30 protein-coding genes and 2 pseudogenes are annotated in these 43146 nt (G+C 34.3%); 20 read left to right on the forward strand and 12 right to left on the reverse strand.

The window, feature by feature from the left end; all coding sequences use genetic code 11:
* Positions 1–238: 238 nt before the first annotated feature.
* From EKM02_RS15305 to EKM02_RS11425, 5 genes are all read right to left on the reverse strand, one after another.
* A complete protein-coding gene (locus EKM02_RS15305; protein WP_126455301.1) occupies positions 239–427 on the reverse strand; it encodes an SOS response-associated peptidase family protein in 189 nt (62 codons plus the stop codon).
* Between the two features lie 479 nt (positions 428–906).
* The gene (locus EKM02_RS11410; protein WP_126455247.1) at positions 907–2286 is read right to left on the reverse strand and encodes a Gfo/Idh/MocA family protein; all 1380 of its coding nucleotides are present in this window, start codon (positions 2284–2286) and stop codon (positions 907–909) included.
* Between the two features lie 101 nt (positions 2287–2387).
* Complete coding sequence (locus EKM02_RS11415) at positions 2388–3728, reverse strand: DUF3472 domain-containing protein (RefSeq protein WP_231507352.1); 1341 nt, start codon at positions 3726–3728, stop codon at positions 2388–2390.
* 98 nt (positions 3729–3826) lie between these two features.
* Positions 3827–5524: a RagB/SusD family nutrient uptake outer membrane protein gene (locus tag EKM02_RS11420; protein ID WP_126455249.1), complete on the reverse strand. Its 1698-nt coding sequence runs from the start codon at positions 5522–5524 to the stop codon at positions 3827–3829.
* A gap of 12 nt (positions 5525–5536) precedes the next feature.
* A complete protein-coding gene (locus EKM02_RS11425; RefSeq protein ID WP_234423185.1) occupies positions 5537–8551 on the reverse strand; it encodes a SusC/RagA family TonB-linked outer membrane protein in 3015 nt (1004 codons plus the stop codon).
* Positions 8552–9283: 732 nt separating this feature from the next.
* On the opposite strand from EKM02_RS11425, the gene EKM02_RS11430 reads away from it, so the two are divergent.
* Positions 9284–9934: a sugar-binding protein gene (locus tag EKM02_RS11430; RefSeq protein ID WP_234423186.1), complete on the forward strand. Its 651-nt coding sequence runs from the start codon at positions 9284–9286 to the stop codon at positions 9932–9934.
* A 6-nt stretch (positions 9935–9940) separates the two neighbouring features.
* Here EKM02_RS11430 and EKM02_RS11435 read toward each other — a convergent pair whose 3' ends face one another.
* Positions 9941–10981, reverse strand: coding sequence for a LacI family DNA-binding transcriptional regulator (locus tag EKM02_RS11435; RefSeq protein WP_126455253.1), 1041 nt, complete (start codon positions 10979–10981; stop codon positions 9941–9943).
* 311 nt (positions 10982–11292) lie between these two features.
* Here EKM02_RS11435 and EKM02_RS11440 point away from each other — a divergent pair, with 311 nt between their 5' ends.
* The 13 genes and pseudogenes from EKM02_RS11440 (at position 11293) to EKM02_RS11495 (ending at position 25367) form a co-directional block, all read left to right on the forward strand.
* On the forward strand, positions 11293–12393 hold the full coding sequence (locus tag EKM02_RS11440) for a galactokinase family protein (protein ID WP_126455255.1): 1101 nt from the start codon (positions 11293–11295) through the stop codon (positions 12391–12393).
* A gap of 2 nt (positions 12394–12395) precedes the next feature.
* A complete protein-coding gene (locus EKM02_RS11445) occupies positions 12396–13271 on the forward strand; it encodes a sugar phosphate nucleotidyltransferase (RefSeq protein ID WP_126455257.1) in 876 nt (291 codons plus the stop codon).
* 36 nt (positions 13272–13307) lie between these two features.
* Positions 13308–14234, forward strand: a complete 927-nt coding sequence (locus tag EKM02_RS11450; RefSeq protein WP_126455259.1) for an NAD-dependent epimerase/dehydratase family protein — start codon at positions 13308–13310, stop codon at positions 14232–14234.
* 21 nt (positions 14235–14255) lie between these two features.
* Positions 14256–15581, forward strand: coding sequence for a sugar MFS transporter (locus EKM02_RS11455; RefSeq protein WP_126455261.1), 1326 nt, complete (start codon positions 14256–14258; stop codon positions 15579–15581).
* 72 nt (positions 15582–15653) lie between these two features.
* Positions 15654–15944 carry a Gfo/Idh/MocA family protein gene (locus EKM02_RS15060; protein ID WP_234423187.1) on the forward strand — a complete coding sequence of 97 codons (291 nt, stop codon included), beginning with the start codon at positions 15654–15656 and terminating at the stop codon, positions 15942–15944.
* A 285-nt stretch (positions 15945–16229) separates the two neighbouring features.
* Entirely contained in the window at positions 16230–18158 is a 1929-nt protein-coding gene (gene nagB, locus EKM02_RS11465) for a glucosamine-6-phosphate deaminase (protein WP_126455263.1), read from the forward strand.
* A gap of 12 nt (positions 18159–18170) precedes the next feature.
* Positions 18171–18354, forward strand: a pseudogene (locus EKM02_RS15065) (phosphoglucosamine mutase); the annotation flags it as partial.
* Positions 18355–18459: 105 nt separating this feature from the next.
* Positions 18460–18780: a hypothetical protein gene (locus EKM02_RS11470; RefSeq protein WP_126455265.1), complete on the forward strand. Its 321-nt coding sequence runs from the start codon at positions 18460–18462 to the stop codon at positions 18778–18780.
* A 145-nt stretch (positions 18781–18925) separates the two neighbouring features.
* Positions 18926–19882 carry an aldo/keto reductase gene (locus tag EKM02_RS11475; protein WP_126455267.1) on the forward strand — a complete coding sequence of 319 codons (957 nt, stop codon included), beginning with the start codon at positions 18926–18928 and terminating at the stop codon, positions 19880–19882.
* A 682-nt stretch (positions 19883–20564) separates the two neighbouring features.
* Positions 20565–21308 (forward strand): rhamnogalacturonan acetylesterase, encoded by a 744-nt coding sequence (locus EKM02_RS11480; RefSeq protein ID WP_126455269.1) that lies wholly within the window; start codon positions 20565–20567, stop codon positions 21306–21308.
* A gap of 1164 nt (positions 21309–22472) precedes the next feature.
* The gene (locus EKM02_RS11485; RefSeq protein WP_126455271.1) at positions 22473–23378 is read left to right on the forward strand and encodes a helix-turn-helix transcriptional regulator; all 906 of its coding nucleotides are present in this window, start codon (positions 22473–22475) and stop codon (positions 23376–23378) included.
* A gap of 102 nt (positions 23379–23480) precedes the next feature.
* Positions 23481–25001 (forward strand): DoxX family protein, encoded by a 1521-nt coding sequence (locus tag EKM02_RS11490; protein WP_126455273.1) that lies wholly within the window; start codon positions 23481–23483, stop codon positions 24999–25001.
* A gap of 81 nt (positions 25002–25082) precedes the next feature.
* Positions 25083–25367, forward strand: a complete 285-nt coding sequence (locus EKM02_RS11495; protein WP_126455275.1) for a DUF6520 family protein — start codon at positions 25083–25085, stop codon at positions 25365–25367.
* A 402-nt stretch (positions 25368–25769) separates the two neighbouring features.
* Here EKM02_RS11495 and EKM02_RS11500 read toward each other — a convergent pair whose 3' ends face one another.
* From EKM02_RS11500 to EKM02_RS11510, 3 genes are read right to left on the reverse strand one after another with little or no spacing between them, the layout of a single operon-like run.
* Complete coding sequence (locus EKM02_RS11500) at positions 25770–28394, reverse strand: alpha/beta hydrolase family protein (protein WP_126455278.1); 2625 nt, start codon at positions 28392–28394, stop codon at positions 25770–25772.
* On the reverse strand, positions 28394–29767 hold the full coding sequence (locus EKM02_RS11505) for a RagB/SusD family nutrient uptake outer membrane protein (RefSeq protein ID WP_126455280.1): 1374 nt from the start codon (positions 29765–29767) through the stop codon (positions 28394–28396). The genes EKM02_RS11500 and EKM02_RS11505 overlap by 1 nt, the downstream gene beginning before the upstream one ends.
* A gap of 16 nt (positions 29768–29783) precedes the next feature.
* On the reverse strand, positions 29784–32804 hold the full coding sequence (locus tag EKM02_RS11510) for a SusC/RagA family TonB-linked outer membrane protein (RefSeq protein WP_126455282.1): 3021 nt from the start codon (positions 32802–32804) through the stop codon (positions 29784–29786).
* A 1042-nt stretch (positions 32805–33846) separates the two neighbouring features.
* On the opposite strand from EKM02_RS11510, the gene EKM02_RS11515 reads away from it, so the two are divergent.
* From EKM02_RS11515 to EKM02_RS11540, 6 genes are all read left to right on the forward strand, one after another.
* Positions 33847–34101: a helix-turn-helix domain-containing protein gene (locus EKM02_RS11515; protein ID WP_126455284.1), complete on the forward strand. Its 255-nt coding sequence runs from the start codon at positions 33847–33849 to the stop codon at positions 34099–34101.
* Positions 34102–34551: 450 nt separating this feature from the next.
* A complete protein-coding gene (locus tag EKM02_RS11520; RefSeq protein ID WP_234423188.1) occupies positions 34552–36171 on the forward strand; it encodes a DUF4435 domain-containing protein in 1620 nt (539 codons plus the stop codon).
* A gap of 505 nt (positions 36172–36676) precedes the next feature.
* The gene (locus tag EKM02_RS11525) at positions 36677–37402 is read left to right on the forward strand and encodes a toll/interleukin-1 receptor domain-containing protein (RefSeq protein WP_126455286.1); all 726 of its coding nucleotides are present in this window, start codon (positions 36677–36679) and stop codon (positions 37400–37402) included.
* A gap of 186 nt (positions 37403–37588) precedes the next feature.
* Positions 37589–38713 carry a TIGR02391 family protein gene (locus EKM02_RS11530; protein ID WP_148103539.1) on the forward strand — a complete coding sequence of 375 codons (1125 nt, stop codon included), beginning with the start codon at positions 37589–37591 and terminating at the stop codon, positions 38711–38713.
* A gap of 396 nt (positions 38714–39109) precedes the next feature.
* Positions 39110–40099 carry a DUF4917 family protein gene (locus EKM02_RS11535; RefSeq protein ID WP_126455290.1) on the forward strand — a complete coding sequence of 330 codons (990 nt, stop codon included), beginning with the start codon at positions 39110–39112 and terminating at the stop codon, positions 40097–40099.
* Between the two features lie 490 nt (positions 40100–40589).
* Positions 40590–40895: an HNH endonuclease gene (locus EKM02_RS11540; protein WP_126455293.1), complete on the forward strand. Its 306-nt coding sequence runs from the start codon at positions 40590–40592 to the stop codon at positions 40893–40895.
* A gap of 534 nt (positions 40896–41429) precedes the next feature.
* Here the strand turns inward: EKM02_RS11540 and EKM02_RS11550 are convergent.
* The 3 genes and pseudogenes from EKM02_RS11550 to EKM02_RS11560 all read right to left on the reverse strand — a co-directional run.
* Positions 41430–42011, reverse strand: coding sequence for a toll/interleukin-1 receptor domain-containing protein (locus tag EKM02_RS11550; protein WP_126455295.1), 582 nt, complete (start codon positions 42009–42011; stop codon positions 41430–41432).
* Positions 42012–42013: 2 nt separating this feature from the next.
* Positions 42014–42718 carry a TIR domain-containing protein gene (locus tag EKM02_RS11555; RefSeq protein ID WP_126455297.1) on the reverse strand — a complete coding sequence of 235 codons (705 nt, stop codon included), beginning with the start codon at positions 42716–42718 and terminating at the stop codon, positions 42014–42016.
* A pseudogene (locus EKM02_RS11560) lies at positions 42718–43050 on the reverse strand (hypothetical protein); the annotation flags it as partial. The pseudogene EKM02_RS11560 and the gene EKM02_RS11555, both read right to left, overlap by 1 nt.
* Positions 43051–43146 lie beyond the last annotated feature (96 nt).

Consider the following 43146-nt stretch of genomic DNA (forward strand, 5'->3'; position numbering starts at 1 on the left):
CGCGTAGGTTCACTTAATCGGTTGGGTTGTTGATTTAAAATTACAAATTTATTGCATAGACAAAACTAAAGGATTGCACGCGATGAAGAACCTATAGTAGAATTAAAAATCTGGTATGTTTTCCAGTAATGTTGTCAATGATGCCTTCATCATTTAACAGCGATTAAATTTGCCTAATAGAGAAATGCAAAGTACTCTATTAGCTCATAATTCAACTATCTGGATTCATTATTACGGTTTAAAACATTCTTTTTTTACGATTGTGTATTACAGACAAAAGTGTATTGACTTCGGTGGTTAGTATGGTGTATATGTTTTTTATTTCTCCGGTTTCTTTATTTACCCAATTGGAATATAATCCTGCAAAGACAAGAAGTACTTCGTTGGGCAAACTTAATTCATGTTTTTTATGCTTTACCTTTAGTATTCAGCCATTACTATTTGTAATACCCATTAACACCCAAACATCTTATATCAACTGAATTTTAAAGGGAGGTTTTTCGTTGACCGTTTCTATTTTGGTGTTAAAGGTGAATTTTTAAATTTCTTCATTTTTGGACCGTGATGATATTAATCCTCAATTGTAATGGGTTATGATCTGCGGCAAATGCTATATTTTTACGGACCAATTCATCTGACAGTTTGATGATATGCATTAAGTATGTTTTAGTATTTTAATTGTTTAACTATTAAAAGTAAAGGGATTCAACTTTAATTAAAAAGTTAAACCCCTTTATTTTAAATTTACACCCATTACTGAATAGTATCCTTTGAAACTATTGTTATTATTATCTCAATCCACCACCCAAATCGTATTCTGCATTCATTTATAATGTCACTTAATAATCAACTTTATAAACTACTTTATGTCATAATCCTCTTTTTGAATGATTTTAAAATTAATTTTTATTTAGAAAACTCTAAACCTTTCAATTTTTGCCAACCCCCACGAGTGAAATCAGGAATCTCAACTGGTGCAGAACTGTTATCCAAGGAAATTTCCGTTAGTGGTCCAAGACAAGACCATTCAGCCAAGTCATAAACGTCCATATCCAATGGAAGTCCATTTTGTAAACAATAAATCAAGCGGTAATCCATGATGAAATCCATTCCACCGTGACCGCCTACTTTTTTTGCTTGCTCTTCAATTTCTTTTACAATAGGATGCTTGTATTTTTCCATTAATGCTTTTTTCACGTCTTCAGGAACAAACTTGTGTGCACTCAAGTTTTCATGATTTGGTGCAATATCTGAACCTATCGCTTTTGAATCCAAAGCATATCCTTCAACAGGGTATTTATTAGCAAACCCTTTTGTTCCGCTAAGTTGGTACATACGGCTGTAAGGGCGTGGTGAAGTTACATCATGTTGAATTTGGATTGTTTTTCCTTTTTCGGTACGAATCATAGTCATTGTGTGATCCCCATTTCTAAAGTCCGTTACTTCTATTCCTGATTTTTCTTTAATATACGCAGGATTACCAACGGCTTTAGTATCCATAGAAACCAAATAGTTCATTTTATCTCCGCGGTGAATGTTCAATGCTTGACAAGCCGGTCCCATTCCATGCGTTGCATAAATATCGCCACGGTGTTTTCTATTATAATCCATACGCCAGTTGTTCCAATACTCACCCCAGAAAGGTTGAAGTCCGTGGATATAAGATCCCTCGGCATGCAGAATTTCTCCAAACAATCCTTGTTGCGCCATGTTTAATGTTGTCAATTCAAAGAAATCATATACACAATTCTCCAATTGCATGCAATGTTTACGTGTTTTTTCAGAAGTATTAATCAAGTCCCAAATTTCTTCCATAGTCATTGCTCCAGGAACTTCAATTGCTACATTTTTACCATCTTTCATGGCTTGAACGCCAATTTTCGCATGGTTTTTCCAATCTGTTGCTACATATACAAGATCTACATTAGGAAGAGCAGTTACTTTTCTCCAAGCATTTTCATCTCCAAAAAATTCTTTCGCTTTTGGAAGCCCCGCTTTAGTAAGAATTTCATTTGCTTTAGAAGTGTTTTCTTGTGTCATATCACATAAAGCCACAATTTCAACGCCAGGAATATGTGTCATACGTTCTACTGCACCTGGACCACGCATGCCTAAACCTATGAACGCAATACGCACATTAGGAATGGGAGCTGTTGCAAGACGCAAGACATCGGTTTGTCCTTTATCTCGTTTTGGAGCCGGAGTTTTAATCATTTGAGCCGATACATTGGCCCATCCTAGAAAAAGAAAGGAAATAAGTAGCAATTTAAAAATACTAGTTTTCATAATTTAATTTATTTATTAAAAAAAAGGAAGATAATCAAACTGTAGATTACCCATTCTGCACTATTTTACTATTTGTTGTGTTAGCTTAAACCGTGAGTAATCTATGGTAATTTACTAAAATCAATAACAGGTTTCTTCTGATGTAACGGTCTTGTAAAAACACTTTGAGCTTTGGTAAAATTATTAAAAAAGCCTCCGTTTTTCAAATAGAATGATTCGTTATTTAGCAAACCACCTGAATAATCCATACGGTACCCTTTAGTACCCGTGTTGTCTGTTGTGAATTTTGCGGAGTTAATCTCTGTCCAATTTCCGGTAGCATCACAATACCATTGATTATTGAACAAGACTTCTCGAGATTTATTTCCTTGTTCCGGAGAAAAATTTTCTAAAAACGAATGAAATCGTTTTAGATAAGTATTGGTTTCGGGACGGTTAAAACTGGCGATTAATTGCCATTTATTTAATTCGGGTGCAAAAAAGTAAGCGGTATAGGTCGTTGAATTATCATTTTGAGGAATTCCACGAAGTAAAAACTTATAGGTGTTCCCTGCGATCCAATTGTATTTCAAATAACTTTGTCCGCCGGAACCCTCATTTCCAAATTCACCCGTCGTTACGTTTTCTCCTTTATTAAGAAGTTTAATTTTTTTGGAATCTGGAATGGTTGCTGGATCATCCGTTACAAATGGACTCCAAACGGAGAACAATACTCTACGCTCTTTATCCGAGTTAACCTGTATACCAAAATATCCTTCTGCAAACCCATTTGCCATATAATAAGACCCTATAATATCTTGTCCTTTTGGTACAGTAACTTCGTTGTAATACCATTCGGCATTTACTTTTTCAGGTACTTGATAATTTAGATGTACAGAAGGACCTCTTCTTCCCCAATGATAAAAACTAGCTTCGTCATTTTGAACAAATGCAATTTTATCTTTCGCAATCGAGCTGTTAATTGTTACTCTTGAAATAGAAGGGAAATGACTTTTATTCTTGCTGATCCCTTTTATTTTTAAAGCAACATAACCCGGTTCCGTAATTTCCCAACGTCCTATTGGGTAAGAATTTTTTTTGGTGTCGTTGAATTCAATACTTTTGGATTCGTCGTTAATGGTGAATTCTAAAGTTGCTTTTCCCAGAACTACCAATGAATCCTTATTTATTGAAAATTCGAACACTCCCGGCTCAGAAATTCGAAAGTAAGCAGTAAAATATTCTTCTGAATTGGTCCAATACTCGATTCCATTTTTTGTAATGGTTTCAACTTCCGCAAAGGGAGTTGAACTAAAAGCATTTCCACCAAGAGGCAGAGAAATTTCGGATATCATTTTAGAATCATCCCCAACAATAGTATCATTTTTTTCATTACCGCTACAAGAAGTAAGTGGAATCAATACTAAGATTACTAATAGGTTTGTAAAGAATTTTTTTTTCATCTATAATTTTTATACTTTTTATGTTCGGTATTTCCCTTTTCTGACCCCTTTTATTCTTAACCAAATGGACGTTTTTACAACCTCATTCTAACCTTTTATTATTGATTTTGGGTCAGCGTTCCAGGATAAGCATTTATTTCTGATTGAGGAATGTACTGTATCACACGCAAACTGGATGCAGGAATATCTTCCATGGCACGATGTGGTCCCGGATAATGACGGGTCATTGTTTGTCCGTTTCTATATACATCATACCCTCTATGTGCTTCGAAAGCTAATTCTAATTGACGTTCTTCATCAATAAATTGAATAGCATTGGCACTCGTTAATGAAGTATATCCAGCACCAGGAATTGATCTTTCTCTTACTATATTTAGGTTAATACGTGCATTTTGATAATCCCCTTTTTTTGCATACGCTTCTGCCATATTCAAATACATTTCAGATAGTCTTGAAATGATTGGCGAATGAAGATGCGAATCGTTATCCTGTAAAGAACATTTAGTGATATAATACATTGGATATACACGGTTCAATAACATCATAAAATCTTTTTCACCAACATATGTTTTTCCTTTATAGTCAATCGAATAACTATTTTCAGCAGCATTAACTACAGTTAGATCGTATTTATCTGTCCCAATATTAATGTAAAATGTACCGTCAGCATTACGCTTAAGCGGTTGTTGCAAATAGTTATACCCTGTTTGTACTGAGCTGGTATTATACGAATCATGGACAAAACGGAAGGCTTCTGTTTTATTGTCTGATGCATCCAGTGCGTATTGTGGTTTAATAAATGCCCAACGAGCATCATTCTTTTGACCAGACTTGCGCAGTAAATCTAAATATTTAGCACTGGCATACATTTCGCCCCAACCTTGTCCTTGAATATTGGCGTACATGCCGCCAATTCCATAATAGTGATCGAATCCGGAGAACTCTGAAGCCACACGTTTAACAGCAAAAATGGTTTCCGTTTGTCCGGCAGCATCAGGAGCAAAGGTATTGTATTTCATAAAATCCGCTCTACTAAGTAAATTGTAATTTCCACTTGCAATTACTTTTGTAGCATATTCTATGGCAAGAGTAGCATATTCTTGATTTGGACTTTGGTACGTTCCGCTCATGTATAAGTATACTCTGGATAGCATTGCTTGCGCTGCCTCTCTGGTTGCATAAGTCGCACTACGTTTTACGGTCATTAGCGTTTCTGCTTTTTTCAAATCATTAATGGCTTGTTGGTAGCTGTCTTTAATTGTGGATCTGTCTGGGAGACGTAAATTATCAATATCGGCAGGCATTCCGTTTACAATGGGTACTCCCAAATTAGAGTCAGGGGATTGTGCATAAGGTCTACCGTAGGTACGAGACAAATAGAAGTAAATCATTCCTCTTAAGTAGTAGGCTTCTCCTAATTGTTGGTCAATTTGCGCATTTTCACCTTCTGAAATAATTTTGATTAAGTCACTTGATTGTGAAATAATTTTATAACTGTTGTTCCAAAAAACAGATAATCTTCCATTATCCGGTATGTGCTGGTACGAAATAAAGGAATAGAAAGCATCCGTAGAAGTTCCTCTTATCATGATATTATCTCCGGGATATTCCCCTACTCTGTGCATAACATCTGACCAACCTTTAAGTTGTGCGTAACACCCATTCAAAAGTACTTCGACAGCCGCTTCCTTATCTGCAAGGATTTTGTCCTCGGTGTAAGCATTAAAAGGTTCTCTCTCCAGTTCACAAGAGTATAAAAAACTAATTGTAATGAATAATATAAATATCTTTTTCATGATTTATTTTTTTTAAAGAGTAAGATTAAGACCTAATACAAATTTGCGTGTCTGAGGATATACTGAGGTGGCAACTCCTGTTATTTGACCATTACTAGGTGGTATCTCAGGATCAACTCCAGAGAAGTGAGAAATTGTAAATAAGTTTTCTGCAGCTACAAATAATCTAAGATTCGAAATATTAAAACGCTCCACATTTAGATTATATCCTAAAGAAAGGCTTCTCATTTTTAGATAGGTTCCAGTTTCTAAGAAACGAGACGAAGCTTTATTTGAGTTACTTTGATTGTTATAACTGGCTTGAGGATGCGTAGCAATATCACCTGGTTTTTCCCATCGGCTCCATCCGCTGTGAAGATTCATTTGGTTGCGATCTGTATAGGCTCCATCTGAATCAAATTCAGCTCTGGCATAATTATAAATTTCGCCTCCTACTGAATAGGTAAATATGGCAGCAAGATCAAAACTCTTATAATTTAAATTCGTTGAAAATCCACCAAAAAATGAAGGCGTATACGCTCCCATAGCAATTGGTGTTTTTGAAGCGGCACTATAACTGAAGGTTTTAACGCGTTCTCCTGCTGCATTGGTTTCAAACCATTGTGGTCTTCCGCTCTCTGGATCTACACCAGCCCATTCTGTAAGGTACCACGTATCTACATCCTTTCCGGGAGTCAATAATTTATTAGCTGAACCGGAAATACCAGATCCATCTCTCACGATGATTTGTTGTCTTTCGCCATAAAGACTCGTTACTTTGTTTTTATTCACACCAATATTAGCATCTACAGCCCATCTCCAATCTTCATTATTAATAATTTCAACATTAAGTGCCGCTTCAAAACCTTTATTGCTTACTGCTCCTACGTTTTTCCAAATACTAGTCACTCCAATAACTCCTGGCAAAGGAACTTGGTACAATAAACCCGAAGTATCTTTATCATAATAATCCAAAGTCAGGTTGAATCGTCTTAAAAACGAAATATCTAAACCCACACCGGCCGTATATGTTTTTTCCCAACTTAAATCAGGATTCGCAATTTGAGAAATTATGGCTCCTGGATTTTCATTGTACCCTGTCGTTAATGAATACAGGGCATAGTGTGGATAAAGACTGTTTGGTCTGTTTCCTACTGATCCATAACTGGCTCTAAGTTTTAAATTTGTGATATAATCCGCTTTAAAAAAAGCTTCTTTATGAATATTCCATCCACCACTTACAGAGTAAAAATTCCCGTATTGTGAATTAACCCCAAAATTTGAAGCTCCGTCACGTCTAAGCGAAACTTGTGCTAAGTACTTATTATCATAGGTATAATTTACATTCGATAATAATGATTGTACGGCCCATTGCGCTTTGCTTCCTCTCACTCTTTCAGGAATCGAGGCCACATCACTCACTACAAACCCCGGAGCAAATCCAGTTGCAATTCCTACTGTATTTTTAGAATTAAATTCATTCCATTCATAGCCGGCGATGGCATTAAAATCATGTTTTCCAAATGATTTTTTGAATTTGAACAATTGATTGGTATAGGCTCTATTATACGAACTCATGTAATCCTCAATTCTTCCTTTTACTGCTAATCCTCTTGAAGAACGTGGATCTGAATAGGAGGTAGAATTTGAATTTGAAAAGATATAACTGTTTACAGAGGCAAAAGTCAGCCAATCCGTAAGTTTTATGTCAAAATCAAAATTACTTCGAATATCATAGGCTTCAGACTCGCTGTAATTCCATTGTAAATCATACAAATAGTTTGATCCGGTGGTGTTTACCCAAGTCGGATTTGGTTGATTTCCTACCAAAGTTCCATCTGCTAAATACGGGTTATCCCAAGGCATATTACCATACATTGCACCAACTGAATGTTGTTTATTTAAAACATCTCTGCGGGTTGCGTTTATCTGTGGGCGTATGGTTAACCAATTATTCACTTTATAACTAAATTTCAATAGTGCATTATACCGTTTGTAGTCATAGCCTCTTATGGCTGCTGTCTCATCATACACCCCCAGAGAAACATAGCTTTTGAAATCCTCATTACCACCACTTATAGAGAGGTTATGATCGGTTGCTAAACCTGTTCTTGTGGCATTATCCCACCAATCAAAGTTTTTATTTCTCAGTTCCGGAGTCCACCACCATGCCGTTGAAAAGTCCTGTTTGTTCGAAAAAGAATCGTACAAGTCATATAATTCATTTCCATTCATTAAGCTGAAATTACCCGTGTTTAATGTGGTAGCAGCCATCTTCGTCGAGAAATTAATAGTTGCTTTGCCTGATTTTCCACTTTTTGTTGTAACCACAATAACTCCGTTAGCCCCTTGAGAACCGTATACAGCAGTAGAGGCTGCATCTTTTAGAATCGTCATAGTTTCAATATCCATGGGATTAATGCTCCCGGCACTACTTCCTACAATAACTCCATCAACAACCCATAGAGGATCTGTACTTCCGTTTACAGTTGTTTTACCTCTAATAATTATTTTACCAGCTTCACCAGGCTGTCCAGATCCAGAATTTACATAAACTCCAGTAGCTTTCCCTGCTAATAAATTTTCAACAGAGGGAGTTGTAGCATCTGTAAGCTTCTTATTGGTAATTGTTTGTAAGGAACCCGTCAAACTTTCTTTTTTAATCGTACTATAGCCAACAATAACGACTTCATTTAATTTTTGTCCGGTTTCTTTTAAAACAATAGTTAATGGGTCATTGCCAATAGCAATTTCTTGTTCTTCCATTCCAATAAATGAAACAACTAAAGTATTATTATTTCCTACTACATCAATAGCAAAATTACCATCAGCATCAGTTTGAACACCAATAGTAGTACCTTTGATAAGCACATTAGCTCCAGGAAGAGGTGCTCCACTTTCATCGGTAACTTTTCCTTTTACAACTTTCTGAACTAATAATACATTAGTTTCGGATAAAGCGATTGTCTTTATGGTCGAAGCAGTAGAAACTTGAAAAGTTAAAGCTAGAAAAGAAAGAATTGTTAGTTTAATTTCTTTGTGTGTCATACTTTTAATCCTTAAGCCCCTTGGTTTTTTTTGGGTTAATAATTTCATACTCTTGAAATGGTTTTAGTTAATAATTGTTTGTTGGTTTATTCAGTATTAAGTGTTGTTTGTATGTTTTTTTGATGGACAAAAATGAACTCTAAAAAATTTGATTTATAATTTCTTAACTGAGCTAATTTTTGTCTAAATCCACCCTCTTTTTTTATGCATATTTCTAAATACAGCCTTTGATATAATCTTCAAAAACATTAAATTTTGACCTAATAAAAGATTGATTATTTTTTAATACATGACGAAACTAGAGATTATATTTTTATTAAACAAGGAAAAACACAAATAATGTGCTCGAACACATATTATTCGTGTTGTCGAGCACACAAAAAATACTCGAAACGTTTTTTTAGTACTAAAATTCTAGTTTTTCAATTATAAAATCCTGTGGGGTTTCATATCATTTATTTCAAGTAAAAAAGGACATACTCATTAAATAATAAGAAATTCGGAATTTTTTAAACTAAAAATTAAAACTTCAACAATAGTTACGCACTATAAATTGACCATTTAATCTCAATTTACCATCACTTAATTTTAAATTTAACAGCTAAGAGATGAATGTAAGACTTATAATTAGGCTAAAAAAAGAATAAATAGATTCATTGAAATTTCTTTTAACTATATTTCGAGAGATTCTGTTCAAACACAGTTTTACAGAAATATTAAATACCACATAAAATGATTCCAGAAATGAAAGAATATAATGTCCATTTAATTGAAAACAAAGATCTGACTGTCTCCGGAAAAGGCGATGACATAGCGTGGACTGAAGCCCAGATTTTAACTGATTTTTGTTCCCCGTGGAATACCAAAAAAGTAACTGAAACTACATTTAAAGCACTTTGGAATCGAGACAAATTATTTTTTAATTTTACAGTTTTAGATACTGAAATCCACATAGAAAAGCAAGATGAAAGTTTTGAAAGTATTGGAGTTTCTGATAGAGTTGAACTCTTTTTCAGAACTGATAATGGACTGAATCCTTATTATTGTTTAGAGATCGACACTTCTGGGCGAATAATGGATTTTATTGCGTATCCTAATAAGAATTTCGATTTCAGTTGGAACTGGCCCAAAAATGATTTAGTAGTTAAATCATCTGTACAAGCTAATACTTTTATGGTTGAGGGATCAATTAGTATCGAATCTTTGAAAAGTCTTAATTTAATAAAAAACAACATTATTGAAACCGGTGTTTTTAGGGCTAAATATAGTAAAGCCCAAAATGAATGTTATGAACCTAATTGGATTACTTGGGTAAACCCAAATACGGAAACTCCCAATTTCCACATTGCATCTTCCTTCGGAGTTTTTATTTTAAAAGAATAATTTTTTTTATTCAATATAATACTCCGCATTTTCCGCATTCACAATATCAATCGGCAAAAAAATCATTTTTGGAATTTCATTCTGAAAGAGAAAATGTTCCACCAAAGAGGTTATTCCGAGATATGCCTGTCTTTTCTGGTTTTGATGAATCATAAAATCGATGACGCCTTGATTCAAATAAGTAACATTTTCATCAATCAAATCATAACCGACCACTCTAATTTTTTTACCTTTAAATTCACTAATTACCTTAGCAATTTGATACGATTTAGAAGTAGTAACAAAAATTCCTGTAACCTCTGGATTTTCATTCAGGAAAGTATTGCAACTAAGCTCAACATTTGGATTTTTTAATTTTAAAGTGATAATCGTGTATGGAGAATTTTCTTTCTCATCAAAATAATTTCTAAAACCTTTTTCCTTTTCCTGCATGTGAATTGCATTTTTGTAGGTTTCATCAATATGAACAATGGCAATTTGACCGGTACCGGTAATCGAATCTATTAATTTTGCTGCCACTCGTCCACTTCTAAATAAATCCTGACCAACGAAACTTTTTACAAAACTGGACTCGACTTGGTTATTAAAAGTATTTACAATGATGTTTAACGAATTGTATTCTTCGATAACATCTACAGTTTCTTTATGGAATAAAGGCGTTAGCAAAACAGCATCCGGAGATAATTCCAATACCTCTTTATTCGTTTTTAAAAAGGATTTCTTTTTTTCGGGATTAAAGTAAAAGGTTTCAATAATCAAATTATAGGCTTTGAATTCTTTCACCGCATCATCAATACCACTCAGGCAAGGATGCCAATAAGTATCAATTTTGGGATCAGGAAGAACAATACAAATGCGATAAATTTTATTATTCTTTAAATTCCTAGCAATAAGGTTTGGCTCGTAGTCAATTACTTTTAAAACTTCGTTGACTTTGTCCAAAGCAGCTGGTGAGACTTTACCTCTTTTGTGCAAAACTCTGTCAACAGTTCCTTTCGAAACACCGGCTAATTTAGCAATATCCTTTATTGTATACTTTTTATCCATAATGAGCAAATATATAAAAACTTTGGTTTTATTTTTTTTTGTAAGACTGAATTAACGAATGAGTACCTAATTATACGTTTGACATTCTTTCATTGTTAGTAATAATCTTTTTATGATCGTATTTTTTCATACAATTTAAAAATGTGCTCGACAACACGAAATAAGTGTGTTCGAGCACATTTATTGTTTTTTACTTGTTTTATTAGAATTTAATCTATAGTTTCGTAAAGTAAAACTAAATAAACAGTTAGAATTATAAATAAAATTAGCATTAAACACTATTAATACAGCGTTTTTAACATCTCTAAAAAGTGAAAAAAATTATATCATTAGCTCCTGGACGAACGTGTCTCTTTGGAGATCATCAAGACTATTTAGGTTTGCCCGTCATTGCATGTGCAATCAATCTAAATATAAAATTAACTGCAGTTCAAAATGACACTTCAGTTTTCAGACTAAACATGGCGGATATTAATGAAGTTAGGGTCATTGATATTCACGGTATTTTTTCAGAATTAGCACCTCGAGATTATTTTGCCTCTTCCTTAAGAGTTTTGAGAAGACAAGGTTGTATTCCAACTGTAGGATACGATATTACCATAAAAGGAGATATTCCTATCAATTCCGGAACCTCAAGTTCATCGGCTTTATTAATGGCTTGGATTCATTTTTTGGTTACCGCTTTTGGAGTTGATGCCGAAGTTACTCCGGAATTTATTGCAAAAATGGGGTATGCTTCTGAAGTTTTAGAGCACGGAGAACCAGGCGGAATGATGGATCATTACAGCATCGGAGTGGGCAATATTGTACACATCAATACCAAAGATCCTTTTTCTTATACCATTATTGGAACAGAACTAAAAGGATTAATAACCGGTGTTTCCGGGGTACCTAAAGAAACCATTGGTTTGATAGGAGAATTAAAAGGAAATGCCTTGATTGCAATTGACATTATAAAACAAAATTTTAAAGATTTTGATTTAAATACATCCGAAATAGAAGATTTAGATAAATACTATAATTATTTACCAGACCGATTGATTACTTATTTTGAAGCTGCCATCAAGAATTACCATTATACAAAAGAGGCTTTAAAAGAATTTGAAAAACCAACTCCAGATTTAAAGAAGATTGGTGCTTTAATGAATCAACATCACGCTGTTTTAAGAGATTTATTAAAAATAACTGTGCCAAAAATTGATGCCATGATTAATGCTGCATTGAAAGCTGGGGCGTATGGGGCAAAAATAGTTGGTTCAGGTGGAGGCGGTAGTATTGTAGTACTGGCTGAACCGGGAAATGAAGCTCCAGTAGTGGCAGCAATACTGACTGCAGGGGCAATAGAAGCCTATACGGTAACCGTTGATCCTGGCGCGAGAATACTAGAAAACATTAAAATTTTAAAGAATTAATTATGCATGACAATCTAATTATTTTGGCTGGCGGCGCTTCTTCCAGAATGAAAAAACAAGTTACAGTTGATAATTTGAGTGACGAAGAAATTGCGCAAGCGAATGAAAGAAGTAAAGGATTAATTGGTGTTGGCCCAAATGGAAGACCATTATTGGATTATCTTTTATTGAATGCGAAAAAAGCAGGGTATAAAAATATCTATATTGTTATTGGTGAGCGGGGTGATCTATTTAAAGAATTTTACGGAAGTGAAAACAAATACAATGATTTTCATGGTTTAACTATCTCTTTTGCTATTCAATATATTCCGGAAGGAAGAGCCAAACCATTAGGTACTGCAGATGCATTATTTCAAGCTGTAGAACAATATCCGGAACTGAATTCATTGGATTACTCGGTTTGCAACAGCGACAACTTGTATTCAGTCGATGCACTTTATGCGCTTAGAGAAACAGATAGTCCTAATGCTTTTATAAGTTATAATAGAGATGCGATGGAATTTCCATCGGAACGAATTTCTCGATTTGCCATTGCCAAACTCGACCATGACAATCAATTATTTGATATTCTTGAAAAACCAACTGCAGCTAATTTAGAGAGTTACAAAGATTCCGAGGGAAAGTTAAGAGTGAGCATGAATGCTTTTAAATTTAAAGGAGATCTTATCTATCCTTATCTAAAAAACTGTCCCGTTCATCCTGAAAGAGACGAAAAGGAATTACCTACCGTACTTTTAAACGCATTAAAAGAACACCCAAATACCACATTTGGCATCCCTTTTTCTGAACACGTACCGGATTTAACGGCAAAAGAAGACATAGCTGAAGTAAAGGCCTATCTAAAAAAACAGTATCCTGTATTAAATTGGAATGACTAATAATTCGGAAAGGATAACTCCTAATATTTAAAAAAAATGAAGAAGTATATAATAACAGGTGGCGCAGGATTTATAGGAAGTCACATTGCTGAATATTTATCCGCTAAAGGACATCATGTAATTGTTTTGGACAGTTTAAGAACGGGATTCGAAAAAAATATTAATGGGCTGAATGTTCAATTTGAAAAAGGAGATATCAGGGATAAAAATCTTGTGGAAGAACTAGTGCAAGGTGCTAATGGTATATTTCACTTAGCGGCTTTGGTAAGCGTCCCGGAATCCCTTTTAAATATAAACGAATGTATTGAAATCAATACATTGGGGACAATAAATATTTTGGAGGCCGCAAAGAAGAATGTAAATTGCAAAGTAGTACTTTCTTCATCTGCGGCTAATTATGGAGACAATCCCATATTGCCTAAAATAGAAACAATGACTCCGGAACCGATGACTCCGTATGCTGTTACAAAATTAGATGGTGAGTTTTATCTGAAAATGTATCAAGATCAATGGGGTCTTCCTACTGCTTCATTACGTTATTTCAATGTTTTTGGTCCTAGACAAAATTTAAAATCAGCCTATGCAGCAGCGGTACCAATTTTCATAAATAATGCACTTCAAAACAAACCGATAACCATTTTTGGAGATGGCTTACAAACTAGAGATTTTATTTATGTAAAAGATGTGGTAAGAGCAAATATTTTGGCATCTCAAAAAGGGAATGAAACCTATAATGTGGCTCTAGGCCATAACACGTCAATATTAGAATTAGCGGAAAAAATCATTGAAATAACCAACTCCAAATCAAAAATAAAATTTCTGGATGAAAGATCAGGAGATATTAAACATTCAAAAGCAAATCCTTCAAAATTCACTCAACTAGGATTTAAACCACAGTATTCTATAGATCATGCCTTGAAAGAGACTATTGAATTTTACCATAAAGCATCGTTAATTAACTAATAGAATTAAAAATTCACAGATATGAGTAATAGTATTAAATCAAAAAACAATTTAGTCCCAATACTAATTATAGCAGGCTTATTTTTCATATTTGGTTTTGTGACCTGGATTAATGGTGCACTAATTCCATTTATGAAAACTATCAATGAATTAACCGATGCTCAATCCTATTTGGTAGCATCGGCATCCTATATTTCATTTGTAGTAATGGCTTTACCAGCTTCATATATTTTGAATAAGATAGGTTACAAAAAAGGAATGTCTTTAGGATTAATAATAATGGCGATTGGCGCTTTAGTATTTATTCCAGCGGCTGAGGCAAGAACTTACTGGGTGTTTTTAACAGGTATTTTTATTCAAGGTGTCGGGATGACTTTATTACAAACAGCTGCGAACCCGTATATTACAATTTTGGGACCTATCGATAGTGGTGCCAAACGTATTGCCATTATGGGAATAGCCAATAAGACAGCCGGTGCAATAGGATCTTTGATTTTTGGCACATTATTATTATCAGGAATAGATGAAGTCAAACAAAAATTAGGAAGCGCGTCGATTGAAGAAAAAGCAGTGTTATTAGATACTATGGCAGACAGTGTTTTTATGCCTTACTTAATAATGGCTACAGTATTATTAATTTTAGGATTATTAATTAGAAAAGCACCTCTGCCTCACGTTGAAGCAGCTGAAGTGAATGAGATAAAAGAAGGATCTGAAACAAAAAAAAGTATCTTTCAGTTTCCTCATTTATGGTTGGGTGTTTTAACATTATTTGTCTATATAGGGGCAGAAGTTATAGCTGGAGATACTATAATAGCCTATGGTATTTCGTTAGGTTTCCCAGCTGCAGACGCCAAGTTCTTTACAACTTTAACCTTATTAGCAATGGTGTGTACCTATGCTCTAGGAGTTTTTTTAATACCCAAATATTTAAAACAAGGAACGGCACTTATAATTAGTGCTGCATTAGGCCTCATTTTCAGTGTTTGTATATTATTAACCACCGGCTTTACGTCTATTTTATTTGTGGCATCATTAGGCATTGCCAATGCACTGGTTTGGCCAGCAATATGGCCTTTAACTTTAGATGGATTAGGAAAATTCACTAAGACAGCGTCAGCCTTATTAATTATGGCGATTTCTGGTGGAGCAATTATTCCACCATTATATGGTAGAATGGTTGATGCCAATAAACAAGAGCTTATTGCTAAAGGAATAAATGAATCAGATGCTTTGGCAACAGCAGCAACAAGTAGTTATTGGATTTTAATCCCCTGTTATTCCATTATTCTATTTTTTGCTATCTGGGGGCATAATTATAAAAGCTGGTCAAGAAATAATAAATAAAAAAACATTTTGATGAGGCAATATATTTTGAATAAATATTGAGAATATTAGGATAACAGTTTGTCAATATGTTTGAGAAAAAAGTATAAATGGGGGATTATTGGATGCGGAAATGTAACAGAACTTAGAAGCGGTCCTGCCTATCAAAAAGTAGAATGTTTTGAGTTACATGCAGTCATGCAGCGCAATATTTCAAAAGCCGAAGATTATGCAATTAAGTACAGTGTTCTTAAGTTTTATGGAGATGTGGATGATTTAATAAATGATCCTGAAATCGACTCCTTATGTATAGCAACTCCGCCAGATTCTCATTGCTATTATGCTCTAAAAGTTGTTGCATCAGGCAAAATTTGTTGTATTTAGAAAACAATGGAATCAACGTATGAAGAATATTTACTTGTAAATAATGTCTTTGAAGAAATGAAAATACCATTATTTGTTACTTATTATAGACGATCACTCCCTAGAATTAAGTTGGAACAAGGTTCATTTAAAGAAAGCTTGATAATAAAACAACCTGAAAACATTAAATTTTTTCATGTTCAAAATATAAAAAATCATTTAGTCAAGAATTCTATACATCCTGAGTGTTAGATAATATTTTGGGAAATATCAATAAAATTAAAAATAAATTATAAAAATTAAGCCATGTTAAATAGTAATATTGATAAAGCCACAGGTTTCGAAAAGCGGTTTGAGAATATAGGAACCGTAGTTTATGAAAATTCAGTAGCTGCCTCTAAAGCTGTAGCTAAAGAAATATCAGATTTGATAAAAGTTAAACAAGCCCAAAAACAGCCTTGTATATTGGGGTTGGCCACAGGTTCTTCCCCGAAAGGATTGTATTCAGAACTAGTGCGCTTACACAAAGAAGAAGGATTAAGTTTTAAAAATGTAGTGTCATTCAATTTAGATGAATATTATCCTATGGAGCGAGATTCCATAAATAGCTATGTGCGATTTATGAAAGAATTGTTATTTAATCAAGTTGATATTTTACCGGAAAACATCCATGTTCCGGATGGAACATTGTCAAAAGAAGAAATAGCGAATTATTGTGCCACATATGAAGCCAAAATTGAAGCTCTTGGAGGAATAGATTTACAAATTTTAGGAATTGGAGGAAACGGTCATATAGGATTTAATGAATCAGGATCTTTACAAAATTCTAAAACACGATTAGTAGCTTTAGATCATATTACAAGAGTAGCTGCAAGTAGTGACTTTTCTGGCTTAGATCATACTCCTAGAACAGCTATTACATTGGGAGTTAAAAAGATTATGGAAGCAAATAGAGTGATTCTTATGGCTTGGGGAGAAGGAAAAGCGAATATTATAAAAGCATCGGTAGAAGGTACAGTTACAAATTTAGTACCGGCTTCATTTTTGCAAGAACATACAAACGCCACCTTTGTTTTAGATAGGAAAGCCTCCTCAAAATTAACCCGAATTAATACGCCTTGGTTAGTCGAAAAAATAGTATGGACAGATAAACTTATAAGGAAAGCGACATTGGGTTTAGCCCTTCATTTGAAAAAACCTATTTTAATGCTTACAGATGCTGATTATATAGAAAATGGCATGAGTGATTTATTAGCCGATTCAGGACCAGCTTACGACATTAATATAAAAATGTTCAACAAGCTTCAAAATACTATAACAGGATGGCCAGGAGGTAAACCCAATGCCGATGACAGCAAACGACCAGAACGTGCAGAGCCTGCCAAAAAGCGTGTGCTTATTTTTAGTCCACATCCAGATGATGATATTATTAGTATGGGTGGCACATTCAAGAGATTGCATGAACAAGGACATGAAGTACATATTGGTTATCAAACCTCCGGTAATATAGCAGTAGCTGATGATGAAGCGCTACGATTTGCAAGCTTTGTTTGTGATTATAATGATAAGTTCGGTATCAAAAGCCCTGAGGCAGAAAATATTTATAAAAAAGCAATAACATTCCTAAAGAACAAAAAAGCGAGTGAGGTTGATATCGCCGAAGTAAGATACATCAAAGGTTTAATTCGAAAAGGTGAGGCACGATCAACCAGTTTTTATGTTGGTATTCCAGAAGAGCAGATTCATTTCATGGAACTTCCGTTTTATGAAACAGGAACTATTGAGAAAAACCCAATAGGAGAATCAGATATTCAAATCACGATGGATCTCATCGAGAAAATTAAACCACATCAAATTTATGCAGCAGGTGATTTGGCAGACCCACACGGAACCCATAAAGTATGTTTAGATGCTATTTTTGAAGCTATAAAACGTTTAAAACCTAAAAAGTACATGAATGATTGTTGGGTTTGGTTATACAGAGGGGCTTGGCAAGAATGGGGAATTGACGAGATCGAAATGGCTGTACCGATGGGGCCAGACCAAGTGTTGGAAAAACGAAAAGGGATATTTAAGCATCAATCTCAAAAAGATGGTGTCGTGTTTCAAGGAGCAGACAGCAGAGAGTTTTGGCAAAGAGCCGAGGATAGAAATAAAGAAACTGCCAATTTGTATGATGAATTAGGATTGTCCCATTATGCAGCAATGGAAGCATTTGTTAGATGGGAATTTTAAGTAAATGATAAAATGGCATCAATAAAATCGATTTCAGGAATTACAGGAACTATTGGAGGCATAGTTAATGATAATTTGACTCCAATAAATGCTATAAAATTTGCAGCAGCGTATGGTATCTAGTTAAAGCAGCAAAATATTAAAAAAAATTTCACTAATTATTGGAAGAGATGCCAGAATTTGTGAAGATACGATTAATACAGAACCTATTATTCGAATTTATACCGAAAGTATTTCCGAAGATGAGGCAGACGAACTGGCAATAAAATTTATCAACGAAATTAAAAAATGTATTTAAAAAATGAATATTTCTTTTGAGGCACCATTTCATACTTTTACCAGATATGCAAAGGTAGAAAAAACTGAATTTTATGATCAATTTATCAATTGGTTAAAAGGGGAATTCGATCTGTATTTAATGGAAGAAACGGATGGCTTGAGAGTATATTATCCAAATGGAATGTTTACCGTTAAGCTTGTTTCGAAAAGAGAAAATGATTTTTCTATAGAAATAAAAATTAAAAGCAAAAATTTAAAAGCGGCTAATCAAATCAGTAAAAAAATTGAAACTATTCATAGTCATCTAAAAACAGTACTAAATAAAACAATTTATGATAAATAATAAAATGAATCAAGCCTTTTTAGGTTTCGTTCTAGCATGGTGAATTTTGTAACTTTTCAAAATAAATACGTGAATTTAGTATTCAAATTTGATTCAAAGAAACAATAAATTTGTCTCTTAATTATAAACTATTTTAGATAAAAATATGGATTACAACAGATGCGGAAAAAGTGGTTTATTATTACCGCAAATATCTTTAGGATTATGGCATAATTTTGGGTCGGTAGATAGTTTCGAAAATGCAGAAGGCATTGCTAAGGCTGCTTTTGATAAAGGAATTACACATTTTGATTTAGCCAATAATTACGGTCCGGATCCGGGCTCTGCTGAGATTACTTTTGGTAAAATTTTAAAGAAGAATTTTCATGGAAATCTTCGTGACGAAATTGTAGTTTCGACCAAAGCCGGTTATACTATGTGGAAGGGTCCTTATGGCGATTGGGGTTCCCGTAAGTATTTATTGTCCAGTTTGAATCAGAGTTTGAAGCGGATGAATTTGGAGTATGTAGATGTTTTCTATTCTCATCGTTATGATCCTGAAACACCATTGGAAGAAACCATGATGGCTTTGGATTATGCTGTTCGAAGCGGAAAAGCTATGTATGCTGGGATATCTAATTATAATCCGGAACAGACCAGAGACGCTGTCGATATTCTAAAGCAATTGGGAACACCTTGTCTGATTCATCAAGTCAAATATTCAATGTTTGAGCGAAATCCGGAAATCGGATTATTAAACATTCTGGAAGAAAAAGGAGTTGGTTGTATTGCTTTTTCACCTTTAGCCCAAGGACTTTTAACTGATAAATATATAAAAGGGATTCCGAAAAACTCTCGTGCCTCTAATCCTAATGGTCATTTAAAAACTGAAGAAGTTTCGGAGGAAAAAATTTTGAGAATTATTCAATTGACTTTAATTGCGCAAAAAAGAAACCAATCTTTAGCACAAATGGCTTTGGCTTGGTTGTTAAAAGATAATCGTATTACCTCAGTATTAATTGGAGCTAGTTCAATTGCACAACTCAATTACAATATTGACAGTCTGCAGAATCTTACTTTCTCCAAAGATGAATTAGATGAGATTGATACGATTTTACAATAGTAAAAAAAGAGCAAATATTAAACAGACCATCAAAAAACATCAGCTATTTTGACTTAAAGTCGATTTTTGATCTGTTTATGACTGAGTGATATCGCTAGAATTTTTCGAGACAATACCGTGGACAAGCCCTGAAATTTGGTAGAGATGACTAATGACGTAGCACTTCAGCAACTCCTTTTGGAAATATCGTAATAAGAAATTACCAGTTCAAAAGACTGCATGCGATTGTAATAGGAAGTGAAATGATGGCCGGAGTTCGAAATATGTATGTTGATTACTGTAAAGCGAGTGGATATTTAAAAAGAGATAATTTAAATTAAAACAAATAGAGATCGAGCGCGCTATTTTAAATATATATTTTTGTCCAATATTTCTTTTAGGACATGGAAGACTGCATTTACATCACTGCCAATAACATGGAGTAGAAAGCGGATTATTTCCGTCTAAATTCGGATATTTCTTTAATATCAGTTGCACTGAAGTCACCAACACGGGAATTGTAATAGAAGGATACCCCGATAAAAAGTAGAAAACGTTAATTTGAACCGTTTTATAATACAATGAGCTAAAAACGGATGAGCCTTACTACTACTAAAAATGTAACTTTTAATGAAGTTGTAATTGGTGAGAGAGGTACAATTCTTACTGCTGCAAAGTAATATATTAAAAAAAAATAATTTTTATGAAACCTATTATTGTTTTGACGTTGTTAATTTCCTTAAACAGACTGTCTCAAAAAACTACAATTTATACTATTGGTGATTCTACGATGGCTGATAAAATAAAACCGGAAGAAAACCCAGAAACCGGTTGGGGACAGGTATTGCGTCTGTTTTTTAATTCGAATGTAATTATAAAGAATCGAGCTGTAAATGGTGGAAGTACACGCAGTTTTATTGATGAGAAAAAATGGGAAGCAGTTTTTAAGGTTTTAAAACCGGGAGATTATGTTTTTATACAATTTGGGCATAATGATGAAAAATTAACCGATTTTACTCGGTATACAAATCCACATACAACGTATCGACATAACATCATTCGGTTTGTAAATGAAAGCAGAAAAAAAAGGGCAATTCCAATTTTGTTTTCATCAATTGCCAGAAGAAATTTTAATGAAAATGGAGTATTAGTCGGAACGCATGGTGATTATCCGCTTGAAACTCGTTTGGTAGCCCTAGAGTACAAAGTGCCTTTTGTGGATTTAGAATATTATTCAGAATTACTTGAAACCTCTTATGGTCCCGAAAAATCGAAAGCGCTACATTTGCATTTTAAACCCGGTGAGAATTCCTATTATCCAGAGGGAAAGTCTGATGACACACATTTAAGTAGAAAAGGAGCTTTGGCTATAGCCCGTTTGGTTGTTGATCAAATTAAGCTAATGAATAATCCTTTCTTTAAAAAATTAAAAAAACAATTACTGTAAAATGAACAGTTAAATAAGGAAGATCTTCGTTTCTAATACTATTAAGTAAGTCGAAAGTTTAAAAGTCGTAAAGTCAAAAGAATTAACTTTAAGTAAAACAGCTTTAAATCAGATTTTTACATGATTTTATCCTGATTTTAAAATACGACATTATACCATGGTTATTACTTATGTCCCATAAAAACCTTTTTGTAAGGTTAAATATTTAACAATGATATCTCAGGTGTAAGCGATCTTCTCCGCTGTCTTCAACATAGAAAAAAACTTATTAGCTGTCAGCTATTTTTCGCAGGTTTTTGGCTTCTGGAGCTGGAGGGGATTTTGACAATCGCTACAGTCAACGAGGCGTGCAATAGGCGGTGAAGCAAGTCGCCAAAGCAGCAGGTGTTAAAAAATTTCTTAAATTTAAAAAAACATCCACTTCTATTATTTCACATGAGACTAATGAATTTAAGAATAATTTTGATTTTTCATCTTCTACTTTAAACTTGAACCCGTTATTTTCAGTCTTAATTCTAAGTAATTAAAGAGGCAGCATTTTAGTTTCTTTGATTAATTCTTCAGAATTTTCTAAATTAAAATACTGATACAAACTTATATCTAGATATTCACAATCTTCCTCAGATTGTAAAAAATCAATTAGTAATTCAAAACGTTTTATTGTTGAAAGAATCAATTTTGCTAACTCAATATCGCTTTCGCAAATGCTCTTAAATCAGAAGTTGAAAAGGATGTTGTTATTACTGTTTTTACAATTTTATCAATATCAAAAAAACAAAAAATATACACAAATAAAGACACCTCATCAGCATCTTTCTTATCCCTCCCCCCTCTTAATTATAACCTGTTCTTAAACTCAAAAACCTTCTATATCTCGTAAAGACCTAATAAACAAACTACAATAATTCCTATTATTCCATACCTCAACTATAGAACGCATCGAGAATTACTCTTTGATTATGAAATTAAAAATCATTTCGCCAATCACTTCTCACTATTCCCTGTCATCCTGAGCTTGTCGAAGGACACCACTCACTTTTCTCTAAAAAACACCTATTCAATTCCCGAATTGCACACTATACTTCTTGATTTAGAGAATTGTATTATATAATTTTGTCTCCACTTCCCCACTCCATTCCGACAAATCTTCACTAATACAACACAATGGATACGCAACAAAACCAACAACGGATTAAGGTGATTTACCAAATGCTTTTTGAATTGGCAACCGGCAACCTCTCATTCAGAATTATCAAAACAGACCAAAACGACGAAGTTGATAAACTCTCTGAAATGCTTAACACTCTTGCTGGACAGATGCATGATATTATACTCCGATCAGGTTCTGTTAACCCGCATTACAGTTATCAAAACTTAGTACAAACTACATTTATTTTAGACGATAACTTTATTATCCGCAATTTTAATACACACGTACCAGAAGCACTATACTACGAATCCGAAGAATTATTTCAAGTTGACTTTGGAAAATTTATCGCACCACAGTCCTTCAGTATTTGGAATCAAAAAAAGAAGGAAGCGTCACTTGATGATAATTACCACAGCACCGTTCAGCTTATTTTTATAACGGGTAATAATAAATTAGTGCCTTCTTTTTGCACCATATCACGGCTGCGCTACAGTGACAAAATAATTGTAAACTCAATTACTACCATCTTGCAAGAATTTCTGTCAGACGCAAAATATGTGATAAAAACAGCGACAGAAAAACAATCTGAAACAGTGATTATGCAAAATCTTTATGATTACATTTTAAATCATTTGGAACAACCACTCCCAACCATAAAAGAATTAGCTGTGCTTTTTGATTGTAATGAATACAAATTGAAACTTGGATTCCGCGAATTTTTCAAAACTAGTATTTATAATTTTTATCATGAAGAAAGACTAAAAAGAGCACATTTGATGATTCAGCAAACAAAGATTCCTCTCAAGGAAATTGCCATAATGAATGGTTTTAACACCTACCTCAACTTTTATAAAGCTTTTAAAAAAAGATTTGAATACACTCCAAGTGAAGTGGATCGTGGTCCGAGTGCTGATGTTTAATTTTTAAATAGCTTAACATCAGTTTTGGATAACGAAAGTTCTGATTTGCATAACATTACAAATTTAAATGATAGAATTTTACAGTATTAATCCTGTCGAGTTATGAAAAGTTATAGCACCAAGTTCAAAGAAGTAGTTGTCGAAATAATAAGTGTTTTATTAGTTCTATTATTCGTCTATAGCGCACTGAGTAAAGTACTCGAATTCCAAAACTTTCAAGCGCAGTTGGGTCAATCCCCGTTATTAAGTGCGTATACTGGATTTATTTCCTACGCTGTTTTAATAGTGGAATTCACAATTGCCTTACTTCTTGCCTTTTCTAAAACCCGCTTTATAGGCCTTTTATCCTCTTTTTTATTAATGGTGATGTTCACCGCATACATAATTGTAATTCTCAATTATTCGTCTTTCGTTCCATGTTCTTGCGGTGGTATATTGGAAAAACTAGGATGGAAACATCACTTAATATTTAATGTTGTTTTTACAATTTTGGCAGCAACAGCTTGCTTGATTTGTACAAGAAACAAATCGAAAACAATCTTTGGATTAATAAGTATCACAATTGTAGCTCCTACCATAATAGTGGCACTTTACATTAATTCTGAAAACACAATGCATCGCGAAAATCCATTTATCCGGCGCTTTATTCAAGGTTCATCAACAAAAATTGCTGAAGTAGATCTAAAAAGTAATTCACTATATTTTGCCGGAGGAGACAATAGCACAATTTACATGGGTGATAATAAAGCACCGCTTCACATAACTGCTTTTGACACTATTTTGAAAGTCAAACACCAGTATAAAATCCAGTTGGAAAGAGAAAATTTTCCATTCAGTGCAGTTCAAGTGCGAGTTACACCCCCATATTTTTACTTGATGGATGGAACAGTTCCTGTAATTTATAAGGGAAATATAGTCAACTGGAAAGCTCAGTTAATAATGCATAGCAATAATTACTATTTTTCTAAAGCTGAAATTATAGCTCCAGACAAAATTGCATTTCGGGCACAAGAACTAAAATCATCAAACAACGTATTAGGAATCTTTACATTCTCAGATAGTCTGCAGGTACAATATGCTCCCAACCTGTTACAAAAACAAATTGATGGTTTCTTTGATACAGATGGCATGATACACTATGATTCAAGACTTCAAAAATTGGTGTATATCTATTATTATCGCAATCAATTTATAGTCGCTGATAAAAACGGGAACTTAGAGTATCGAGGAAACACGATTGACACTACAAGTAAAGCAAAACTCAAAGTGACATTTATAAAAGAGACAGGACAACGAAAAATCGCTTCTCGTCCATCCACAGTAAACCAACTTACTGCCGTGTCTGGTAATTTACTCTTTATTAATTCCAAGCTAATAGGACGCTTCGAATCAAAAAAGATGTGGAAGCAAGCAGCAATTGTAGATGTGTACGACATCGAGCGAAACATCTATTTGTTTAGTATCTACATTTATGATGTAAATGGAGCCAAAGTGCAATCCATGCTAATATCCGGAAATAATTTGTTTGCAATAATTGGTCACCACGTACACAAATACCGTTTGGGTAAGGATTTTTTCAATATCCCTAAAGCCATGATTTACAATACAAAACAATATAAATAATTTACTGGCGCTAGTGACAGGGTTGAGACTGAAAACCTGTAAAAAAGAGTAAGTCAAATTTGTAATTTAATTTTTTTTACTATGAAAACAATTGTAAAAGTGATTCTGCCTGCATTGGCATTCACATTAGCGAGTGCTGCAGCGGTTAGCACTAATGAAGCTAAAATCAAGGAGTCAAAAAAAACAGTTTTAATTTCGGGATACATTCAGAATCCTTCCCCTGAAGACTGTCTCCAAGTTAATGTTGATTGTACTCCTGTAAACACTGGTCAGCTTTGTATGTCCAGTGAGGCAACCCCCAGACAAGTTTTTGATAAAAACGAAGGGAATGCTTGTAGCGTCAACTTATTCAAAGTGATTGACTAGAAGCAGAAATTGTAAGATGCAGTTTCCCGCAAAGGAAAATGCATCTTATTTTTTACTACTATTCCATAATGGTTAATCAAACATTTACGAACTCCAATAAACTACCAACATAATAATAATAATAATGATCTTTATCCACCTCTTCTCCCCGCCCTTATAATTTTACTCCAAAAAATCACGGTAAGGATTTAAGCGTTGGCGACAGGGAGTGACCCCCGAGTCGAGTGTGAAACACGGGCGGCTGGGGTCGCGATAGGAAAATGTGTTCGATGATTTTTGGAGCAAAAATATTCTGGCTTGATTTTTTGTTTCTTTTGAAATCGTAGATTCACGAACTCCAATAAATTATTAACTCGTGAGTAATCAAGACAAAAGAAAAAATACCCTTAATAAAAATAAAAACTACTCCTCTCTATCCGCTTTCATCCATTCCGCCTTTACCTCACCCTTCAAATAATGACCAAGCCAATCCTGAATTTTATAGGTCAAATCAATCTGATTTTTAGGATTAAAAAAAATATGACCATCATTAGGATATACTAACATAACATGCTCTTTTTGCAATCGCCTCAGTGCCGCATAAAAAGTTGCTGCTTGCCTGGGCTGCACATTTTGATCTAATACACCTGCCCAAGTCAATAATGGAGTTGTAATCGATCTTGCGTTAACTAAAGGAGAATTGCGATAATACGCATCACGATTCTCAAAAAAAGAAAATCCCATTCGATACTGTTGGTTCTCATACCGCCACCCATCCATGGTATTGTAGTCAGTATTTATAGTAAAATAATGCCCCATAGTGTCCGAAACTCCGTTACCACTTATGGCCGTCGCAAACATGGAAGTCTGAGTGATGATAAAATTGGTCTCATAAGCCCCGAATGAATGCCCCATCAAGCCTATCCTTCCGGCATCAGCTATTCCCATTGCAATGACTTTAGTAGCTGCCTTCGTCACACAATCTACGGCAGAAAATCCTGTATTGCCTTTTTCAAAAGCAATATCTGGCAACAGAACAGCATATCCGTTGCTAGTGAGATTCGTTATATTAAATCCCAAAGTATTGTATTGTGTAGGATTGACATAACTATTGACTTCACGTGATACTATTTCATAAATATAAACCACCATGGGATATCGCATGGTCGAATCATAACCTGCGGGATAAAATAAAGCCCCGTTCAAAATTCTGCCTTTACTATCGGTGTAATGAATCATTTCCGATTTCCCCCATTGATACAATTCATGATGTGCATTACTTTGCGCCAAAACAGTAGCCGGTTTATCAATACTGCGTCGAAACATCAAGCTGGGAGGTCGATCAAAGCGTTGCGTAACATAGACAAAAGCATCAAGCTCTTTGGTCTTTTGTAATTTACTGATAGAACTATTATCCATTACAAGAGGCACCACACCCTTTTTATGTTGTAAAGTGTAATATCCAATTGATCCTCCATATAAATCAAGTACCGTAAGCAATAGGTTTTTTGAAAGGTCATATCGAAAAATTCCTTTACCTTTATAATTAAAATCATGTCGATCTGAAAGGGCTGAAACATCAAAACGAAAACGCAACTGATTTTCTTTACCATCGGTGAGGCGTTTTCGTACCAGTCCATCAGGAGAAATGGCCCAAATATCATGATAGTCATAATAAAGTCCCCATTGATTGTCTGTAGTCCAGCCGGGCTGTCCCCAAACATTCAATTGGTTTCCAGGATCAGTGGCACTGTTATCCCATGATACATCAAGTCCCTTGGTGACATTAGTATGGGTTTTCTGTTTTAGATCATAAACCCACCAATTACTTTCTTTATAATAGTTAATATACCGTCCATCAGGCGAAATACCCATGTGATTAATAAGACCCGAATGTCCCTTTAAGAATAATTCCCGTCTACCGGTTGCAAGATGTACCAGATAATAATCCATATCGGCAATCCACTTATATTGTGGATTGTACTGCAAAGGATCAGCCACAAGAGCATAATCTTGATTACCGCTCAACATCACCCAGCGCTGCTCCGCAGTACTGATTTGACGCACAACAGCACTCTTAGGATACCAAACAGCAAGGTATTGTGGATACTTTACTGTAGCCGATAACTTCCGGTCGGGAAATATCATTTTGTCTTTTGCATGCCAAATTTCCACTGCATCTACTGACATCCTATTATGTTTGGATACTGCAGCCGTTATCCCGAAAAATACCTTTTCTCCATCTAGTGATAGTGCTAACTCAACATTTTGATTAGGCGCAATTTTCATAGAAACGGGAAAATTTGCATCCATGCTATTTAAAACATACTGTTGCCCCGATTCAATATCATGATAATAGAGCTCCTCCTCTCCCTCATTAACACCATAAAAAACAATTACTTTTCCTTTATGTTGCCATCGTAAAACCTTAAAAGTCTGAGTTTTTTGTGGAATTATAAAGCGTTTGACATAAGTTCCTGCCAATGTTAGACTTCCCACTTGACCAATACCATTTTCCGTGCTCGCATAAACCAACATATTTTTAGCATCATTCAAACGGTATTCCGTCACATTCGAAATGACATCGATAATCATTCCGTCTTTTCGAATCACAAGCGGGCTACCCTGACCCTTTTCTATCGTGACAAGATAATGGGTGTCTGATGAAAAATCATAGCGTTCTACACCGGGAATTATACTCTCTTTCCCACTTCTCAAATCAATTAAGGAAAGACCTTCTTTTTTACTGCAGGCAAAAGTGCGCTCACCGTTAAAGATTCCTGCACGTCCTCCAGGTAAAGAATATTTCAGTCTGGTTTTAGTATTTAGAACAAACAAAGTGTCCGCCTTGGACTCGTAAGCCATATGATAAGTCGCCCATTTTCCTTTCGAAGAGATTTGCTCTCCGCTCATCGTTCCCCAAAGCGAATAATCCCCCTCAGTGAGTTGCCTTTTGATTGGCACCTGTCCCAAAACGGGACAGGGAACCAACCCTATTAAAATTACAGCAACAATGCTATAAACAATAGATCTAAAATAATCCTGCATTAGTAACCGGGATTTTGAGTGAGTTTCATATTAGCTAACAACTCTTTTTCCGGTATCGGCCATAAGGAATCATCCCTATTCCACGCTGGTTTTACAGCAGCTAGCACTGCATCAAGAGTCCCTGTCCGCTTCAAATCAAAAAACCGGTGTCCGTATTCGGTAAACAATTCAAATCGTCGTTCCTGAATAATAGCAGCTGCAATTGCATCAACACCAACAGCATCACTATCAGGCAATCCTGCTGTACGCCGTACCACATTCAGATCCTGCTTTGCTCCTGTCAGTTCTCCTTGTTTGGCTCGCGCTTCAGCTCTGATGAGATATAGTTCCGCCAGCCTGAAAACAATCGAATATTCTACAGCGGTTCCGGTATTGCTTTTTTGTTTGTACTTTTTGGAATGGTACCACTTCGAAGTTCCATTTGATATTGTTGCTATCCAATGTGTTTTCCTAAGGTCATTGTTTGCAAATGAATTAAACAACTCCGGGCTCAAACCGACAAAAGGTGGTGGTCCTGTCATAAAAATAAAAGCAGAACCTTCATCCGTATTATTACCCACCAGTTTGGGAATAAATTGCCATATCGTAGACTTACTCTCCTTTAGAAATGTCTTATCAATATTGTTTTCCCAAACATATAGCGAGTTATTCAAAACAGCCGAAGCAGCATTCGAGGCTTCTGCCCATTCACCATTGTATAGGTAAACGCGTGCAAGTAAGGCAAGCGCTGTAGAGCGATTGGGTCTGACCCTATCAGTACTACTATAGTTTTCGGGCAATAAGGCAATCGCTTGATTCAAATCGGCTATAATAGTATTATAAACTTCAGTTTTAGGAATTCTTGATACGAGCCGATTGGTCTCATAATCTGTGGAAGTAATATAAGGCACATCACCGTAAAGGTTTGTGAGGTAAAAGTGTACCAATGCCCTTATAAAAACAGCTTCTCCTATGTACAATTTCTTGTCGGCTTCAGAAAGACTCTTTGAGTTCTCACAACCCAATATCACCGCATTCGCGCAATATATCTGATGATAACTTTCATTCCATAATTGTCCAACAGTCGCCGTATTAGCCAGCAGTGTATTATTAAATAAGAACGAAGTATTTTCATTACTCGTGCCATAATAAACCAGTTCATCTGCATACATTCCTAAGCTGACACTACTGCCTATCGTTAATCCAGTCAGCAAACCAGTATCACGCAGTTTGCCATAAACATCCGCCATAGCAGCATTTGCCGTCATTCGGTCTTCAAAAACTAGGTTTCCGGTGAGTTGCGAATCCGGAATATCCACATCTACAAAGGAATCACATCCTACAAAGTGGAACAATATGATAAGCATCGTAATTCGTATAGTATAATTTTTCATGATATAAAATATTAGATTAAAAAGTCAACTTTACCCCTACGGCATTAACTCTCAATGGGGGCAGATAGCCACCAAATTTAAACTCTGGATCACCATTAGTATATTTGGTAAATGTCAGTAGGTTTTGTCCTTGCCAATACAATTGGCATCGCAAACCTTGGCTGAGTTTCAATGGTAAATCATACGTCAGTGAAATGTTTTTAAGACGAACGTATGAGGCATCCTGTAACGCTCCGTCACTCGTTCCAAAACGATAGTAGGCTGTTATCACACTTCCGTTCTTCCCAGCAGTATAGGGTTGTTGCGTTGCGGAATCCGCTACACTCGCCAATTGATTAACCAGTGTTCCGGGAACTCCGGGCAAGGCACCAAAAGCTTCCTGCTTCACAAACTGAAAAAGGAAGTCCAATTGCACTCCTCTATATCGGAACTGATTCGATAGCCCTCCAAAATAACTAGGCGTCAAATCAGCCAATGCCTTCCGGTCGCCTAAGGCGGTAGTGATTCCGTCACCATTAATATCTTCAAACTCATAAACGCCGGTTATAGAATTCATACCTGTATAATGATACACTTTGATAATACTCGTAGGCTCCCCCACTACATACGTATTGGCATAAGTCGAACTTTTAAGCCCAGGAAACGAAATCAATTTATTTCGGTTAACTGAAATATTGAAATTAGTAGACCACTCAATATGTTCACCAGTCAGGTTTACCGTCCGCAATGTCAGCTCATAACCACTATTCTCTACCGTAGCATCAAGATTACCGTATAACGAACTAAATCCTGTGGTTCCTGGTAACGGTGCTCCAACCAATTGATTCGAAGAACGATTAAAGTAGTAAGCAGTTGTCAGGAAAATACGATCCTTCAAAAATCCCGTTTCAAGAGCTATTTCAAATTTTTTATTACTTTCCCATCCAAATTCAGGATTAAACAATCGCGTAGGCTGCAATCCTATAGTTCCTTGGTAATTATTGCCTGTGGAAATATAGGTATCCAGAAACTGATAATCGCCTATCTGATCGTTACCCGTAATTCCGTAGCTGGCACGTAGTTTTCCAAAACTTAGGATGCTATTATCTTTCAAAAAAGCCTCATTCGAAAACAGCCATGCAGTACCTACTGCTCCAAAAGTACCAAACTGCTTACCCGGTCCAAAACGGCTCGAACCATCGCGACGACCTGTCAGATTAAGGATATAACGACTATCCCACGTGTAATTCAAACGGGCAAAAAGAGCCTGATACTTGTAAATCGTAACGTCACTCAATCGAACTGCCTTGGTAGTCGCTGAAGCCAAATCGTGGATAAGACTATTACTCGCAAACCCATAACCGAACTGATAAAGACGCTCGGTGCGCTGGTTTTGTAATGTACTTCCCAACAAGGCCTCAAAACGGCCTTTACGGATAGCCATATTGTAATGAATTTGTGGCTCCACAATCCAAGAACTGCGGTTAGTAAAATTGGTAGCAATACTTGAGGACTTACTGCCTAAACCAAACGAAGGATTATACATTGTCGAAGGCTGGGTCCGGCTCTCATTGTTATCCAAATCCGTAAAACCAAAACTTGTTTTAAATTCCAAATTTGGCATAAATCGATACGACAGTACTGTATTAGCGACAAGATCATTGATACGGGATTCGACTTCTGATTGCAATCCCGCTAAAGGATTAGTCCATGTTCCATTTTCCCAATTCAATGCTCCATTGGAATCATACAAGTCGGGAGCATTAGGAGCCAATGTGCGTGATACTGCCGTGAGATCTATAGCAGGCTGGTTATTATTTTGCGAAGTATAATTGGTTGAAAAAGTAATTTTAAAACGTTCATCATCTGAAATATGATGCATACTAAAATGTCCTGAACCCTTAGTATATTTAAAATCTCCCGGAAAAACAGTGGTTTCAGTTCGGTAATTACCGCTCAACAAATAATACGTTTTGGCGCTGCCGCCTGATACAGAACCTTGTAAAGTATAGATTTTTGCTGTACCCCCTATCAACTTATCTTGCCAATCCGTATAACGGTTCGGACTCCAAGTACCATTAACATCATAAGCTGAACTTGGATATACAGTTACACCATCATTAACGAATGCCTGTTTTCGCATCGCAAGATATTGCTGGGTATTCATAAGTTTTGGAGTATCGGTCACAGTACCAAAACTGCTGGAGGAATTAATACTAAAACGAGTGACTCCGGCCTTTCCTTTTTTAGTAGTAATCAAGACCACACCATTAGCACCGCGTGAACCATAAATAGCTGTGGCATCAGCATCTTTTAAAACCTCTATACTTTCAACATCAGAGGGATTGATCGAATTCAATGGACTCGTTAAGGTTGGTGCAGTACCTGACGTAGCGATGGAACCAATGGTTTCGGAAGAATAAGGCACACCATCTATAATATACAGTGGTTGATTTCCATCCGCACGCAAGCTGTTTTTTCCCCGAATTTTGATAGTAAAAGAACCTCCCGGTGAACCACTATCTTGCACAATATCCACCCCAGCCATCCTTCCCTGCATCGTAGCAAGCACATTTGTTACTGGTTGTGTTTCAATATCCTTAGCTGTAATACGGGCAATACTTCCGGTGCGCTCCTTTTCTTTGACAGAATAGTAACCCGCATTAATTTTCACTTCCTGCAGTTGGGTCGCATCTTCTTGTAATTGTATGTTGATTGTTTTTCGTCCGTTTATAGACTCTGTAATGGTTAAAAACCCCATAAAACTAAAGACTACTATATCGTCTGCTGATGCAGTTAGCGTATAGTTCCCGTTAAAGTCCGAAATAGTTCCAGCTGTAGCTTTTCCTTTTACGGAAATGGTCACACCGGCTAAAGGGTTTGTACCATCAGTGATAGTACCACTGACTTGCACTTGCTGTTGAGGTATAATTTTTTTTGTTACCGTCGCAAAAGCGGAAGGGTTGATTGTTGCGGCATGGGCAGGAAAATCGCATAAGCAAATTCCTAAAAGCAAAGGAATCGCCGGCCATCCCTTGTAAAATGAAAATATATTCATAATTTTGGTTTAGTTAAATGAAACGTTAGTTTTGTTAGCATTGGTCCTCTATGCAGTTGTCCAGACGGTTGGAGGGCCTTTTTTGTCATTGCGAAAAGTTGCGATGCACGAAGCAAAGCAATCTCATTTCGAGGTTCGACGCACCCGAGAGAAGCAAAGCAATCTCAATATTATTATTCTATCATAGGCATAATTTTTAATTAGATTTATATTTAGGTTCTTGTCTCTATATTCTACGTTCTAAATTCTTTAACCCAATTCAAAATTTAAAATAATTAATAACCTCTATTCACCTGACGATGTGAATTTTAACATCAGTTCAGTTCACGCTATTATAACCATAAAACCACATGAACATCGTTGCTATAAAAAGTATAATTATTCCTATTTTTATTTGTTTGTAGTATTTCATAGTAAAAATTTAGATGTTATAAATCCAGTTGTATTGTTAGAGTAATTTGCTGTAAGAATTATATAAAGGAAGTTTGATTTTTTGCATTATTGCCATCACTCTTCATCACAATTCAAAATTTAAAATAAAAATGACTTCTTTATTATTGTCTTTTGCTTCTCACAATTCACAATTATAAAAAAAGAACCTGCACTGAAACACTAACTCAAAATAAAGAAACAGCACAGGCATTAAATAAATAGTATTTTTTTTATTTCATAGTTATGGTTTTTTTAGCGGTTAAAACTGCTGCGAGACTATGAAAAAGGATGAAGCGGTGCTAAGAATAATAAGAGAGTAATGTGCCAATTGGTTTAAAAAAGGAGCGCAGACCCAGCTTAAACGTTCTCGAGGCACTAGTAATACCTACACACGAATAAGTGAGCCCACGCCCTTTTAGGCGTGAGCATTTGCACTTATCATCTCGTGTGTTTAAAAGTTACTAGTTTTCGAGAACGAGATTCAAAGCGAATGCTTCTAATATTTTTATAAGAAGTATCGCAAATATATAATAATTCATCAAATATAATAAAATAAAATTGTAATCCAAGTGGATTACAATAATTTATAAGATTATCGCAAAATTGCAGTATGGCAGAAAGAACTCAGGAAGATATTATACTTAAAGACATGATCGCTGATAGAATTGAATTCCTTCGATTAAAAACAGGGATGTCTCAGGTAGATTTTGCAAAGGCAAATGATATTGATAGGCAAATGATAAATAGATGGGAAAGTAAAACAAATAAAAGAGGTGTCACAATTTACACAATCCAGAAATTTTGTAATATGCTAGGAATTACTCTAGACCAATTTTTTGACACAGATGCTTTTAAAAAGAAATGAAAAGATGCTTAGGCATCTTTTTTTATTTATACAAATTCTCCCAAATTGCATATTGAATTTTCCAAAATGCATATCGTATTAAAAATAAAAACACATATTTTGAACTTAATTAAAGATTCAAAATATGAAATGGTACGAAATTATAGGAGTGATTGTGATATGGATTTTAGGTCTTTATATGAGAGGGAAGTTTTATGAGTCCTTGAGGAATAGGCATTATAATGGTAGCTGGAAAAAGAGGGATAAATAGAAAAGATGCCACATTGGAATTAGCTTACTGTTATACTCTTTAATTAAAGTCAAAATATCACTAAATGTGGGTATTGTAACAATAGTTTTAAAAGTCTTTATTTACGAACTAGAATATATAGCTTCAGATATGGTCAAACTTTAAAAAAAGCGTTACTTGTTGATGTTATATACAAATTAGCTGACATTAATTAAAAACCCATGATAAAACACAAAATTATTTTACCTAATAGAAATGGTGAAAAATCAACCGAAGAAATTGAATTGTCCAATAATCTAGTATTAATTGGAGCGAATGGATCGGGTAAAACTCGTTTAGGTGTTTTTGTTGAAGAAAAATTACAAGAACATATTACTGTTCATCGCATTAGTGCTCAAAAAGCACTAAAACTCCCAGACTACGCCCAAATTAAAAATCTCGGTCAAGCACAAGATGAATTTTTAGTTGGCTATTCTGGTACAGCATTGCAATCTAATGGTATAGCTTGGGCTAAAAATAGTTATCGTTGGCAAAATCAATCACCAGCGACCTCTTCATTAAATGATTACGAACAATTGCTTTCACTTCTCTTCGCTAAAACTACTGAACGAGATAGATTACATACGGAAAAAACTCGAACACAACAAGTATATATAGAAGTTTTCGATTCAGTAACAGATAAAATAGTAAAGATATGGTGTGACTTAATGCCTCACCGCTCACTTAAATTTTCAGATGGACAAGTTTTAATCAGTAAAAAAGATCAAAAGGAATATCATGGTAAAGATATGAGCGATGGTGAGCGAGTAATTCTATATTTAATCGGGTCGTGTCTTTGTGCTCCAGATAACTCAATTATCATTATTGATGAGCCTGAAGTTCATATACATAAATCAATTGTTTCTAAATTATGGAATAAAATAGAAGAAAATTGCCCAGAAAAATTGCTTATTTATATAACACATGACCTTGATTTTGCCACATCAAGAAGTGATGCTACAAAACTATGGATAAAGGCTTATCATGGGGAAAATATTTGGGAATGGGATTTTATTCCAGTTGAAGAAAGTCTACCAGAAAGTCTATTCCTAGAAGTCCTCGGTAATAGAAAAAATATAATTTTTTGCGAAGGAGAAAATAATAGTATAGATTCATCTGTTTATCAATTAGTATATCCTGATTATCATATTATGCCACGTGGCGGTGGAGACAAGGTAATAGAATCAACAAAAGCTTTTGTAAATAATCCTAGTTTACATCATCTTGTAGCACATGGTCTAATAGATAGTGACTATAAAGAATTAGAAGAGAAAGAAATATTACAAGGTCATGGAATTTATACAATTCCAGTGGCTGAAATTGAAAACCTATATTGTATTGAACCTATTATAAAGATTATTTCGATATACCTTGGTCTTAATCCAAATGAAACATTTGACAAAGCAGTTAATTTTATAGTGGAATCCCTAAAAAGTGAATTTGATGTTCAAGTTTCTTCAAAAGCTGAAAAAATTATTGAATATAAATTAGGTGCTTTTTCAAAAAAAGATCATACTGCTGAAGCTTTAAAATTAGCACTTGATGAAACCTTAAGTCGAATAAACATTGACGAAATTTATAAAATATCGGGAGCAATGTTTCAAGACGCTATAGACTCACGCGATTATGCTAAAATCTTATTAATTTATAATCGCAAAAGTTTGCCAACTAGGATTTCGGGCATATTTGGATTAGCGAAAGGTGAGTATGAAAAATTGTTAGTGAGATTAATGAAGGGAGATAAACAGGAAGAAATTGTTAGTGCATTAAAAACCTATTTACCCAGTTTTAACGGCAGCTAACAGCTAAGGGTTCGTTAGGCTTGCAAAGCCAACAATGAACCCGCGGTTGAACGGAACCGCTCTACTTCCACCACTATGGGGATATCGATATATAAGTTAGGAGGATTTCAAGAGGATTTGAAGACCTCTTTTTTTTGGAGAGGTTTTAAGCTTGTTTAAGCTTGATTTTTGAGTGTTTTTCTTCACTTTTGTGCATAAGTCATCTTACCAATAAAATTAGCTTTCTATTGTATATTCAATTTAAGTCAAAATATCACTAAATGTGGGTATTGTAACAATAGTTAAAAAAGACTTTATTTACGAACTAGCATATATAGCTTGAAATATGGTAAAACTTAAAAAAAACCGTTACTTGTTGATGTTATTTACAAGTTGGTGGTAATGGCTTCGAAATAACAGACAAAAAATATTTCAACAAAAATTTAACTTACTAACAACCAAATGGTTTAACTCAATTTAAAGATTAAATTTGTGTGTAATCTCAACCTTTAAAACAAAAAAAATTATGGCAAGATGTACAGCACCAGTTCGTGGACATCAAACAGCAAGCGGGGCAGCTGCCTGTCCAGCATGTAGTAGTAGAAGTTATCGCAGTAGCTACCCTTCATATCCATCAACATCGTATTCCTCATCAGGAAGTAGTGGAGGAAGTGGAAGTGGAAGTGGAAGTGGCAGAAGTAGTGGTGGTACAAGAAGTTCAAAGCCTCGATGGTCACGACCTAGTTCTCCAGTTTATTATACATCTGCTGAAGTATTAGCACTTACACCAATCCGCCGCACAGTTGAGAATCTGGTAGAAACGAAACCTGACCTTAGAGATGTATTTCTCTGTCATGCTTGGGACGACAGACAAGATGCAGCTAAAGAACTCCACGATTTACTTGTTTTGAACGGGGTTTCTGTTTGGTTCAGCGAGAAAGATGTTTCACTAGGTGTACCATTAATGCGTGCCATCGACAAGGGTTTAGCAAACTCGCGAATCGGACTAGTATTAGTAACTCCTGCCCTACTTCGTCGCCTTCCTCTAGAAGGTATCGCAGACAAAGAACTATCAGCGTTACTAGCAACAGACCAGCTAGTTCCAATAGTCCACAATACAACATATGAAGCTTTACGAGATGTCAGTCCACTTCTTGCATCGAGAACAGGTTTGAGCACTGCAGAAGAATCAATGAAAGACGTTGCTGCCAAACTTGCAGAACTTGTCGCATATGAACCTGCAAAAACATAATGCTGTCTATTACAACAAAAATGTAGTGCCACTACCGTTAACATTCACTTAAAGCTAGCTGAAATTTAGTGGAATTACTGTTTCGCATCAAGTTTTCGTTAAGCCGAAAACTGAGCGTTTAATAACTTCCAGTCATCTCAAAGTGGCATAACGTTGTGCGATATTTACAAAAAAACCGAAAATATAATGATAAGTTTAAAAGAAAATATTGAAGAGAAATTATGGGATTTCGTGAAGAAAAATTATAATTCTGAAAACTATTCAAATGCCATTTTGGATTCTATTCAATTTGTTGGTGATTTAATTAGAGAAAAATCAGGACTTGACGGTGATGGAAATACATTAATTGGCATAGCATTTGGTGGTGATAATCCAAAAATAAAACTAAACAATCTCCAAACTGAAACTGAAAAAAATATCCAGAAAGGAATTGAACAAATATTTCGTGGAATATATTCTGCATATAGAAATCCAAGAAGTCATTCAAAACTAGATGACAATGAAAGTGATGCAAATGAAATAATAATATTTGTTAACCATCTTTTAAAAATATTAGATAAATCAAAAGGTAAATTCTCTACAGAAATTTTTTTACAAAGAGTCTTTGATAAAGACTTTGTAGAATCTAAAAAATATTCAGATATATTAGTTGAATCAATACCTAAAAATAAATATTATGAAGTTGCAATTGAATTGTACAAGCAAAAAAGTTTTGGAAAAATTCAAAACATAAGATTTGTATGGAAAAGTATTTTTCAAAAACTTAATGAGTCTGAAAAGAGAGAACTTTTTAAACTAGTTTCGGAAGAATTAAGATTTGAAGATTTACCAGAAATAGTGATTAAGAATTTTGCTCTTTTTGATAATACTTGGGAAAAAATAGATGAAGATGCAAGATTAAGAGCGGAAAATAAAATCATTAATCTGATTACACTTGCTGAAAAAAACATCTATGGACAAGTAACAAAAGAAGGGATTTTTGCAACTTGGCTAACTTCAATTATTACAAAATCCGAACTAAAAGATTCTATTGCATTAAAAGTAGAAGAATCTTTACTCTCTAGAAACGAAAACAAGCAAAGATTTATTTTGGAATATTTTGGTAGATACTTAAAAACATTAGATGAATTCTTAATTATTAGTTCATTTGATGAAATATTCATCGATGAAATTAAAAACGGAAATAAATTAATCTATGATTTTATAAACAAACGTTACAGTAATGAAGATAGAGATAAGTTCAAAGAATGCTTAAGTAGTTTTAAAGAAATAAAACTTAAAAATTCGGAAGAAGACGACTTACCGTTCTAAAAAAATATCGCACAACAGCTAAGGCTCGTTGGGCTTGAAAAGCCAACAATGAACCCGCGGTTGAACGGAACCGATTACCTGCTGTCAACACCATGGAGTTATCGTAAAAAAATTAGAGAGAATATCAAGAGGATTTATGAACCTCTTTTTTTCTGGAGTGGTTTTAAGCTTGGTTTTTGAGTGTTTTCCTTCACTTTTGGGCATAAATTCCTTACCCTTAAAATTAGCTTTCTATTGTACATTCAATTTAAGTCAAAATATCACTAAATGTGGGTATTGTAACAATACTTATAAAAGTCTTTATTTACGAACTAGAATAAATAGCTTGATATATGACAAAACTTTAAAAAAAAGCGTTACTTGTTGATGTTTTTTACAAGTTACCACTAATTATAAATGAAATTTACAAATGAACAATTAAATGCAGAAGGAATAAGACAATGGAATTGGATTCAAAAACAATTTCTAAATTGTCCACTGCTCTTGGGAAATGGATTTAGTTTAAATTTTAGTTCAAGATTACTTTATAGGAATTTATATGAAAAGTATATCGAAACTTGTCCGAAAGATGTTGAAAAACTCTTTGCTGAATTTAAATCTACAAATTTTGAAATTATTTTAGAACACCTGGATTCGACAGAAAGAGTTTGTAGTGCTTTAGAAATAGAACAACATAAAATAACTCAAAATAAGAATTTAATTAAACAAGGGCTAATTGATTCGATAAATCGAATTCACCCAACACCTGATGAAATAAAAATAGACCAGATAAAACTTGTTGCAAAAAAAATTAAAGAATTTGATCAAATTTTCACCACAAATTATGATTTATTTCTTTACTATCTGATTTTAGAAAGTAAAAAATTCGGAGACTATTTCTATATGCCATTTTTTGAAGACGAGAGATTTAAACGATTTAACACTGGAGACATTTTTAAATCAAATCATATTTATTATTTACATGGTGCCCTGTTTGTCTTTAACAAATCGGTTGATACAATAAAAATAAAACGTGATGAGAATTGGTTAATTGATGTAATTACAAAAGAAATTTCAAAAGATAATTACCCTCTATTCATTAGCGAGGGGACATCAGAAATGAAATTAAAAGGTATTCAATCAAACAATTATTTAACATATTGTTTTCGCGAATTAAAAGAAAACAAAAACAAGAATCTTGTAATTTATGGACAATCATTGAGTGACCAAGATTTGCATATTGTAAAGGCAATTGATGAAAATTATGATAAAGTAGCCTTTTCAATTAGAATATCCGAAAATAAAACAATGAATGAACTAAAATCTGAAATGAACAGAATTAGATCAATATTAAAAAATACTGAAGTTGAATTTTATGATTCTTCTACTCTATTTGAATTTGAATAAAAACTATTGGTAACAGCTTTGAGCTAGCTGGAATTTAGTGGAATTACCGTTTCGCATCAAGTTTTCGTTAAACGGAAAATTGAGCGGTTACGAACTTCCAGCAAACTCAAGGCGGTATAACGTTAGCAACAACCTTAAAAAAACCGAAAATTATTAATATTTATTTGATGAAAAAATGTTCTCGATGCAATAGCCAAAAAACGATTATTTATTCTACACATAAATTTCATAATATCTTGCAATGTGTAGATTGCAATAATTTAATTCTTACAACTCTTGGCGAATGTTGTAATGATCCTTTTTTAAATGTTACTATTGATAATAGAAATCCTGAAAGGTTGAGGCTTCATAGACAATGTCAAAATTGTGGAGGTTGCGTGGATAGAAATAAACCGTTAAGTCAAAACAATATTCAAAAGAAATTAGATTTAAATTTAGTTATCCGAACTATAATAATTGGGCAAATGAACGTAAAGAAAATTCAACGCAATTGTGGGAGTTTGTAAAGCCATTAAATTATAGCACTTCAAGATTTGCAAAATATACCGAATACTTGAGTTCTAATGCTTGGGCATTAAAAAGAAAAGAAGTTTTAATTCGGGATGAAAATTTATGTCAAGTCTGTAAAGAGAAACCTGCTGAACAAGTTCACCACAAAACTTATGAAAGATTATATGATGAAGCGTTGGAAGATTTAATTTCTGTCTGCAAAAATTGTCACGACGAAATCCATAGAGAAATTGATGAAAAGCGACGCGCTGAAATAAGACAAATGATCGATGAAGGCAATTACTAATCGAGTAGACGGCTCCGCCAGAAACTGACTGAGTGTGCCTCACACACCACCGTACGTACGGGTCTCGTATACGGCGGTTCGCAAAGTGATGGATTGAATTCAATGTAGGTTTCCAGCGTAGACCGATACCCTTTCTTCTTGAGCCGTAGTAGGGTAATTGTAGAAGTTAGAATCGGACTTTGGGCAATGCGCCAGCCTCCGCTCCGCATTCTATGACTTTGAACTTTTTTTTAAATTCTTAAAAAACCTAAACGCAATAAAAGTCTCCTGACTTTTCCGTGAATTTCATTCTAAGTCCCAGCGCTTCGAGGTCTCCCGACCTCGAACTTTTGCTACCTACACCACCTGCTAAATATCCAATTGCCGAATCACACACCATACGATTTGATGTAACCAATATAAAATTATAGGTTTGAGGTCTTAATCAAATCTATAATCACAATGCAGTGGTATGAAATTCTAATAGCAATACCAGTTATAATTGTAGGTGCCTACATCTGGGGTAAAATTTACGAGTATAAAAAGGATGAGACATTATTTTGATTGTAACCAATCTTTTAAACTAATAACTTTATTATTTCCATTTACTGCAGGGAAAATAACATAAATACCTTTATTCCTGTAATTCCCATTGAAATACTGATAATATTCTATTTCATAAATATATGGGTAAATTTCTAAATATTCTGAACCAGAAAAAGCTGAATTATCATTTTTGACAGGAAGTATAGCGATATTATTTATGTATTTAGCAGCATCTCCTAATCCTAATTCCCAATTACACCATTTAGAAGTAATAGCTCCTTCTGTAGCTAACAAAAGAAATTTATCATTTTCTTTTATTTTTTCTTTTATTCTTACAGCTGTATTACCACATGTTGTTTTTGGCATTCCTTCATCAAGCCAATCAACATATACTTGAACACCATGATTATTCAAAAATGAAACAGCTCCTTCTAAATTTTCTAATTCATCATGCTTATGTGATAAGAAAATTTTAGTTTTTAAGAATTTTGATTCATTTTTAAAATTTTTCAAACTTTCATTTAAACTAAGATTATAACTCTTTGTTGATTTTCTGTAACCTCTTAATTGCGAAACATTAATTAAACTCATAATCAATCTAGATTTATATGAACATCATACTGTTCTTTATTATTTTTTATATTTATTGCTATATGTATGTAATCGTTATAATTTGTTCCATCCATAAAATCACTCCACTTTATAGTTTTAAAAAAGGAGGGTTCATCATTTATATGAATTTTTATTCCATTACATTCTCTAATTTTTTCCTCTTTGATATTAAAGGTGTTATCTTTTAATAATTTAAACAATTTCCCTGTGAAACTAGTCGTACAATTACATTCTGTATTATGCATATAATACCAGTCATAAGTATCTGTTTCATCTGGTAAAACAACTCCAAGAATTGCGTTCATTTGTTTGGTATAACTTCCCGTAGGAATTGTCCGTAATGAATATGACACTTCCCAAGGAATCCATTGATCATTTTCATTGTTACTCGTTTTCATACCTTTAGATATTAAAACAATTGTTACAGAACTTTGTCTAATTTTATTTTTTAAAGATGTTTCAATAGCCCCATCTGAGAAATCAACTAAACTTTCTCCATCCTTTTCTCCAAGATTTATATGATCCTTTCCTATTGTATCTTGAAGCAAGTCAACATAATCTCGAGCTTTTGTTTTTCGAAAAATTGTTTTAAAATTTCCTTGTTCATCAATAACTAACTTTCTTTTTTTTAAATCCTGAACCTGTTCATCAGCATATTTATATGAAACAAAAATTTTTCTTCCCATTATTTAGCAATTTTTTGAATTATTGAAATTATTTCTCTAACTGATTTGTTTAAATCTCCTTTGTCTAATTTTAAATTTGAAATATCACTAAACAATTCTTCTGTTAGATTGTACCTACCATAATCTTTAGCTATTTCTTCAAATATTTCTTGAGCCATATAACCAGTATAAAAAATTGGTATTGGAACTAAATCTTTTTCGATCGCTATTTCAAATTCTATTTTTACTCCTTTTGCATTGATAATTCCATCTTCGGTATCCTTATTTCCAAATACTATCAAAATAATCCCAGCTCTTGAAATCATATTATGTCTATATTCCTCCCATAATTGTTTTAAATCTTTTCCACCTTAGATATTCCGACGAAAGTACACCACCCATTCCGGAGCAAAGTACACCACGATTCCGCAACAAAGTGCGCCATTTAT

The sequence above is a fragment of the Flavobacterium sp. RSP49 genome, from assembly GCF_003968735.1.
Taxonomy (GTDB): Bacteria; Bacteroidota; Bacteroidia; order Flavobacteriales; family Flavobacteriaceae; genus Flavobacterium.

Coding starts and splice junctions, on each gene's coding strand:
- EKM02_RS11520 (WP_234423188.1), top strand. CDS start 34,552: ATGATAAAACACAAAATTATTTTACCTAATAGAAATGGTGAAAAATCA.
- EKM02_RS11525 (WP_126455286.1), top strand. CDS start 36,677: ATGGCAAGATGTACAGCACCAGTTCGTGGACATCAAACAGCAAGCGGG.
- EKM02_RS11500 (WP_126455278.1), bottom strand. CDS start 28,394: ATGCAGGATTATTTTAGATCTATTGTTTATAGCATTGTTGCTGTAATT.
- EKM02_RS11435 (WP_126455253.1), bottom strand. CDS start 10,981: ATGGATAAAAAGTATACAATAAAGGATATTGCTAAATTAGCCGGTGTT.
- nagB (WP_126455263.1), top strand. CDS start 16,230: ATGTTAAATAGTAATATTGATAAAGCCACAGGTTTCGAAAAGCGGTTT.
- EKM02_RS11445 (WP_126455257.1), top strand. CDS start 12,396: ATGCATGACAATCTAATTATTTTGGCTGGCGGCGCTTCTTCCAGAATG.
- EKM02_RS11425 (WP_234423185.1), bottom strand. CDS start 8,551: ATGACACACAAAGAAATTAAACTAACAATTCTTTCTTTTCTAGCTTTA.
- EKM02_RS11535 (WP_126455290.1), top strand. CDS start 39,110: ATGAAATTTACAAATGAACAATTAAATGCAGAAGGAATAAGACAATGG.
- EKM02_RS11505 (WP_126455280.1), bottom strand. CDS start 29,767: ATGAAAAATTATACTATACGAATTACGATGCTTATCATATTGTTCCAC.
- EKM02_RS11495 (WP_126455275.1), top strand. CDS start 25,083: ATGAAAACAATTGTAAAAGTGATTCTGCCTGCATTGGCATTCACATTA.
- EKM02_RS11475 (WP_126455267.1), top strand. CDS start 18,926: ATGGATTACAACAGATGCGGAAAAAGTGGTTTATTATTACCGCAAATA.
- EKM02_RS11430 (WP_234423186.1), top strand. CDS start 9,284: ATGATTCCAGAAATGAAAGAATATAATGTCCATTTAATTGAAAACAAA.
- EKM02_RS11410 (WP_126455247.1), bottom strand. CDS start 2,286: ATGAAAACTAGTATTTTTAAATTGCTACTTATTTCCTTTCTTTTTCTA.
- EKM02_RS11455 (WP_126455261.1), top strand. CDS start 14,256: ATGAGTAATAGTATTAAATCAAAAAACAATTTAGTCCCAATACTAATT.
- EKM02_RS11450 (WP_126455259.1), top strand. CDS start 13,308: ATGAAGAAGTATATAATAACAGGTGGCGCAGGATTTATAGGAAGTCAC.
- EKM02_RS11470 (WP_126455265.1), top strand. CDS start 18,460: ATGAATATTTCTTTTGAGGCACCATTTCATACTTTTACCAGATATGCA.
- EKM02_RS11415 (WP_231507352.1), bottom strand. CDS start 3,728: ATGAAAAAAAAATTCTTTACAAACCTATTAGTAATCTTAGTATTGATT.
- EKM02_RS11515 (WP_126455284.1), top strand. CDS start 33,847: ATGGCAGAAAGAACTCAGGAAGATATTATACTTAAAGACATGATCGCT.
- EKM02_RS11510 (WP_126455282.1), bottom strand. CDS start 32,804: ATGAATATATTTTCATTTTACAAGGGATGGCCGGCGATTCCTTTGCTT.
- EKM02_RS11555 (WP_126455297.1), bottom strand. CDS start 42,718: ATGGGAAGAAAAATTTTTGTTTCATATAAATATGCTGATGAACAGGTT.
- EKM02_RS11490 (WP_126455273.1), top strand. CDS start 23,481: ATGAAAAGTTATAGCACCAAGTTCAAAGAAGTAGTTGTCGAAATAATA.
- EKM02_RS11420 (WP_126455249.1), bottom strand. CDS start 5,524: ATGAAAAAGATATTTATATTATTCATTACAATTAGTTTTTTATACTCT.
- EKM02_RS11480 (WP_126455269.1), top strand. CDS start 20,565: ATGAAACCTATTATTGTTTTGACGTTGTTAATTTCCTTAAACAGACTG.
- EKM02_RS11485 (WP_126455271.1), top strand. CDS start 22,473: ATGGATACGCAACAAAACCAACAACGGATTAAGGTGATTTACCAAATG.
- EKM02_RS11530 (WP_148103539.1), top strand. CDS start 37,589: ATGATAAGTTTAAAAGAAAATATTGAAGAGAAATTATGGGATTTCGTG.
- EKM02_RS11550 (WP_126455295.1), bottom strand. CDS start 42,011: ATGAGTTTAATTAATGTTTCGCAATTAAGAGGTTACAGAAAATCAACA.